A 57,671-nucleotide genomic window follows, 5' to 3' on the forward strand; every position below is an offset into this window, starting at 1 on the left:
GATTTCCCATAGCGTAAGCTAGTAAGATCCCTTGAAGAACACAAGGTTGATAGGTCAGAGATGTAAGCATGGTAACATGTTCAGTTGACTGATACTAATAGATCGAGGGCTTGACCAATAAAACTTATGTGCAATTTTGAAGGAACAAAATTTCTTCAAAATAAAATCTGGTAATAATGCGTTTAAAGGTTACACCCGTTCCCATACCGAACACGAAGGTTAAGATTTAAACGGTCGATGGTACTGCTTGGGCGACTGAGTGGGAGAGTAGATGGTTGCCAGGTTAGTATGGCTCGATAGCTCAGTCGGTAGAGCAGAGGACTGAAAATCCTCGTGTCACTGGTTCGATTCCAGTTCGAGCCACCAGTATGGCGCTATAGCCAAGTGGTAAGGCAGAGGTCTGCAAAACCTTTATCCCCAGTTCAAATCTGGGTGGCGCCTCCAAACTTAAAAGTCTAGTAACTAAGTTACTAGACTTTATTTTTTCCCTATATTATAAAATTAATAAAAAAGTATCCACAGATTTATATGGGAATAATAGAAAAATATAATAAATTGTGGATAAGTAATTGAAATTAGTATATATTTGTGGAAAACTTTTTATTTAACTACAGAAGATTTTATAGATAGTTTCTTTTGAAGAGAGTCAATTTCTACTAAAGATCCAATTGGTAAAGTAATATTAGGATATTCATGACCAGAAGGAAAGTTTGTTATTATAGGCTTTTTTAATGGAATTAATAATTTTTTTATTAATTCATTAAAAGAAAAGTTGTTCTTTCGTTTATCATTAATATTAGGAGTAAAATATCCAAGAATTATTCCTTTACAGTCTAAAAGTTTTTTTGAATAAATTAATTGATTTAACATTCTATCTATAGAATAAATATTTTCACTTACATCTTCTATTAATAATATTTTATTTTTAGTATCAATTTCATAAGGTGTTTTTAGTGAATTACATATTAAAGATAAGTTTCCACCTACAAGGATACCTGAAGTAGTTGGTTTTCTAAAGTTATAATAATTACAATTCTTATAAAGAGGTATATTATATGGATGAGTACCCTTTACAAGAGCTTTAAATAAGCTTTCTTTTGTTATTGGATCACTAAGTTTAGAATTTATCATAGGTCCATGAAAGGTTATTAAATTACACTTTTTATATAGATAATTTAAAATTAATGTTATATCACTAAATCCACAAAAGATTTTAGGATTTTTTTTTATTATAGATAAATCTAAATATTTTAACATTCTTATAGATCCATATCCACCTCTATAGCATATAATTGCTTTTATTTTAGGATTAGCAAACATTTCATTTAAATCATCAGCTCTTTCTTTATCTTTACCAGCTAAATAGCCATATTTATCATATAAATGTCTTCCCTTTTTTATTTTGAAGCCAAGAGATTTAAAAATTTCAATTTTTTCATTAATAACGTTATCATCATCACAGCTAGCAGGAGCAACTATACCTATTGTGTCTCCAAAACATAATTTTTTTCCTAACATTTTTATTTACCTCGGTAAAAATTTATATAATATTATATAAATTTTTAAAACATTTGTTAAATGAATTACTAAAATACTTATTAAAAAATAAAAATACTGAATCAAAACATAAAATTTTAATATATAAAATAAAAATATTTATATATTAAAATAAAATATTGTTTTAATTCAGTATTTTAAATATATGTTTACTAACTAATAAATATTTAAGTTTTTATAAAAAACTATAAGGTTAAAGAGCTAAATTAATATTAATGAGATATTAATTTTATCTTTTAAGATTGAATTCAATTAGACTATTATATTAAAAACAAAAGTAATTTAATTTTTTAATGTTAAAAGACGATATAATTAAGAAAACATATCTTTTTTATATAATATAAATGCTACACCGCCACAAATAACTAAAGTGATAAATAATATAAAATAAAATGCAGATGGTTCATCTTGAAATGGCAAAGGAACGTTCATTCCATAAATTCCACCTATTATTGTAGGGATAGCAAGTAATATAGTAACAGAAGCTAAAACTTTCATTACTATATTTAAGTTATTTGAAATTACTGATGCAAAGAAATCCATTGTACTTGCAAGTATATTACTGTATATTTCAGTCATCTCTATTGCTTGTTTATTTTCTATTATTACATCTTCTAAAACATCTTTATCTTCAGGATATTTTTGAATAATATTAAGTTTTAGCATTTTTTCTAATGTTATTTCATTAGATTTTAAGGATGTAGAAAAATAAACTAAGGATTTTTCTAATGAATGTAATTGAATTAATTCTCTATTTTTCATAGATTTATGAAGTCTTTTTTCTATCATTACGCTTTTTTTATCAATTTGTCTTAAATAAAGTAAATAATATGTAGAGATTCTATTTAAAATTTGTAATATAAATCTTGACTTTTTAAAAGAAAAGAAAGATTTAATTTTACCTTTGGAAAAATCTGTTAATATTTTGCTGTTCTTCAAACAAATTGTTATAATTTCTTTATTAGTATGAATAATACCTAATGGATAGGTATCATAAGTTAAGGAATTATCCTCCATTTCTGTAAAAGGAATATCAACTATAACTAATAAATTATCATCTTCAAAATCTATACGAGATGCTTCTTCATCATCTAGAGGAGCCTTTAATAAATCTAATGAAACTCCTGTTTTTTTAGAAATTATAAGCAGTTCTTCAGGAGATGGAGCCACCATGTTTATCCAACAACCTGGTTCTATATTATCTAATGCCTTAAGTGTAGGATTAGACTCACTAATAGATTTATAAATTTGAATCATGCTAATGTCACCTCCAAGCTATACATATAATTATACTAACTAATAGTTGTTTGGTAAACTAAATTAAATTTATACTATTAATTAGAATTATTTGAAAGTTAAAAGAAATTTTTATCAACTTGTATTTAAGAGTAAATAGTAGCTTGTATTTAATTTAATGAGATTTTAAACGGTGTTATGATGTAATTAATGTTAAATCCAATTAAACAACGAATTTTCATATAATTGAGTGTAGATTAATTATAAAAAGGAATGTATAATCTCATTATCTTAAAATATAAGTTTATGGAGGAGTTTAAATACTATGCATAGGGAATTAATAAAAAGAAGAAAATCAACTACAATTATAAGTTCCGTTGTTGTTTTATGTGCTATGATTTTTTTAGCTAATATTATAGGACGTATAAAAATAAATAACAGTAAGCTTGATATATATACAGATCCTTTGCTGGCAATAATAACAACTGCTTTTTTAGTATTTGAATTATTCCAATGTAAAGTAAAATATAAATATTCAATAATAGCAGATAAATTAATGATTCATAAAATTATTTCAGATGAAGAGAAAATATTAGAAAAAATAAGATTATCTGATATAGTTTATATAGGAAATAATAGTGACGAATATAAAAAATATAATGCTTCTGTTAAGAAGAAATATATATGTAATACAGCTACTGGTAAAAATTGCTGTTGTGTTTATAAACTAGGAGATAATTATAGAAAAGTTTATTTTCAGCCAAGTAGTGAATTAATAAATAAGATAATTAGAATTAAAGATAGATATAAAAGAGTAATATAAATTAAAATAGGAAGTACCTTAAAATAATTATAAAAATTATTTTAAGGTACTTATTTTTATGAAATGATATATTATATTTACGTTTAAACAATTTTAGATAAAATCTTTTAGTATTTTAATATATCATAACTTTTTACATACTTATAATTTTAATAAAAAACCTAATTTAAAATTATATATAAATATTAATATATATGATTTTTATTTTCAGAGAAAAATTCACTTTTTACTTCTGCTAATAAATTTTCGTTTTCTATCAAATCTAAACCTGTAAAAGCTAAAGATAATGCTGCTTTTAATCCTTGCTCTTGAGCATATTCAGATAATGTATGTTTTGCAAAATCCTTAGTTCCATATTTAATAGTTGAATTAGGTTCAACTATTGATATATATGGATGTATTGAAGGTGCTATATGGCTTACAGAACCTAGACTTAAGCCAGCTATTATATTTCTAGGATCACATATGTCTATAATACCATTTTCCTTTAGATTATGACTAAATAATCTATTAAGAGTTATATTAGTTAATAACTCTTCGCTTGGAGGTTCATATAATGATACTGAATTTTGTATTCCCATTAATTCAGTTATATAATTAGCACAATTTCTTAACTTTTCTTCTATTATTTTAGCTGTATCCATTTCATTTGAACGAATATAAAATTTAGCTTCAGATTCTAATGGTACTAACGAAGGAGTGTTTCCTCCTTTAGATAATATAGAATCTATATTAACATCTTTAGGAAGTCCCTTAGAAAGTGAGTTTATAAGAGAAAAATAACAAAGTATAGCATCTAAAGAGCTATAATTATTTTCATTTAAAAACTTTAAACCATTATTTCCTAGGAAAGAAACCTTTAGTGGAATTATAGCTGAAGATGTTCCACTTTCACATGTAACTATATCAGGATGAGCTTCCATAACTATATCTATATCATCAAAAACTTTTTGGTGAGCCATAGTTGATTTTGTGCCACCTAAATATTCTCCAGGACATCCTATTAGAATAACAGTACCTTGAAAATTATCAATAATTTTACCAAGAGCAATTGAAGCTGTAACAGAAATTGTTGTTAATAAATTATGGCCTGTTATATGACCTTCATTTTTTATAGCATCGTATTCGCATAGATAACAAATCTTAGGGTGACCAGAACCTTTTTTAGCTATAAAGGAGTTATCTATCCCTAAGAAATTTTTTTCTACATCAAATCCTCTTTGGGATAAAAAGTTAGATATATATTCACAGGATTTATGTTCTTTATAGCTATCCTCTGGATTTTCATATAAATAATTACAAAGTTTATATAAATCATCTTTCTCTGTTGATAAATAAGAGATAATTTTTTGTTTCATGATAATGCCTCCTGATAAATATTCAAAATTAGTTTATCCTAATATGAATTAAAATATTTATATTAAAATAAATAAGATATAAATAAAAATGAATATAATAGAATTACTCTGTCAATAATTCAAATAAGATATTAATTGTATTTAGGAGAGGATTTATGATGGAAAATATATGTGTTGTATGTAGAAAAAAAGAATCAAATGGTATAATAATTAAAGGGAATCAGATATGTAATCACTGTGAGAAAAAAATTATACACTGTGATGCAAATACAGATTTTTACAATTATTATAAAAAAATAATTCAAAATAATATTGTACCTAAAATACAGAAATCTTTTTTATAAAAATCAAATATTAAGGAGAGGATACATTGGAAAAAATACCTTTAGTAAAAGGATTAAAGAAATACATTGAAGAATATAATTCTCCTTTTTCTATGCCGGGGCATAAGCAAGGTAGGGGATTCAATATACCTAGTTTAGGTGTTGATTTAGAAGAGATAATTTTAAAAGCAGATTTAACAGAAGTAGATGGCTTAGATAATCTTCATAAACCAGAGGGAATAATAAAAGAATCTCTTGAAGAGCTTAGGAACTTATATAAAAGTGAAAAATCATATTTTTTAGTTAATGGAAGTACATCAGGAAATCTCATTATGATTTTTTCTTCTTTAAATGAAGGGGATAAAGTTTTGGTTGAAAGAAATTGTCATAGATCAATTTTTAATGGAATAATAATGAGAAAACTAAGACCTATATATTTAAAAAATAAAATGAGCAGTAAAATGAATGTTCCAATATCCTTTGATATAAAACAGCTAGAAGATATAATAAATAAAGAAAATATAAAAGCAATAATTTTAACATATCCTAATTATTATGGAATTGGCTGCGATTTAAAAAGGGTTATAAATCTTTGTAGAGAAAGAAACATAAAGATATTAATAGATAGTGCACATGGTGCACATTTTGGTATAAATAAAAACTTACCTAAAAATGCTGTGGAGTTAGGTGCTGATATGGTTGTTATGAGTGCTCATAAAACATTACCTAGTCTTACTCAAACAGCTTTTTTGCATATAAATAATAAAGAGTTAATAGAAAAAGCTGATTTTTTCGTAGGCGTATTTAGTAGTACTAGCCCTTCGTATATGTTTATGGCTTCTATGGATTATGGACGAGCTTTTCTTCAATATGAAGGAAAAAGTGCTTATGATAAATTAATTCAAAGAATAGATAAATTAAAAGATGATATTAGTGATAAAGATTATATAAAAATAATAGATGAAGATTTTTTAAATGAGGATATTAAAGAGAATAATTTATCTTTAGATAAATCTAGAATAGTATTTAATTTAAAGAAAGGATTCAGTGGTCATAAATTTTTAGATTACTTAAGAGAAAATAGGATACAGGCAGAGATGAGTGATGATTGTAATGTAGTTTTAATACCAACTGTTTTTAATACTGAAGAAGATTTTAAAAGATTAACAGGAGCTATAAAAAATTGTGATTTAAATTATATAAAAAGTGATTCTAAGGAACTAGAATATCTTTTATATGATATTCCTAAAACTATAATAGAACCTTATAAAGTAATGGATAGCGAGAAAAAAGATGTTTTAATAGAAGAAGCTTGTGGATTTATATGTGCAGATAATATAGTTCCCTATCCTCCAGGTGTACCATTCATTATGATGGGAGAGCAAATTGAGAAAAGGCATATTGAGGTTATAAATAATTTAATAAAAATGGGTGTTACAATATTAGGAATAAATAATAATTATATTAAAATTGTTGAAGAACAAGTATAATAAATAAAGTATAAACAAAACTATTAATATAGTTTTATATTAAATTATTTATATTATATAAAGTGAGTGTGTAAGAAATGAAAAAAGGATTATTTATAGTTTTTGAAGGTCCAGATGGATCAGGAAAAACAACTTTAATGAATTTAGTAGGAGATTATTTAAAAAATAGAGGAATAACTTGTATATTAACAAGAGAACCAGGTGGTATTAATATATCAGAGCAAATAAGAGAAGTTATTTTAAATAAAAATAATACTAAAATGGATGGAAGAACTGAAGCGTTACTTTATGCAGCTTCAAGAAGACAGCATTTAGTAGAGAAAGTAATTCCTGCTCTTAACGATGGAAAGATAGTATTATGTGATAGATTTGTGTTATCATCCCTAGCATATCAAGGTTATGCTAGAGGTTTAGGCATAGATGAAGTTATGAATATAAATATGTTTGCAATTGAAGAGTATATGCCAGATATAAATATATTATTTGATATAGAACCAGAAATTGGACTTAAGAGAATAGAAAAAAATAAAGAAAGAGAAGTAAATAGATTAGATCTTGAAGCTATAGAATTCCATAAAAAGGTAAGGGAGGGATATTTAATTTTAGAAGAGAAATTTAAAGATAAGGTAGTTAAGATAGATGCATCTAGAAATATTGACTCTGTAAAAGAAGATGTTTTATTAATAATTGATAGAATTATTGATAAAAATAAACATATATTGTAATGATATATTCAAAGTGATATAGTTGTGATAAAATAAAAAATAATAAAGGTACTTTATTTATGAAGGGGTGTGTTTTTATGAAGTTAATCATTGCTATTGTACAAGACGACGATGCATTAGACTTAGTAGAAACTATTACAGATGAGGGGTTCAGGGTAACAAAATTAGCAACAACTGGAGGATTTTTAAAATCTGGCAATACAACATTATTAATTGGTGTAGAAGAACATAAGGTAGATAAAATAATAAATATAATTGATGATGTTTGTAAAACTAGAAAACAGATAGTTACATCTCCATCACCTATGTCAGGAACAACTGGAGTATATATTCCTTATCCTGTTGAAGTTGAAGTTGGTGGAGCTACAGTTTTTGTTGTTGACGTAGATAATTTTATAAAAATCTAATAAATATTGGGGGAGAGTGTATTGGATTTTATTGGCCATGAAGCTATAAGAAAAAGAGTTTACAATGAAATAAAGAATAATGCACTCTCTCATGCTCATTTAATTATTGGAGAGGACGGAATTGGCAAAAGTTTATTAGCAAAAGAAATAGCTCTTCAAATAATGGGTAAAAATGAGGATAGAGAGTATATAGATATTGTACACTATAAACCAAGTAAATTATCTTTTGGAGTAGATGATGTTAGAAGTATAATATCTGAAATTAATAAAAAACCTTATGAAGGAAATAAGAAGGTTATTATAATTCATGAAGGAAATAAATTAACAATTCAAGCGCAGAACGCATTGTTAAAAACTATAGAAGAACCACCTAAGGGAGTATTTATAATAATACTTTGTGAAAGTGGAGAATTAATTTTAGATACAGTAAAATCAAGATGTCAAATACATAAATTATCACCACTTTCTAAAATTGAAATGGAAAGCTTCATAAATAAAAATTATAATAATTTAGATGATAAGTTGAAAAATACATTGATAGCATTTAGTGCAGGAATTCCTGGAAGGGCAGATAAATTTTTAAAGGATCAAGATTTTAAAAATATTAGAGACTTAGCATTAAATATATTAAAAGATATAAATATAAGAGATGAGAAGTTAGTTATTAAATATGGAGAAATGCTTTCAAAGTATAGTGATAAAATAGATGATTTTTTAGCAATATTAGTTTCTTTTATAAGAGACATAATAATATATAAAGAAGTTGAGAATTTATCTATAATAATAAATGGAGATAAAATAGATAATATTATAGAATTATCTAATATTATGTCCTATAAAAAATTAAAGTGGATTATTGAGGTTATAGATAACACAAGGCGAAATTTGAAAAACAATACTAATGTTGCTATAACTTTTGATGTTATGCTTATGAATCTATTGGAGGTTTAATATGATAAAAGTTGTAGGTGTACGTTTTAAAAAGGCTGGGAAAATATATTACTTTGATCCTAAAGATATAGAGATAAAAAAAGATGATAATGTTATTGTTGAAACTGCTAGGGGAATTGAGTTTGGGCAATGTGTTATACAACAAAAGGAAATTAGTGAAGAGGAGATAGTAGCTCCTTTAAAAGCCGTTTTAAGAGTAGCTGATGAATCTGATATAAAAAAACATCAAGAAAATAAAGCTAAAGAAAAAGATGCTTTTGATATATGTTTAAAGAAGATAGAAGAACATGGATTAACTATGAAGTTAATAGATGTAGAGTATACTTTTGATAATAATAAAGTTATATTTTATTTCACAGCAGATGGAAGAGTTGATTTTAGAGAGTTAGTTAAAGACTTAGCCACTATATTTAAAACAAGAATAGAATTAAGACAAATAGGAGTCAGAGATGAAGCTAAGATGATAGGTGGATTAGGCCCTTGTGGTAGATCCATGTGTTGTTCAAGTTTCTTAGGTGATTTTGCTTCAGTATCTATAAAGATGGCAAAAGAGCAAAATTTATCCCTAAATCCTACTAAAATATCAGGTATATGTGGAAGATTAATGTGCTGTTTAAATTATGAGCAAGATACTTATGAGCAAATAAGAAAGAGATTACCTAAAGTTGGCTCTGTAGTAGAGACAGAATTAGGTAAAGGAGAAGTTATATCTAATAGTGTTGTTAAAGAAAGTGTTAAAGTTAAACTTTCTTTAAAGGATGAGGAAATAATTGAGTCATTTGGTATAGATGATATTAAATTAATATCTGGAAAATATGAAGACTATATTGATGAAAGTGAAATAAAAATAGAAGTTGAAGACGAAATAGATAAAAAGCTTATTAAAGATTTGATTAACGATAATTAGGAGGGTAATTATGAAATCTTTAATTAAGATTCCAGACATGAAAACATCAGAAGATGTAAAAAAAATTAAACGAGCTATAACAAATAATGAAGGAATTATAGCTTGTGAAATAAGTAAGGATAAAGGTGAAGTGAGTATAGTCTTTGATGATTATTTTACGAATATAGATAGAATAATTGAAGATATTGAGGAGTTAGGATATACCATTATATAAGCTAAAAATAACAAAATACTTTTAAATTAAATAAAAACGTGATAAAATGATTTTGGTACAAGTATTGTACCAAAAATTTCAGGAGGTGTTTATTATGGCATATAAAATTACAGATGCTTGTGTAAGCTGTGGAGCATGTGCTTCAGAATGTCCAGTTAACGCTATAACTCAAGGAGATGCTATATTTGTAATAGATGCAGATACTTGCATAGATTGCGGAAACTGTGCTAACGTTTGTCCAGTTGGAGCACCAGTTCAAGAATAATCTTTTGAATAGACCGCTTAGCGGTCTATTTTTTTTATTTTTAATTATATAGATTATAAAATTTTATTGATATTTATGGACAAGATAGTAAAATAACCTGATTTTTTAGTTTACTTTTTTCTGTTAAATAGAAGCTATTAGAAGATATTTTATTTACATTATTCATAGAGGTTATAAATTTTTCAGGACCATCTAAAGAAAACGAAAGTTTGTTTGTTTTATAATGCATAGGAATAATGTATGATGAAGAAATAGATTTAGCAATTTTTGATGCTTCTAATCCATCTATAGTATATTCTCCTCCTACAGGGATTAAAAGTAAGTCTATATCTCCTAGGGATTTAATAAATTCTTTAGAGAGACTATGCCCCAAATCGCCTAAATGACATATTCTAAATCCATCTAAATCATATAAAAATATTATATTCTCTCCTCTTAAAACGCCTTGATTTCTATCATGGTAGCTAAGTATACCTTTTATTGTGCAGTATGGAAAGGTATGTATACCTATAGAATTTAAGACTTTTGAATTATTCCATTCTTTTTTTAGTACACAATGATCAAAATGACTATGGCTTATTGTAATTATATCCACAGTAGAATTAAATGATATATATCCTATATCTGTATTAAAGGGATCTGTTAAAATTCTTTTTCCGTTAGAAGTTTTTATCAAAAATGAAGAATGACCAAGCCATGTTATTTCCATAAAATCACATCCAATATATTTTTATCTTTATTATTACCACTAATTTTTTTAATAATCATATCTATAAAAATTAATATACACTTATATTTTGAGTAAAAATTCCATAAAAAGGGAATAATCTATAATGAAAATAACTTAACTTTTCATTACTTAATAAATTTAAAAAGTACTTATTATAATTAAATTAGTGGTTTGGAGGAATTATATGGTCTTTGGAAGATTTACAGAAAAGTCTCAAAAGGTTTTACTAAAAGCTAGTGATTATTCAAAAAAGCTTAAACATGGATATATTGGAACAGAACATATCTTATTAGGTCTTGCATCTAGTAATGGAAAAATAAAAGGCGTTTTAGAAAATCATAATGTTACATTAAGCAATATACAAAATATTATTAGTCATTATATTGGGGAGGGAGATATTAATTATTTTTTAGATGATATTCCAATAACTCCAATAGCTAAAAGTTTAATGGATTTAAGTATCAATGAAGCAAAAAGTTTAGGACAAAATTATATAACCCCGGAACATATATTAATAGCTTTAACAAAGGAAAGAGAAGGATTAGCTTTTATTATTTTAACAAATTTAAATGTAGATTTAGATAAATTAAGAGAAGACTCAATTACTTTATTAAAAGGAGCTAATTGTAATATACTAAAAAATCAAGAAAATTATATACAGTATAATAATAAATTAGAAACTTTAAATCGTTATGGTAAAGAGTTGAACTTATTAGCAGAAGAGGATAGATTAGAACCTGTAGTAGGTAGAGATAATGAGATAGAAAGAGTTCTTGAAATACTATGTAGAAAAATTAAAAACAATCCATGCTTAATAGGAGAGCCTGGAGTTGGTAAAACAGCAATAATAGAAGGAATAGCAAAAAAAATAGTAGAGGGGAAGGTTCCTAAAATATTAAAAAATAAGAGGATATTTTCATTAAGCTTAACTTCTATAATAGCTGGAGCTAAGTATAGGGGAGAATTTGAAGAAAGGCTTAAAAAGATTATAGATGAGATTAGTAAAGAAGAGGATATTATATTATTTATAGATGAAATTCATACAATAATTGGAGCTGGTGGAGCAGAAGGTGCTATAGATGCTTCTAATATATTAAAACCATTTTTAGCTAGAGGAGAAATTCAATGTATAGGGGCGACTACTATAGACGAATACGCAAAATATATTGAAAAGGACTCAGCCTTTGCAAGAAGATTCCAATCAGTATTTATAGAAGAACCTAACAATGATGATACATTAAAAATTTTAAAGGGAATTAGACGTAAATATGAAATTTATCACGGAGTAAAAATTACTGATAAAGCTTTAACGGCAGCTATTGAATTATCAGATAGATATATACAAAATAGATATATGCCTGATAAAGCTATTGATCTTATAGATGAGGCATCAGCAAAAGTAAAAATTAACAATTTAAACTTACTAGTTAATTTTAAAGAATTGAAGAAAAATTTAAAAATAAATAGAAGAGAACATATTTATTTAGATAAATTAAGAAATATAAATATTAGAGATTTCAAAAAATATAAGCTTTATTATGCTAAGGAAAAAGATGTGAAAAATTATACTAATATAGTTGGGGAAGAGGAAATAGCTTCTGTAGTATCAAAGCTAACAAAAATACCCCTTCAAAAAATAAATGAAAAAGAATCTATAAAACTTTTAAAACTTGAAAATTTATTATATAAAAGAGTAATTGGTCAAACTAAGGCTATAGAATCTATTTCTAGGGCTGTTAGGAGAGGAAGAGTTGGGCTTAAGGATCCTAAAAGGCCTATTGGTTCATTTATATTTGTAGGTCCTACTGGAGTGGGAAAAACAGAGCTATCTAAGGCTTTGGCAGAAATAATGTTTGGAGATGAAAAAAACATTATAAGGTTGGATATGTCTGAATATATGGAAAGTAATTCATTATCTAGATTAATAGGTTCTTCTCCAGGGTATGTAGGTTATGAGGAGGGAGGATGTTTAACTGATGCAGTAAGAAAGAATCCTTATTCCGTTGTGTTATTTGATGAGATAGAGAAGGCTAATAAAGATATATTCAATATATTGCTTCAAATATTAGATGATGGTATATTAACTGATGGTAAAGGTAAGTCAGTAGATTTTAAGAATACAATAATAATAATGACATCTAATATAGGAGCTCACTCAATAAAAAGTTTAAATAAGGTAGGTTTTTCCTTAAATAGTGAAGAAGGAGATAATAATAACTTTAAAGATATAGAAGAAGATACTATTAAAGAAGTTAATAGATTTTTTAGACCGGAGTTTTTAAATAGAATAGATGATATTATAGTTTTTAATCCGCTAAAAGAAGAAGAATTAATAAAGATTATGGAAATAATGCTTAGTACCATATCTAAAAGATTAAAGGAAAAAGAAATATTTATAGAATTTACAGAGGAGAGTAAGAGATTTTTAGTTTCTAAAGATGATAATTTAGATTATGGAGCAAGACCTTTAAGAAAAATTATAACAAGATATATAGAAGATAAACTTAGTGAGGAGATATTAAGGGGTAATATTAAAAGAGGAGATAGTATAAAGGCTATAATTCAAAATAAAAATTTATTATTTATAAATAATTAAAAAACACAAAGAGAATATATTCTCTTTGTGTTTTTTATTACATGAAACCTGTTTTCTCAAGTTTTTCTTCAAAGAATTCATTAGCTTTTGTAAGCTTAGATTTTAATACAATACCTATAAATAAGGCTATTGCAAGATAAATTAAAAGATATAGGATATCCTTTAATAACGCTGGCCAAAATATTCCTGCAACACATTCTCTCATAGCATTAATTGCATATGTAAATGGTAAGAATGGATTTATAGCTTGGAAAAATGGAGGTGTAAGTTCTATAGGGAAAGTTCCTCCAGAAGCAGCTACCTGTAAAACAAGTAATATAACGCCAGTTGCTTTACCAATATCACCAAAGGTAGAAGTTAAGGTATAAATTACTGTGCAGAAAATAAATCCTATAAATAAAGATAATAAAACAAATAGAATTTTATTTACACAATAAATTCTTAATAAGAATAAATCACCTAAACTTACGATTAATGATTGAAAAAATCCTATAAATAAGAAAGTTAAAAGTCTACCAAAATAAATTTCATAAGCTTTTAAATCTTTAAATTCATCATCTTCTTTAACGTGAGTTGATAATAGGGAAACCAATATTAAAGCACCAACCCAAATTGCTAATACAGTATAGAATGGTGTCATTGCTGAACCGTAACTTGGAATTGGATATACATCATTAGTTTTGATTTCTACAGGGCTAGATAAAAACTCACTTTCTAATTTTGCATTCTCTTTTATTATATCTAAGGCTTCTGATAATTGTTGATCTCCAGACACTTCTTTTAATTTTGTAGCAGCATCATGAATCATTTTCTTTGAGTCAAGAAGAATATCTTTAACATTTTTTAATCCTTCTGATCCAAAGGAAGTTGCTACAGAAGTACTAGATAAGGCACTGCTTATACTAGGTAAAACAGAAGAACTCTTTTGGAATATCTTTAAAGTATCATTTAATCCACCATAAATTGTATCAATTGTTTTATTTATTTCCGGTGAAACCTTAGAATTATATTGATTTATAGAATCTCTTATTTGATTATTTATTGTCTTAATATTATTGTTTATAGCGTCTATTTTATCATTTGGAACAACACCATTGGCATTTATAGAATCTATAGCCTGTATTAATGAATCTGTTAATTTTAGAACAGAATCTTTAGTGTTGTTTAAAGTAGTTACTAAATTATTAATAAAATCACTAGGATGAGCTGAATTAAACTCAGTTAACACTCCTTCAACGTTGCTTATTATATCAACTAATGTATAACATTCATCTTTTGCTTTTTGTAATAAATCAATAGCCTTTTGAGAATTATTAGAATTTATTGTTTCAAAGGCTGTTTTAATATTCGCATCTATTACTTTTGATAAATCATTTACTCTATCCAATTGATCTTTAATAGTAGATCTTATTGTTGCAACACTTTCTTTAGACGAAATTATAAACTCCTGTCCTTTATTAGATATGTCAATTGCCTTGGTAAGTAAGTCATTAAAAGTAGGAAGTGTTGCTTGAATACGAGCTAGAGTATCTTGTAAGGATAAAGCACCATTATAAAAATTATCTATACTAGAAGTAAAGTTATCCATATTATCATCTATATCAAATAATAAATTTATAAATTTATCTATGGCAGGTTTCTTATCTTCTAGTTGCTCACCAGCTGCCTTTATAACTTTTAGTACCGCATCAGAAGTTGCTTCAATAAAAGCTTTATTTACTTCAGATTGTAATGAAGAGATACCTTTATCAGTTATTTTAGGTGCTATAGCATTGATTTTTTGATTTACCGAATAAATTAATTGAGGCTTTTCAATTTTATTTGTTAGAATACTAGATATTTTTTCACTAAAATCTTCTGGTACTAATATACTTGCATAGTATTTACCAGTTTTTACCCCTTGTTCAGCCTCTTCTTTAGAAACAAAACTCCAACCTATTTTGGTATTTGATTCTAATTTTTCAATAATCATATCACCAATATTTATATTGTTATTTTTTAATGTGGTTCCTTTATCTTCATTGGTAACGGCAACTTTTATTCCACTTGTATTTCCGTAAGGATCCCAGGATGCTTTTATGTTAAACCACGCATAAAGCGAAGGGAGAATCATCAATCCTCCAACAACAACTAGAGCAACCCAATTGCCTAGTAATTTTCTTATATCTCGTTTAAAAAGTCCCCAGATTCTCTTCATACTTCCAACCTTTCTTTTCAATATTTAAGCAAAGTGAAAGAAGCATATATACATGTGATTTAATAATAATTCATCTATACATTATAACTCCAATTAAATTATATTCAAAGAATAATTTTGGAATTTAAGTTGAACTTATGAATTATATTATAATTAATTATCAAAAGGAATATACTAAGTAAATAAAAATAAATTTAATAATTTATTAATAATTAATATTAAATAATATAATCTATTGTAACTTTTTATATTAGTGATATAATATATTTAAAATATACCTATGAGGGGTAACAGAGAATCCTAATTTAAAGGAGGATATTGATTATGAGCAAAGAAGTAAAAAAAATAGATCTAATGATAATAGGCGGAGGCCCAGCAGGATTAACATCTGCAATTTATTCAGCTAGAGCAAAGATGAATATGCTTCTAATAGAGGATGCTATATTAGGTGGCCAAGTAAGAACTAGCTATTCTATAGAAAATTATCCAGGTTTTAAAAATGTAGAAGGCGGAAAGTTAGCTGATCTTATGGAGGAGCAAGCTAAAGAACAAGGAGCTACAATAGATGAGTTTGATTTTATAGAAAAAGTGTCTTTATCAGATGAAGAAAAGACTATTGAAACAAGTAGTTATATTTATAAACCTAAGGCTGTGATAATAGCAACAGGGGCAACACCAAAGAAAATTCCGATAGAAAATGAAGAAAAGTTTTTAGGAAAAGGCATACATTATTGTGCTGTATGTGATGGAGCTATATATACTGATAAAGTAGTTGCAGTAGTTGGCGGTGGAAATGCAGCCTTAGAAGAGGCACTATTTTTATCAAAATTTGCAAAGAAAGTAATAATGATTAGAAGACACGATTATTTTAATGGAGAAGTATCTACATTACAACAAGTAGAAAAGAATCCTAAAATAGAGATAATGTACAATTGGGATTTAGTTAATGGCTATGGAGGTGAATTTTTAGAATACTTAAAAGTTAAAAATGTTAAAACTCAAGAAGAAAAAGATATAAAGGTAGATGGATTATTTGGATATATAGGAACTAAACCAAAAACAGATTTATTTAAAGATTACATTAATCTTAATTCTAGAGGGTATATTATTACTGATGAGAATATGAGAACTAATATTAAAGGTGTATATGGGGCTGGAGATGTTAGAGAAAAAGAATTTAGGCAAATAACAACTGCTGTAGCTGATGGAACTATTGCAGCTTTAGATGCTGAAAAATATATAAATGATTAAGGAGGAGAATTATGATTAAGTTATATTCAACTTCATGGTGTCCTGCTTGTATTAAGTTAAAAAGATACTTTGATTCTAAAGGATTAAAATATGAAGAAATAAATGTTGCAGACAGGCAAGAAGATAGAGATGAGGTTTATGAGGTTTCTAAACAAAGAACTGTACCAGTTGTAGATATAAACGGAAAAATTATAATAGGATACGATAGAGTAGAAATAGATAAAGCTTTGGAGGAATAATATGTTTAACAATTTATGTTGCGATGAAAAGTGCTATAAAAACTTAATAAATGGTAAGTGGGTAGGTTGCACTTCTGGAAAAACAATAGAGATAAAATCACCAGTAGATGGAAGTTTAGTAGGTAGTATTCCAAGTATGACAAAGGAAGAAGTAGATGAAACTATAAGGATTGCAAAAGAGGCTCAAACTAAATGGAGAGATGTGCCTATAAACGAAAGAGCTAAAATACTTCATAAAGCTGCAGTTTTATTAGAAGAGAAAGCAGAAGAAATTGCAGATATTTTAGTTAGAGAAATAGCTAAGGATAAAAAGAGTGCTGTAGCAGAAGTTAAGAGAACAGCAGACTATATAAAGTTTACGGCAGATGCAGCTAAAAGTATGGAAGGAGAATCTATTCCAGCAGATAGTTTTCCAGGGTTTAATAGAAGCAAAATCTCTGTAGTTACAAGAGAACCATTAGGAGTAGTGCTTGCAATATCTCCTTTTAATTATCCTATAAATTTATCTGCATCTAAAATAGCACCAGCATTAGTTGCTGGAAATACTGTAGTTTTAAAGCCAGCTACTCAAGGATCTATTTCAGCTTTATATTTGGCTAGAGTATTCCAAGAAGCTGGTATTATAGATGGAGCGTTAAATACAATAACAGGAAGAGGAAGTGAAATAGGAGATTATTCTGTAACACATGATATAGTTGATTTTATTAACTTTACAGGTAGTACAGAAGTTGGTAAGAGAATATCTCAAATTACTTCAATGAAACCTTTGTTAATGGAACTTGGTGGTAAGGACGCTGCTATAATCTTAGAGGATGCAGATTTAGATTTAGCAGTTAAAAATATAATAGCAGGAGCATATTCTTATTCTGGTCAAAGATGCACAGCTGTAAAAAGAATATTAGTTATGAATTCTGTTGCAGATAAACTAATAGAGAAGTTAAAGGAAAAAATAAAGGATTTAAAGGTTGGAAATCCTATAAAAGAACAAGTTGATATAGTACCTCTTATAAATAGCAAAGCTGCTGATTTTGTAGAAAGTCTTATAAAAGAAGCAGAAGAAAAAGGAGCTAAACTTATAATAGGTGGTAAAAGAGAAAATAATATAATATATCCAACATTATTTGATAATGTATCTTTAGATATGAGATTAGCTTGGGAAGAGCCTTTTGGACCTGTATTACCTATAATAAGAATAAATAATATAGATGAAGCTATAGAGATATCTAATAGATCAGAATATGGACTTCAAGCATCAGTATTTACTAATAATATAAATTCAGCCTTCTATATAGCAGATAAACTAGAGGTAGGAACTGTTCAAGTAAATAATAAAACAGAAAGAGGTCCAGATCATTTTCCATTCTTGGGCGTAAAGGCATCTGGAATAGGAACACAAGGAATAAGATATTCTATAGAAGCTATGTCTCGACCTAAGGCTGTTGTGATAACTATAAATAAAGATATATAAAAATATAAAACAAAAAGCTCTTTAAGAAATTTCTTAAAGAGCTTTTTAAAATATTAAATAAGTAAATATAAAAGTTCTCATTTAATGTTATTTTGATATTGCATTATCTATAGCATTTTTATCAAAACCAACGATTATAGTTCCATTTATATCAAGAACAGGAACTCCTCTTTGATTTGATTTTTTTATCATATCTTCTCTTGCATCCATATCATCTTGTACATTAAGTTCTTCAAAAGCTACATTTTTAGATTTTAAATAGTTCTTAGCTTTAAGACACCAAGGACAAGAGTTAGTAGTATATACTTTAATCATAAATATCACCTCATTAAATAATAATTATTATTAAATAATAATATATTATTATAATATATCAAAACCTAAAGGATTGCAATAGTCTTAATAAATTGTTTATACCTTTAATATATATTATTTATAATTGAAAAAATTACAAAATTATTTAATAGAATTATTATTTTCTAAATTAGAGTTTATTATAAAATTATTCATTTCATCCTTTCCATATGAGTTAGAAAATTGATTTAAAATATTATTGTTTTTTTTATCTTTAAGGGGATTTTTAGAACCTATTTTTGACATATCAATTTGAGAATAAATACTCAAAATAATCACTCCTTATATACTTTTAATCTTAGTATTAGAAGTTTTAAGATATTTATTCTTTTATTAAGAAAAACATTAACTTATTAGCAAGTAGAAATAAAAAAATGGGTATAGTATAATAATTTTATAAATAATAAGGGGCGTGTAAAAATGTTATACAGATTAAAAAGGGGGCTAAAAGTACTTTTAAAAAGGGGAAAAAGTGTTGAAAAAGAGTATTCTAAAAATGCAAGAATGTATTTATATGGTATAGTTTTCTTTTACATATGTTCTGGTGCTTTTAGTATGATACAAGGACTTTATATAAAGGAATTAGGAATTGAAGAAAGTTTTTTAGGATTTATTCTGAGCACAAAAACAGCAGCTATAGCATTATCTTCTATACCTTGTGCTTTAATTGTTACTAATATAGGTAAGAAAAAAGGAATAATCCTTGCTATGCTTTTTACTCCTATATTTATAATTTTTCAAGGTATTTCAAGTAACAGATGGAATATATTATTATTTTCAATCCTTCAAGGTGCAGTAAATGGATTCATTGTTGTATCAGAAGGACCTTTTTTTATGGAAAATAGTAATGAAAAAACAAGATTAAAATTATTTAGTTATGCTTTTGCTGTTAATGTATTTTCAACTATGTTTGGATATTTTGTTTTTGGAAATGCATCAAGAAAAATAGAAATGATTTTTGGTAGTATAATAGCTTTAAGATATACAATAATATTATGTGGTATAGTTGGACTAATAGGATGTTTATTTGTATATAATATAAAAGAAAATGATGATATTAATATTATAAAAGATTATCATCAATTCTTTAGTGAACTTATAAAGGTATCTACTAAAAAATATCCATCAAAATTTTTAATATACAATGCAATTATTGGATTCGGAGCAGGTCTTGTAGTTCCATATTTTAATGTATATTTAAAATATAAAGCGAATGCAACTACAGATCAAATAGGATTAATAATGGCATTCTCTCAACTTTCAATGGGAATTGGAGGATTGATAACTCCTATAATGGCTAGAAAATTAGGTAGAGTAAAAACCATAAATATATGTCAAATAATATCTATACCATTTTTGATGTTAATAGCATTACCACCTAATATTTATATTGTAGCTATAGCACTATTTATAAGAAATGGACTTATGAATATGACAGGGCCTGTTGTAGGGGCTATGACGATGGAACTTATAAATAAGGATGAGAGAAGTATTTTTGCTAGTATAAACAATATAAGCAATAATTTATTTAGAGCTTTAAGTACAGCCTTAGGTGGATTTATTATGGCTAATTTACCTTATGGGTATGAGGTACCTTACTTTATAACTGCTTTAATGTACTTAATTGCAACTATTTTATTTTACAAATATTTTCATAAGTTTGATAAAAAAACAATTAAAATTAAAGTTAAAAATACATAAATGATGTATAGTGGTCTAGACAAGTAAAGAGGAATTTATTATAATGAAGGTGAGGAATAAAAAAATGATAGATAAGAGTAGTCCTATCCCAGTATATTATCAACTAAAGGAAGATATAAAAAGAAAAATTGCAGAAGGTGTATGGCAAGTTGGTCAATGTATAGATAGTGAAAGAGAGCTATCAGAAGGATATGGAGTTAGTAGAATGACTATAAGACAAGCATTAGGAGAGCTTGTTCAAGATGGTATATTAGTTAGAGAAAAGGGCAAAGGAACTTTTGTATGTGATCCTAAAGTTAAGCAAATGGATATGATGAGTTTTTCTGAAATAATAAAAAAGTCAGGAAGAAAACTAGAAACAAAAGTTTTAGAGTTTAAAATTATAGATAATCCAGAAGAACTTATGGATACCTTTTCTTTTGACAAACTTTATAAAATAAACAGAATGAGAATAGTTGATGGAGAAAACATAGCTAATGAGATAGTTTATATACCTTGTGACTATTGTGGATATATAAACGAGGAAAGAGTAAGAGGATCTTTATTTAATTTATTTGAGGAGTTTGGGTACATAATTAATCATTCAGAGGCATCTATTAAAGCGATAATAATGGATGATTATTATAAAGAACTATTTAATTTAGATAAGGAAGTACCATTACTAAAAACTTATTCAAAGACATTTACTAGTGAGAATAAAGTTTTATTTGTTGAAGAGGCTATATATAGATCAGACAAATATGATTTAGAAGTTAATATTTCAAGGAGAGAGGGAAGAATACGATGAGAGTTATAGTGGCAAAAAATTATGATGAAATGAGCAATTTAGCAGCAAAAGAAATGGCTGATTATATAAATAATAAGCCTAATGCAGTTTTAGGATTAGCAACTGGAGGAACTCCAATTGGAATGTATAAAGATTTAATTAGAATGAATGAATTAGGAGAAGTTGATTTTTCTAAGGTTACTACTGTGAATTTAGATGAATATGTAGGTTTAAGTGGAGAGCATGACCAAAGTTATAGATATTTCATGAATAATAATTTATTTAATCATATAAATATAGATAAATCAAAAACTTTTGTTCCTAATGGATTAGCTAATGATATAGAAAAAGAATGTAGGGAATACGATGAAAGAATTTCTAAGCTTGGTGGTATAGATATTCAGTTATTAGGAATAGGTAATAATGGTCACATCGGATTTAATGAGCCAGCGGATTCATTAAGTCTTGGAACTCATTTAACTGATTTAAAGGAAGGAACTATAAAAGCAAATGCAAGATTTTTTGATTCAATAGATGAGGTTCCTAAAAAGGCTATTACAATGGGGCTTGGTGGAATAATGAAAGCTAAAAAGATTTTACTTATTGCTAGTGGAGAGAGTAAAGCTGATATAATAAATAAATTAGTAAATGGTAAAATAACAACACAGGTTCCAGCTTCAATGCTTCAAATGCATAGAGATGTAGTAGTTATTATAGATAAAGACGCTGCTAAAGATTTAAAGTAATTTTTTGACACTAATATTTTTGTGAACTTAACTCAGTTTTTAAAATTTTTAAAAGCTGAGTTTTTTTATTATTTAATTTAATAAAAATTTAGTATAATATAAGTAAGGTTTTTAATGCAATTTAATAGTGTTTTATGATAATATATTTATTGTTTAGTATATAAAAAAATGGAAAATAATATAAATATATTTAAAAAATAATGGAGTGAAATTAATGGCAAAGATAAAAACTCTCTATATATGCCAACAATGTGGATATGAAAGTCCTAAGTGGATGGGTAAATGTCCTAATTGCAATCAATGGAATACTTTAGTTGAAGAAGTAAAAGAGACTAAGGGTGATAAATTAGTTAAGTCATTAAGAAATATTCCAGAAGTAAAAGCTATAAATGATATAAAATCTGGAGAGAAGGAGAGATATAATACAGGTATTAAAGAACTTAATAGAGTTTTAGGTGGAGGTTTAGTAAAAGGCTCTTTAACACTTATATCAGGTGATCCTGGAATAGGAAAATCAACATTACTTTTACAAACAGCAAATAATATATCTATTAAATATGGTAAAGTATTATATGTATCCGGAGAGGAGTCTGAAGAGCAAATTAAAATTAGAGCAGAAAGATTAGGAATAAATAGTAATAATTTATATATAATTTCTGAAACTAACATGGATGTAATTGAAGTTTTAATAGATGATATAGATCCTAAATTTGTAATAATAGACTCAATACAAACAATATATAAAGATAGTGTAACTTCTGCTCCAGGAAGTGTATCTCAGGTTAGAGAATGTTCTAATTCTATTATGAGAATAGGAAAGAGCAAGGGAATACCTTTATTTATAGTAGCTCATGTTACAAAACAAGGTGAACTAGCAGGTCCTAGAGTTTTAGAGCATATGGTTGATACTGTACTTATCTTTGAAGGAGAAAGGACAGAGGAATTTAGAATACTTAGGACTATGAAAAACAGGTTCGGAACAACTTCTGAAATAGGTGTATTTGAAATGAGAGAAGAAGGCCTTATAGAAATATATGATCCTTCAAGTATGTTTTTACAGGATACTAGTTTTAATCAGGAAGGATCTGTTGTAATTGGACTTATGGAAGGTACTCGACCACTTTTAGTTGAAATTCAAGCTCTTGTTACAGAAACTAAAGCGATAATGCCAAGAAGAACTTCTGTTGGAGTGGATAATGGCAGGTTAAACTTAATATTAGCAGTTTTAGAAAAAAAGTTAAAAATACCTTTCTATAGTAGTGATGTTTATATAAATGTTGTAGGGGGGTTAAGTATTGATGGTACAACGGCAGATTTAGGTATCGCCTTAGCTTTAATTTCATCAGCCAAAAGTAGAACTATAACTTTAGAGCAGACAGTAGTAATTGGGGAAGTAGGGCTTACTGGAGAAATTAGACCAATAGGAGCTTGTGATAGGCTAGTTAATGAGGCAGAAAAAATGGGATTCAAAAATGTCATAATACCAAAAAGAAATAAAGATAAGGTTAATAAAGATAGTTTAAATATAATTGGGGTAAATACTTTAAAGGAAGCGATAAATAAGATTTTTTCATGAATTGGGTGAACTGTTATGAGGATAGAAAGCGATAAGGAAATAAAAGATATTTTAAAAATTTTAGGACCAGGAACACAATTAAGAGAGGGACTTGAAAATATTTTAAGAGCGAAAACTGGTGGGCTTATAGTATTTGGTGATAATGAAGATATTATGAGAATTGTTGATGGCGGTTTTAAAATTAATGCAGAGTATACTCCATCTTATATTTATGAATTAGCTAAAATGGATGGAGCTATTGTTCTAAGTAGTGATTTAAAAAGGATAGTATCTGCTAATACTCAGTTAGTACCAGATGCATCAACTCCAACCTTCGAAACTGGAACTAGACATAGAACTGCTCAAAGAGTTGCAAGACAAACAGGTCAAATTACAATTGCTATTTCTCAAAGAAGAAATATAATAACTATATATAAAGGTGATTTAAAGTATGTTTTAAGAGATACGAGCGTTATACTTGCTAGAGCTAATCAAGCTATACAAACTCTTGAAAAATATGTATCAGTATTAGATAAAGTTATAAATAATTTAAATCTTTTAGAATTTCAAGATTTAGTAACTTTATTTGATGTAGTTACTGCAATACAAAGAACTGAAATGGTAATGAGGATAGTTGGAGAGATAGAAAGATATATTGTAGAACTTGGAAATGAAGGTAGATTAATCTCTATGCAATTAAATGAGCTTGTTAAGTTTATAGAGCAAGATGGAATTCTTTTAATAAGAGACTACTGTAAAGAGGATTTAGATTACAATGAGATATATAAGGAAATTCAATTATTAAGTTCAGAAGAACTTTTAGAACTTGATTTAATAGCTAAAGAAATGGGGTATATTTCAGTATCATTAGTAGATACACTTATTTCTCCAAGAGGATATAGAATAATTAATAAAGTACCAAGAATTCCTTCAACAGTAATGGATAATTTAATAAAGCATTTCAAAGAATTAAAATCTATATTAGAGGCAAACATAGAAGATTTAGATAAAGTTGAAGGTATAGGTGAAGCTAGAGCTAGAGCGATAAAAAATGGTCTAAGAAGAATAAAGGAACAGGTATCTTTAAATAAGCAATTATTGTAGATAGTAGTTAAATCTTTTAAGTTTAAAGTCCCAAGGAATGATAATTCTAGAATTATCATTCCTTGGGACTTTAAACATAGAATAAAAAAAGGCTGCATTATAAAAGTATAATAAACTTTTTACAGCCAATAAATTTTATCGAAATGTAAATTTTCCTAATGTGTTTATTTTATCGTATTCTTTTAATAATATATCATATAAATTTAAATTAAGAGTATCACATAAAGAAGTTAAATAAAATAGATTATTGCCAATTTCTTGTTCAATGATTTCTCTACAATTATCACATAACTCACCATTAAGATGTGTATTTAAGCATTGATTTAAATCATCAAGGGAATAGTTATCTAGAGTGTTTTGTTTTTCTGCATTTATTGTAATACAACCACAATTAGTAACTGCTTTACAAATAGCTCTATTAACTCGGCTTTGAGATTCTTGATATTTGCTTAATATATCTAAAATACTTTTATGCCTTAATAGTGATTCGTTTATTGAATTTTGGTAATGATCAAAAATAACATCTTTCATAAGTCTTAACTCCTTTCCAAAATATGACTGTCACTATTATAATAATTTTCAGATAATTTTGTCAACAAGCTTATCTTGTTTAAATAATAAAATAAAATCAATAAATTTAATAGGGGGTATTTTTCAGGAAAATAAATCATTAGTTGGTATATAATTTAAGATTTATTTATGTAAGAATAATTTTCAATATGGTATAATAACCATAAGTACAGTGTTGAAAATAAATTTTCTAATGGGGAATTTATTTTAATATTTTTGGAAATAATTAGAAATAGGAGGTGAATATAGTGTTAAAAAAGTTTTTTAGGACAATTTTAACTCTAATAGGGTTGGTAGTTGGATTTTTAGCAGCAGATTCAATGTTTAACTTTGAATATATTAAGTCTATTGCAATACTAAACAAACCTGTAACTATTGTAATATTATATATTTTGATAACTGTTATTCCTGGACTCATTCTTTTTTTTATATCTCCGTTATTATACAAAGGCTTGGAAAAAATAATAGACAAGATAGAAAAAAGTGCTCAAAAGTTACCAGCTGTAGAAATATTTTTAGGGGCTATAGGTGCAATAATTTCCTTAATAATTGCATCATTAATAATGTTACCTTTTAATAAGATATTTAATAAAATAAGTGATGTAATAGCTCCAGTAATATTTATATTATTTAACCTTTTAGCAGTTATAATAGATGCAGATATAGCTGTAAAAAAGAAGGATGATATAATAGCTTTATTTGAAGGATGGAGAAGATCTGCAAACAAAGAAAAAAAGCATCCTAAAAATACTGTAAAAGGTATATCAAAAGTGTTAGATACATCAGTTATAATAGACGGAAGAATTTTTGATATATGCCAAACAGGATTTGTTGAAGGACCTTTAGTTATACCAAGTTTTGTTTTAGATGAATTAAGACATATATCTGATTCTTCAGATGGATTAAAAAGAAATAGAGGAAGAAGAGGGCTTGATATACTTAATAAAATTCAAAAAGAATTAAGTATAGAAGTTAAGATTTGGGAAGGTGATTTTCCAGAAATCCAAGAGGTAGATAGCAAGTTATTAAAACTTGCACAAAAGCTAGATGGTAAAGTTGTAACTAATGACTATAATTTAAATAAAGTAGCAGAATTTCAAGGAGTTCCAGTGCTTAATATAAATGAGCTAGCTAATGCTATAAAGCCTGTTGTTTTACCGGGAGAAGAGATGACATTAACAATTGTAAAAGATGGTAAAGAATCTGGCCAAGGAGTAGCTTATTTAGATGATGGTACTATGATTGTGGTCGAAGGCGGAAGAAAGTTTATAGGAGAACAAGTTACTGTAATAGTAACATCTGTACTTCAAACTGCTGCAGGAAGAATGATATTTGCAAGACAAAAAGACGAATAAGGAAGGATACTTAAAATGAGTAAGGTTTGTGCAGTAATTTTAGCAGGTGGAAAAGGTAAAAGAATGGGTAAGGATATTAGTAAGCAGTTTATTGAGATTAATAATAAGCCTATAATTTATTATACTTTAAAAGCCTTTAAACAATGTAAAAGTATAGACCAGATAGTTCTTGTTCTTCCTAAAGATGAGATTGAATATTGCAAAAGAGAAGTATTAAAAAAATATTGTTTAGATGTTGACTTTATAGTAGAAGGCGGAAACGAAAGGCAGGATTCAGTATATAATGGATTAAATGTTTTAGAACATTGTGATGTGGTTTTAATTCATGATGGTGCAAGACCTTTCGTATCGGAGAGAATAATAAAGGAAGGTATAAAGTATGCTAAGGAGTATAATGCCGCAGCACCTGGAGTTATGCCTAAAGATACTATAAAAATAAAATCTAAGGATGGATTTTCTAAGGAAACACCAGAGAGAAGCAACTTAGTTGCGGTTCAGACTCCTCAATGTTTTAATTATAAATTAATTAAAGAATGTCATGAGAAAATTAGAAAAGAAAAAGTAATGGTTACAGATGATACTATGGTGGTAGAGTATTTTAATAATAAAGTATATCTTTTTGAAGGAGATTATACAAACATAAAAATAACAACACCGGAAGATTTAATATTAGCCAATTGGTTTTCTAAAAAATAGTAGTATATTGACAGCATTTTTAACAGTAGTTATAATTTAATATAAACAAATTTAATATAATAAGCAATGATGAAGACTAGTAGAAACTACTATACAGAGAGAAGATTCTAAGGCTGAGAGATTTTCAACTGTTTTGAACCTACTTCGGAGCTATAGGTAAAAACTATCGGTTTTAAACTGTTATCATAACTTAGAGTACAAATTTAGGTGGTACCGCGATTATATAAGTTCGCCCTAATATTAATTTATTAGGCGAACTTTTTTTAATAGAAAAATAGTGAATTACATAAAGATATTAGGAGGAAATTTTCTATGAAAATGTCAAAGATGTTAATGTTAACTTTAAGAGAAGTTCCAGCAGAAGCAGAAATAGCAAGTCATAAGCTAATGTTAAGAGCAGGATTAATGAGAAAAATGGCTTCAGGTATATATAATTATATGCCATTAGGATTAAAAGCATTAAAAAATGTTGAAACCATAATAAGGGAAGAAATGGATGCTACAGGAGCACAAGAATTTTTGGCTTCAGCTATGATTCCATCAGAATTATGGAAAGAATCAGGAAGATGGGATGCATATGGAGCAGAAATGTTTAGAGTAAAAGATAGAAATGATAGAGATTTTTGCTTAGGACCAACACATGAGGAAGTATTTACTGATATAGCTAGAAATGAAATAAAATCATATAAGCAATTACCAGTGAATCTTTATCAAATCCAAACAAAGTATAGAGATGAAAGAAGACCAAGATTTGGAGTTATGAGATCAAGAGAATTCATAATGAAAGATGCTTATAGCTTTGATAAGGACAATGAAGGATTAGATTTATCATTTAATAAAATGCATGATGCATATGTAAATATATTTAATAAATGTGGATTAGATGCTAAATGTGTTGAAGCTGATTCAGGTGCTATAGGTGGATCAAACTCAGCAGAATTTATGGTTAAATCAGAAGTTGGAGAAGATGACATAGTATTCTGCACAGCTTGTGATTATGCTGCAAATATAGAAAAAGCTGTATCAACTCCAGAAACTATGGGGAAAGAAGAATTAAAAAAAGTAAATAAGGTAGAAACTCCAAATGCTAAAACAATAGAAGATTTGGTTAAGTTCTTCAACACAACAGATAAGAAATTTGCAAAAACATTAATATTTAATGCAGATGGAAAAATAGTAGCTGTTATGGTAAGAGGAGATAGAGAAGTTAATGAAACTAAAGTTTCTAATGCTTTAGGTGGAGTGACTGAACTTTCTATGGCTAATGCAGAAGAGGTTAAAAATGCTACTAATGCAGAAGTTGGATTTGCAGGACCAATAGGAATAAAGGTTGATGAATTATTAGTTGATAATGAAGTAGCTAATATGTTTAATTTTATAGTTGGTGCTAATGAAACAGGATATCATATAGAAAATGTTAATTATGGAAGAGATTTTGAAGGTACTGTTGGAGATTTTAGAAACATAACTATAGGAGAAAAGTGTCCTCATTGTGGTGCTGAAATAACAATAGCTAGGGGAACAGAAGTAGGTCACATATTCAAATTAGGAACTAAGTATTCAGAAGCTATGGGAGCTAATTTTATAGATGAAAATGGAGAAAGCAAGCCATTTATTATGGGATGTTATGGAATAGGAGTAACTAGAACTTTAGCTTCAATTATAGAACAGCATCATGATGATAATGGAATTATTTGGCCATTATCAGTAGCTCCATATCATGTTTCAATCATTCCAGTAAATATAAAAGATGAAAATCAAATGAAAGTTGCAGAAGAAATCTATAATAAATTAAAATCTATGGGAATAGAAGTTATTATGGATGATAGAAATGAAAGAGCTGGAGTTAAATTTAAAGACTCTGATCTTATGGGTATGCCAATGAGGGTTACTGTAGGAAAGAAAATAAATGAAGGTCAAGTAGAATTTAAACTTAGAAATTCTGATGATATTGAAGTTATAAATATAGAAGATGTATATAATAAAGTAAAAGAACAATTTAATAAATAATTTTAAGATTAATTTGTATAGGATGTATAGGAGGGCAAAAAGAATGAAGGTATATAACACTTTAACTAGAAAAAAAGAAGAATTTATACCACTGGTTCCAGGTGAGGTTAAAATGTATGTTTGTGGACCAACAGTATACAATTTCTTTCATATAGGTAATGGAAGAACCTTTGTAGTATTCGATACAATAAGAAGATATCTAGAATATAGGGGATATACGGTTAAATTTGTTCAAAATTTTACTGATATAGATGATAAAATGATAAAAAAGGCTAATGCTGAAGGAACTACAGTAAAGGAACTTGGAGATAGATATATAGCTGAATATTATAAAGATGCAGATGGATTAAATATAGAAAGAGCCACTGTTAATCCAAGAGCTACAGAATATATAAATAAAATTATAGATTTTGTATCAGCTCTTATAGAAAAAGGATATGCATATGAAATAGATGGAGATGTATACTTTTCAACTAAAAAGTTTAAAGAGTATGGTAAACTTTCAGGACAAAATCTTGAAGATTTACAAGCAGGAGTAAGAATAAATATAGATGAAAGAAAGAAAGATCCTATGGATTTTGCTATTTGGAAATCTGCAAAACCAGAAGAACCTTCATGGGATTGTCCTTGGGGAAAGGGAAGACCAGGTTGGCATATAGAGTGCTCATGTATGGCTAAGGATATACTAGGAGATACTATAGATATACATGCTGGAGGTTCTGACTTAGCATTTCCACATCATGAAAATGAAATTGCTCAAAGTGAAGCACTAACAGGAAAACCATTTGCAAACTATTGGTTACATAGTGCCTTTGTAAATGTAAATAACCAAAAGATGTCAAAATCATTAAATAATTTCTTTACGGCAAGAGAAATTTTAGAAAAATACGATGCAGATGTTATTAGGTTCTTATTATTATCAGGACACTATAGAGTTCAGCTTAACTTTAGCGAAGAGTTATTAGAATCTGCTAAAGCATCTATGGAAAGACTTTATAATGGAGTTTCTAACCTTGAAAATTTAATTAATGAAGTAGATAAAAAGGAAATTACAGAGAGCGAAAAAGAATATATAAATGGTCTTTCAAAATATAGAGAAAGATTTATAGAAAAAATGGATGATGATTTTAATACAGCAGATGCTATATCAGTATTATTTGATTTAATTAAAGATATAAATACTAATATAACAATTAATTCATCAAAAGAAGTTGCTGAAAAAGCTTTAGAATTAGTTAGAGAACTAGGCTATCCTTTGGGTATACTTCAAAAATCAACAAAAGGAACTCTAGAAGAAGAAATAGAAAAGCTTATAGAAGACAGACAAAAAGCTAGAAAAGATAGAGATTGGGCTTTAGCAGATAAGATTAGAGATGATTTAAAAGCTAGAGGAATAGTTTTAGAAGATACTCCACAAGGAGTAAGATGGAAAAAGGCGGATTAATATCTATTAAATAATTTAATGTTATAATTATAGGCATTGACTTTATTGTTATAAGTCAATGCCTATATAAATTTTTACCATACGTTTTATTTTAATGATATTTTATTGGTTTTATGTTAAAGTATCAGATAGGTAACTTAATTAACTTATGTAATTATAAAAAGGAGTTTATTATGGAGGAAAATCTTTTATATAAAATATACAATAAAGCGGAAGCTAGAATGCTTAATCCGCTTCAGTTAGCTTTAGTTGGAGATGCTGTTTATGAAGTGTTTATAAGAAATTATATATTAAGTAAAAATACAGAACTTTCAGCTCACAAAATCCATGTAAAAGCTATTGGATATGTTAAAGCAAAAGCTCAAAGTGATATAATTGTTTCTTTAGAAAAAGATTTAACAGAGGAAGAAATAGCTATATATAAGAGAGGGAGAAATACAAAATCTTATACTGTACCTAAAAATGCAGATGTTAGGGATTATAGGGCAGCGACAGGATTTGAAGCTTTAGTTGGATATTTATATTTAATTAATGATAAGAAGAGGCTAGAATTTGTACTTAATAAAAGTATAGAAATAATAAATAATAGTAAAGAAGAAAATAAGGAGGAACATTAATGGGGTTAAAAGTTAAATTAATTCAATATACACCAGAGCCTGAAAAAACTATAGCTGCAGCAGCTAAGCTTTGTTATAGTTCAGTGGGTGTAGAAAACATAATGGAAGATTTAAATGAAGAAAATACTACTAAATTTTTAAACATGCTTATGTCATTGGGACATCAATCACCTATAGAACATGTAAATTTTACTTTTGGAGTTGAAGGAGTTTCAAGAAGTTTAAGTCATCAATTAGTTAGACATAGAATAGCGTCTTATTCTCAACAGTCTCAAAGATATGTAAAATTAAATCAATTTGAATATATAGTTCCTCCAGCGATTGAAGGTAATGAAGAAGCTAAGAAGATTTTCATAAATCAAATGGAATCAGATCAAAAAGCTTATGATAAATTAGTAGAAATACTAAAAAAAGATTATATTAATAATGGACTTAATGAAAAGAACGCAGAAAAAAAAGCCATAGAAGATGCTAGATATGTATTTCCTAATGCTTGTGAAACAAAAGTTGTTTTTACAATGAACGCAAGAAGTCTTATAAACTTTTTCAATCATAGATGCTGTACAAGAGCTCAGTGGGAAATAAGACAAATGGCTAATGAAATGTTAAAAGAAGTGAAAAAGATAGCACCAACATTATTTAAGTATGCAGGTCCAAATTGTGTAAAGGGTCCTTGTCCGGAAGGTAAAATGACTTGTGGTATGGTTAAAGAAATGAGAGAAATGTATCTTGGAACAAATGAGAAGTAATTTATAAAACAATAAATAATTAGGAGTTGAATGTATGACTAAAAGTGTACAAAGAATGAGAAGAAATGAAGATCTTAGAAAAAGAGAAGAACTTAAAAAATATGAAAAATTTGCAAAAGATGAAAAAAATAAAAGAGGTAGAAGAGAAGTAGAAAAAACTGAAAAAGCAGAACCTTCAATAAGAGAAGATATAATAGAAGGAAGAAATGCAGTTATAGAAGCATTAAAATCAGATAGAACTATAGAAAATTTACTTATAGCTAAAGGAAATACAGAAGGATCTATAGGTAAAATTATAGCTTTAGCTAAAGAAAGAAGAATAGTAATAAAAGAAGTAGATAGAAGAAAACTAGATTCATATAGTGAAACTGGAGCTCATCAAGGAGTTATAGCTATTGTTACACCTTATAAATATTCAGAAGTAGAAGATATTTTAGCTTTAGCAAAAAAAAGAGGCGAAGATCCTTTTATAATAGTTTTAGATGAATTAGAAGATCCTCATAACTTAGGTTCTATAATAAGAACAGCAGAATTATGTGGAGTTCATGGTGTTATAATTCCAAAGAGAAGAAATGTTGGAATAACTCAAACAGTTTATAAATCTTCAGCTGGAGCTATAGAACATATGAAAGTAGCTAAAGTTACTAATATAAATGCTACTTTAGATATGTTAAAAGCAAAAGGAATATGGGTTTATGGTGCAGATATAGCAGGAAAGTCTTATAGTTATCAAACTGATTTTAAAGGACCTTGCGCTATAGTCATAGGTAGTGAAGGAAAGGGTATGTCAAAATTAACAATAAAAAAATGTGATATACTTGTAAAAATTCCTATGGTTGGTAAAATAAACTCTTTAAATGCATCAGTAGCTGGTGGTATAATGATGTATGAGGTGTTAAAGTCAAGAATGAAGTAGAATTTTATAGAAGTAGAGTGATCAAATTGAAATATATTTTTATAGATGGTTATAATGTTATACATAGTTGGCCAAAATTAAAAAAAATAAAAGACTATAACTATGATTCAGCTAGAAAAGAACTTTTAGATGTACTTCATAATTACGCCACTTTTAATCATTGCAAAATATATCTTGTTTTTGATGCACATAAAGTTAAAGGAAATATGGAAAATAAGCAAACAGAAGGAAATATAACTATAGTATTTACAAAGGATGGAGAAACAGCAGATGCATTTATAGAAAGAACTATGGATGAAATCGGAAAAAAAGTAGAAGTTACTGTAGTTACATCTGATTGGTTAGAGCAACAAACTATATTTCAAAGAGGAGCAATAAGAATGTCTTCTTTAGAATTTTATAATGAAGTGTTAAATATAGAGGATATAATAAGAAGCAAAACAGAAAAGTGCAATAGAGATAGTAAGAAAAATTTGCTAGAAGATAGATTAGATGAAAGTGTTTGGACTAAGTTAGAAAGTATAAGAAGAGGAAAATAATTAAAGTATAATTTCATTTTTGGAATGATTGTTTATAGTTTTCATTCCTTTTCAAAATAATAAAATCTTAATTTAACATGTTATATATGTTTAAATTATCGGTAGCTTAAGGGGAGGAGTTGTGTGGGTTGCATGAGACATAGCTTTGATGAATTTAAAGAAAAAAGCGATGAAGAAATAGTAGTAGAAGCAAAAATGGGCGATAATTTAGCTCAAGATTATTTAATAAATAAGTATGAAAACTTTGTTAAATCAAAGGCTAGGTCATATTTCCTAATAGGTGCCGATAAAGAAGATATATATCAAGAAGGTATGATTGGACTTTATAAGGCTATAAGGGATTATAAGACTGATAAACTTACGTCATTTAAAGCTTTTGCAGAATTATGCATTACAAGGCAAATTATTACAGCTATAAAAACTGCCACAAGGCAAAAGCATATACCTTTAAATACTTATGTATCTTTAAATAAGCCCATATATGAAGAAGAATCAGAGAGAACTTTGCTAGATGTTATATCTGAACTTAAAATATCAGATCCAGAAGAGATGGTAATAAGTAAAGAGGAAATGAGTCATATAGAAAAAGAGATGGAAAAAGTACTTTCTGATTTAGAGATGGAAGTATTAATGTCTTACTTAGATGGTAAGTCATATCAAGAAATAGCTTGTGATTTAGATAGACATGCAAAGTCGATAGATAACGCCCTTCAAAGGGTAAAAAGAAAGCTTGAAAAATGCTTTAATAACAAGTAAAATATTAAACAAAAAATATTGACAAAAAAACAAAATGCTAGTAAACTTTATAATTGGTATAAGTTATTGGTATCAATACATAACTTAATTGCTCACGTAGCTCAGTAGGCAGAGCGTCGCCTTGGTAAGGCGGAGGTCGTCGGTTCAATCCCGATCGTGAGCTCCATTTATAATATAAATATAGAAAAGCAAAACGCTAGGCAAGGTTTATTAGAACAAAAGGAGGAATTTACAATGTCAAAAGCTAAATTTGAAAGAAGTAAACCACACGTTAACATTGGAACAATAGGACACGTTGACCACGGTAAAACAACATTAACAGCAGCAATAACAACAGTATTAGCAAACAGAGGATTTGCAGATGCGTTCAAGTACGACGAAATAGATAAGGCACCAGAAGAAAAAGAAAGAGGAATCACAATCAATACAGCACACGTTGAGTATGAAACAGAGAACAGACACTATGCTCACGTAGACTGCCCAGGCCACGCTGACTATGTAAAGAATATGATAACAGGAGCAGCACAAATGGATGGAGCAATCTTAGTTGTATCAGCAGCAGATGGTCCAATGCCACAAACAAGAGAGCACATACTACTAGCATCAAGAGTTGGAGTTGACTACATCGTAGTATTCTTAAACAAAGCAGATATGGTAGATGACGAAGAGTTATTAGAATTAGTTGAAATGGAAGTTAGAGAATTATTAAGCGAATACAACTTCCCAGGAGATGACATTCCAGTAATAAAAGGATCAGCATTAGTAGCATTAGAAAACCCAACAGATGAAAAATCAATAGCTCCAATATTAGAGTTAATGGAAGCAGTAGATAGCTACATCCCAACACCAGAAAGAGCAACAGATAAGCCATTCTTAATGCCAGTAGAAGACGTATTTACAATCACTGGTAGAGGAACAGTTGCAACAGGAAGAGTTGAAAGAGGAATTCTTCACGTTGGAGACGAAGTAGAAGTAGTAGGATTAAGCCCAGATAAGAAGAAGACAGTAGTAACAGGAATAGAAATGTTCAGAAAGTTACTAGATGAAGCACAAGCTGGAGATAATATAGGAGCTCTATTAAGAGGAATCCAAAGAACAGAAATCGAAAGAGGTCAAGTATTATCAAAACCAGGTTCAGTACACCCACATAGCAAGTTCGTAGGTCAAGTATACGTACTTAAGAAAGAAGAAGGTGGAAGACATACACCATTCTTTGATGGATACAGACCACAATTCTATTTCAGAACAACAGACGTAACAGGATCAATCAAGTTACCAGAAGGAATGGAAATGGTAATGCCTGGAGACCACATCGACATGAACGTTGAATTAATAACTCCAGTAGCAATGGACGAAGGATTAAGATTCGCTATAAGAGAAGGCGGAAGAACAGTAGGTTCAGGAGTTGTTACTAAAATAATAGAGTAATACTAATTTGTGTAAGGACTGGGTCTAATAGCCTAGTCCTTTACATAGTACTTAATTCTTGACATACATTAATAATTGTGATAAGTTAATTTAGTAACATTAGAAGAAACGCGAATATAATAAGGTATTTATATACCTATATAAATAAACTGGAGGTGCAGATCGTGAGAGTAAAAATAACTTTAGCATGTACTGAATGCAAGCAAAGAAACTACAACTCAATGAAAAACAAAAAGAACGACCCAGATAGATTAGAAATGAAGAAATATTGCAGATTCTGTAAGAAACACACTACTCACAGAGAAACTAAATAGTTTAAGGGTTCGTTGTAAATGTTAATATCATCTTAAGGATGTGAATTCAATGGCTGTAAATGGGAAAGTGAAGGAGTCTGCACCTAACAAGGCAGGCGTTATAGGTTTTTTTAGAGAGGTTAAGGCAGAAGTTAGAAGAATAACTTGGCCTTCTAAAGAAGAAACAAAAAAGGCAATTATAGCGGTAATTGTTTTCGCACTAATATTCATCATATTAGTAGGCGGATTCGACTTTATTTTCAAAAACCTCTTAGATTTTGTCTTAAAACTTAAGTAGTAAAAAGGGAGGTTTGGATGATATATTTATTCATCCGTATGTAATATGAGTGAAAAAGCTAGATGGTACGTGGTACACACATATTCTGGCTATGAAAACAAGGTTAAAGCTAACCTTGAAAAAACCATAGAGAATAGAAACTTATATTCATTTATACATGATATACAAGTTCCTATGGAAGAAGTTATTGAAGAAAAAGATGGAAAACAAAAAATAACTCTTAAAAAGAAATTTCCAGGATATGTGTTGGTAAAAATGGTGATGACAGATGACTCTTGGTATGTCGTAAGAAATACAAGAGGAGTTACTGGATTCGTAGGACCAGGATCAAAGCCAGTACCTCTTACCGATGAAGAGGTAGATTCTATGGGGGTTATGGATACTCCAATAGATGTTGACTTGGAGGTAGGAGAAACAATAATGATTACATCTGGACCTATTAAGGATTTCAGTGCAATAATTCAGGAGATAAATCCTGAGAAACACAAGGTTAAAGCCTTGGTTGATATGTTCGGAAGAGAAACTCTTGCCGAATTAGACTTCAATCAAATAGAAAAATTAGATTAAAATCAGACTAACGTCTTAAGTAAGTGGGAGGACGTGAGTCCGAAATTACCACAGTATAGGAGGAATAACTCATGGCTAAGAAAGTAACAGGAATGATAAAACTTCAACTTGCTGCAGGAAAAGCAACACCAGCACCACCAGTTGGTCCAGCACTAGGACAACACGGTGTAAATATAATGGGATTCTGTAAGGAATTCAATGCAAAGACTGCAGATAAGGCTGGATTAATAATTCCAGTAGTTATCACAGTTTACCAAGATAGATCATTCAGCTTTATATTAAAGACTCCTCCAGCTGCAGTTCTTATCAAAAAAGAGATAGGATTAAAGAGCGGCTCAGGAGTTCCAAACAGAACTAAAGTTGGAAAGATCACTAAGGAGCAAATTAGAAAAATTGCTGAATTAAAAATGCCAGATTTAAATGCTGCAACAATCGAAACTGCAATGAGCATGATCGAAGGTACAGCTAAGAGCATGGGCGTAGTAGTAGAATAATAATTTACTAAATTGGTGGGAGGTACTAACCGTTAATACCACAGAGGAGGCAAAATAATGGGAAAGAAATACGTTGAAAGTGCAAAGTTAATTGATAGAAACGCTTTATACACTCCAGCAGAAGCTTTAGAATTATGTGTTAAAACTGCTAAAGCTAAATTCGATGAAACAGTTGAATTACACGTTAGATTAGGGGTTGACCCAAGACATGCTGATCAACAAGTTAGAGGAGCTGTAGTTCTTCCAAACGGAACTGGTAGATCAGTTAAAGTTTTAGTTTTCGCTAGAGGCGAAAAAGCTAAAGAAGCTCAAGAAGCAGGAGCTGACTTTGTTGGAGCTGAAGAATTAGTAACAAAAATTCAAGGTGAAAACTGGTTTGACTACGATGTAGTTGTTGCTACTCCAGATATGATGGGTGTAGTTGGAAGATTAGGTAGAGTATTAGGACCTAAGGGATTAATGCCAAACCCAAAATCAGGTACAGTTACATTTGACGTAGCAAAAGCTATCGCTGAAATAAAAGCTGGTAAAGTTGAATATAGAGTTGATAAAACTGCTATAGTTCACTGCCCAATTGGAAAGGCTTCATTTGGAGCTGAAAAATTAACTCAAAACTTCCACGCATTAATGGAAGCTTTAGTTAAGGCTAAACCAGCAGCTGCTAAAGGACAATATATAAAATCTGTATCAGTAGCAGCTACAATGGGACCAGGAGCAAAGGTTAACCCAACAAAAGTTTTAGAGTAATTTTTTGTTGACAGGGATTTAATCCTTTGGTATAATGAAATACGTTGTGAAATTGAATAAAACTTCCGTAGACAGTAGGTGCAGAGGCATAACGTAAATCAACCTACCGAGGGTTCCGATACATGTGATTGTAATGGGTCTTCCTGCGTCTACGGGAAGACCTTTCTTAATATAACAAAGCAGTTTTAGACTGTGAGGAGGTGGACACACAGTGGCAAACAAGAATAGACAATTAAAAGAAGCTAAGGTTGCAGAAATCAAAGAAAAGTTAGAGAAATCTCAATCAGTAATACTTGCTAAATATCAAGGATTATCTGTTGAAGAAGATACTCAACTAAGAAAGAACTTAAGAGAAGCTGGTGTTGAATATAAGGTATATAAAAATACTTTAGTTACATTAGCTGCTAAAGAGCTAGGATTAGACGGAATAGTTGAATACTTAGAAGGACCTGTTTCAATAGCATTTGGATATGAAGATGCTACAGCTCCAGCAAGAGTACTTAATGATTTCGCTAAAGCTCACAAGAAGCTTGAATTAAAAGCTGGTATAGTAGATGGAGCAATATTTGATGAAGCTAAGGTTAAACAACTTGCATCAATACCATCAAAAGAAGTTCTTATTGCAAAATTACTTGGAAGCTTCAAGGCTCCAGTATCAAACTTTGCATACTTAATAAATGCTATAAAAGAGAAGAAAGAAGCAGAATCTGCTGAATAATCTCAATATATAGTAATAGAAAAACAAACATATTTATAATGAATGAAAGAAAGAAATTTCGGAGGTGCTAAATCATGACAAAAGAACAAATCATAGAAGCTATAAAAGGTATGAGCGTTTTAGAATTAAACGAATTAGTTGAAGCTTGTGAAGAAGAATTTGGAGTAAGCGCTGCTGCTCCAGTTGCTGTTGCAGGTGCTGCTGCAGGTGCTGCTGCAGAAGAAAAAACTGAATTTGACGTAGTATTAGCTAACGCTGGATCAGAAAAAATCAAAGTTATAAAAGCTGTAAGAGAAATAACTGGATTAGGATTAAAAGAAGCTAAAGAAATAGTTGACGGAGCTCCTAAGACACTTAAAGAAGGCGTTTCAAAAGATGACGCTGAAGCTATAAAGACTAAGTTAGCTGAAGTTGGAGCTACTGTAGAAGTAAAATAATTTTACTTTAAGTAGTTTTTAAGACACCCTAAAAAGGGTGTCTTATTTATTATTTTTATAAAGATTTATTGATTATTGAAGATGATATTATATATAATATATAAAGGAAGGCTTAATTTATTATTTTACAATCATTTCTAATTTAAATATATAGGTATTTAAAATCAGATGGATAAAATAAATTTATATTTAAATTATAAAAGATTTAAATATTTATAATAATGGCAAGCTATAATTTAATAATTGTTTATATATAATTCAAAAATATTTTATTTTTTATATATATAATCATTTATGTTTTTAGAAATAATAATTGGAATTTTAAATGAATAATTATTATTGACACTTAAGTAAAAAATAGTTATAATGGGCTTATGAATTTACAAAGTAAGGATTGTTACTGGTTATGCAGGCAATACCTAAGTTAAAGTAATAATTACTTAAAATAATTTTAAGCTTATTATTTTAATTTAGGTATTTTATTATTGTAAAAATATCTAAAAATATAAAATTTTAGAGGGGTCTTTATGATAATCGAAAAAATTTTAAATAACAATGTTGTTATTACTATAGATCCCAAAACCAAAAAAGAAAAAATTCTAATGGGTAGTGGCTTGGGATTTAAAAAAAAGATAGGGCAAGCAATAGATAAAGAAAAAATAGAAAAAATTTTTACTATAAGTGATGAAACTGTAGTTTCAAAATTTAAGGTGCTTGTTAATGAAATCCCTGTTAATATGCTTGAATCTGTAGATATTATTGTAAAACATGCAGAAAAAGTATTGAACCATAAATTAGATGAACATATTTACCTATCTTTATCAGATCATTTGGCTTTTGCAGTTAAAAGATTAGAAAATAATATATTAGTTAAAAACACTTTATTAGAGGAAATAAGAAGAGTTCATAGGGCTGAATTTCAAATAGGTTTATGGGCTATAGATTACATAAATAAAGAATTTAATATTGAATTACCTATAGATGAAGCAGGATTCATAGCATTTCATATTGTAAACGCTACTTATAATGACAATATGAAGGAATCTTATATTATGACAAATATAGTAAAGGATATATTAAATATAATAAGATATTATTATTCTCTAGAGTTTATAGAAGAAGACTTAAACTATGATAGATTATTAACACATCTTAAATATTTTGCAAAGAGAGTTATTTCAGATAAACAACATCTTATTGCAGATAATTGTTTTATAGATCTTATAAAAGATAATTATAACAAGGCTTATAAATGTAGTTTAAAGATTAAAGAATATATAATGAAGAGATATGAATATGAAATAGGAAATGATGAGATAGTATATTTAACTATGCATATTTATAGAGTTACTAATAACAAAAATTAATAAATAGGATTGTTACTGATAGTGCAGGCAAGACCTAGATATATGAAAGTATAAATACGGGATACTTATGTCCTTTTATGCTTTTATATAACTAGGTCTTTATTTTTATAAATTAATAAGAAATTCTGAAGGGAGAATAGGTATGAAAAAAGTTTTTGGTGTATTACAAAGAGTAGGAAAAGCTCTTATGTTACCAGTTGCACTATTACCAGCGGCAGGACTTTTGCTTGGTATAGGTAATGCTTTAAGAAACCCAGCTTTATTAAAGTATTTACCAGCATTAGGTTCTAATGGATTCCAAATATTTATTTCAGTTATGGAAAAGTCAGGAGACATAATCTTTGGAAACCTTGCATTATTGTTTGCAGTTGGAGTTGCAGTTGGATTAACTGATGGGGAAGGTGTAGCAGGACTTGCTTCAATAGTTGGATTTTTAATAATGAATGTTACTATGGGTACATTCTTAAAAATTACTCCGGATATGGTTGCGGATCCAAGTACAGCAGGTATGTATGCTAATGTAATGGGAGTTCCTACACTTCAAACAGGTGTATTTGGCGGTATTATTATTGGTATTATTGCATCATATTTATTTAAGAAATTCTATAAAATTGAATTACCACAATATCTTGGATTCTTTGCAGGAAAAAGATTTGTGCCAATAGTTACAGCGGCGGCAGCAATTGTACTTGGTATAGCTATGACATTTATATGGCCACCAGTACAAAATGGATTATTAATATTCTCAAAGAGTATGATAGATGCAAATAGAAATGCAGCGGCATTCATATTTGGAGTTATAGAGAGAGCATTAATTCCATTTGGATTACATCATATTTGGTACAATCCATTCTGGTATCAATTTGGTGAATGGGTAAATCCTATAACTCATCAAGTTGTAATGGGAGACCAACATATATTCATGGCTCAATATTCATCATTATATGAAATATTAAAAATAGATCCAAGCTTTAAATTTACAGCAGGAACATTTATGACTGGTAAATATCCATTTATGATGTTTGGATTACCAGCAGCAGCTTTAGCTATTTATCAAGAAGCTAAGCCGGAAAAGAAAGCTATGGTTGGAAGTATAATGGCCTCAGCGGCATTAACTTCATTCTTAACAGGTATAACAGAACCTCTTGAGTTCTCATTCTTATTTGTTGCTCCACTTTTATTTGGAGTTCACTGTGTATTTGCTGGATTATCATTTATGGTAATGAATATATTAAATGTTAAGATTGGTATGACATTCTCAGGTGGTTTAATAGACTTTATATTATTTGGAATTATTCCAAATAGAACACCATGGTATTTAGTAATAGTTGTAGGATTAATACTTGCAGTAATTTACTATCTTGGATTTAGATTTATGATTAGAAAGTTCAACTTAAAGACACCGGGTAGAGAAGATGATAATGAATCTTCAGTTAATGTAGACTCAAATGGAGACAGCTTAGCTGTAGGTATTTTAGCTGCTTTAGGTGGAAAAGAAAACATAAAGAATTTAGATGCTTGTATAACAAGATTAAGAGTAATAGTTAATGACACTTCAAAGGTAAATGCTGACGAACTTAAAAAATTAGGTGCAGCAGGAGTTATGCAGGTTGGAGAAAATATTCAGGCTATATTTGGACCTAAATCAGATATAATTAAAGGTCAGATTAAGGATGTTATAGCTGGAAATATTCCTCAAAAGAAAAGTGAACCAATAGAAGAGAAAAAGGAAGAAGCAGTTACAACAGGAAGTTTAGAATCTGAATTACTTATACCAGCAAAAGGTGAAGTTATAGATCTAGAAAAGGTTCCAGATGATGTATTTGCACAAAAAATAATGGGTGAAGGTTTTGCTATAAAACCTTCAGAAGGAAAATTTGTATCACCAATTGATGGTGTTATAGAAACTGTATTCCCAACAAAACATGCAATTGTTATAAAGGGAGATAAGGGAAGAGAAATATTACTTCATATAGGATTAGATACTGTTGGATTAAAAGGACAAGGCTTAAATGCTTTAGTTAAAGAGGGAGATGTTGTTAAAAAGGGTCAAACTCTTGTAGAAGCTGATTTAGATTACATAGCTAAAAATGCTAAATCAACAATAACTCCAGTTATTATAACTAACTTAGGTGAAGATGAGGCTATAAAAGTTAACGAAAAAAATCATACAGTTGATATAATAAAGAAATAATAAAAAGAAGGAGAATTCTCCTTCTTTTTTCTTTTTTTATTTTATATACAAAATGTAATAAATGAGTATAGTCGTAATTAAACCAACCTATGTTAAATAACAAAGTAAATAGGGTTTTTTATTAGAAAATTAGAGGTATATTAAGCAAAAAATTCTATTTGTAAATTTGCAAAAAATTAATATGTAATTTATAATGTATTTTTTATAATATTTTTCGTTGACAACAATGAAAGGTTATGGTAACATATTTAATTGCATTGAAATGTAAGTTTTAATAGGAATTTTTTCTAAAAAAAAGGAAAAAACTGAATTAAAACAACAAAAATAGGCAAAATAATAAAATGCAATGTATTCGTCCAATAACATGAAAAAAACAGCATGTTTATTGGTTATTTTAGTTTATACAAGGGGTGAAAGTTGATGGTACATCCTGTCCAAGTTGGAAAAAGAACAAGAATGAGCTTTGCAAAGGTAAAAGAAGTTGCAGAGATGCCTAACTTAATTGAAGTACAATTAGACTCTTACAAGTGGTTTTTGGATGAAGGTCTTCAAGAAGTTTTTGATGACATAAACCCAATATCAAACTTTACAGGGAATCTTGTACTTGAATTCGTAGGTTATAAACTTGATATGGATAATATTAAGTACTCAGTTGAAGAATGTAAAGAAAGAGACGCAACTTATGCTGCTCCTCTAAAAGTTGCAGTAAGACTTCAAAACAAAGAAACTGGTGAGATCAAAGAACAAGAAGTATTTATGGGAGATTTCCCATTAATGACTGAACAAGGTACATTTGTTATAAATGGTGCTGAGAGGGTTATAGTTTCACAGCTTGTTAGATCACCAGGTGTATACTATAGTGATGCTGTAGATAAGAGTGGAAAGAAGTTATTTACTTCAACAGTAATTCCTAATAGGGGTGCTTGGTTAGAATATGAAACAGATTCTAACGATATAATCTATGTTAGAATAGACAAAACAAGAAAGCTTCCTATCACTATCTTAGCCAGAGCAATGGGTTTTGGAAGTGACCAAGAACTTGTTGAATATTTTGGAGAAGATGAAAGATTTAAAGCAACAATTGATAAAGATAATACAAAGACTAAAGAAGAAGCTTTATTAGAAATTTATAAGAGATTAAGACCAGGTGAACCACCAACTGTTGATAGCGCAATTGCGTTGATTGATTCATTATTCTTTGATGCAAAAAGATATGATTTATCAAGAGTAGGTAGATACAAATTTAATAAGAAGCTTGCTATAAGCTTAAGAATAGCTAATCAAATCGCAGCAGATGATATAGTTAATCCTGAAACTGGTGAAATACTAGTTGGTAAAGGAGAAAAAATCGACAGAGAAATGTCAGAAACAATTCAAAATGCTGGCATTAATGTAGTTGATATAATTGTTGATGATAAGATAGTTAGAGTTATAGGCAATCATTTTGTTGACATACATAAGCATGTCGACTTTGATGTTGAAGATTTACACATCAAAGAGTTAGTACATTATCCAATATTAAGAGAAATATTAGATAACTACTCAGATGAAGCTTCTATAAAAGAAGAAATTAAAAAGAATATGCATAGACTTATACCAAAGCATATTATCAAAGATGATATATTTGCTACAATAAGCTATGAATTAGGATTAGCACATAATATTGGTTATGTAGATGACATTGACCATTTAGGAAATAGAAGATTAAGAAGCGTTGGAGAACTTCTTCAAAACCAATTTAGAATTGGTCTTTCAAGAATGGAAAGAGTAGTTAAAGAAAGAATGACTATTCAAGACCAAGAAGGAATAACTCCTCAAGCTTTAATAAATATAAGACCAGTAGCTGCAGCTATTAAAGAATTCTTTGGTAGTTCACAGTTATCACAATTCATGGATCAAACAAATCCATTATCAGAGTTAACACATAAAAGAAGATTATCAGCTTTAGGACCAGGAGGACTTTCAAGAGAAAGAGCTGGATTCGAAGTAAGAGACGTTCACCACTCACACTATGGTAGAATGTGTCCTATAGAAACTCCAGAAGGTCCAAATATAGGTCTTATAAACTCATTAGCAACTTATGCTAAAGTTAATGAATATGGATTTATAGAAACTCCATATAGAATAGTTGATAAAAAGACTGGAGTAGTAACTAATGAAATTAGATACTTCACAGCTGATGAAGAAGATCAATATCTAGTAGCTCAAGCTAAGGAGCCTTTAGATGAAGAAGGAAGATTCTTAGATAAAAAAGTTACAGTAAGAGATCAAGAAGATGTTTTAGTTGTTCCAAGAGAAGATGTTGATTTAATGGACGTTTCTCCAAGACAAATAGTATCAGTAGCAACAGCTATGATACCATTCCTTGAGAATGATGACGCATCAAGAGCTCTGATGGGATCAAACATGCAACGTCAAGCAGTTCCTCTATTAAAACCACAAGCACCTATTGTTGGTACAGGAATCGAATATAAGGCGGCAGTAGATTCAGGAGTATTACCAAAGGCTAAAAACGCAGGTGTTGTAACCTATGTTTCAGCTAATGAGGTAAGAGTTAAAAGAGATAGTGATGGAGGAACAGATACTTATAAGCTTCTTAAATTCAAGAGAAGTAACCAAGGTACTTGCATAAACCAAAGACCTATAGTGTCTAAGGGCGAAGAAGTTAAGAAGAATCAAGTATTAGCTGATGGTCCATCAACTGATTTAGGAGAAATCGCATTAGGAAAAAATATCAGAATGGGATTTATAACTTGGGAAGGATATAACTACGAGGATGCTATGCTAATTTCAGAAGAATTAGTAAGAGAAGACGTATTTACATCTATTCACATTGAAGAATATGAATGTGAAGCTAGAGATACTAAGCTAGGACCTGAGGAAATAACAAGAGATATACCTAATGTAAGTGAAGATGCTCTTAAAGATCTAGATGATAGAGGTATCATAAGAATTGGTGCTGAAGTTAGATCAGGAGATATTTTAGTAGGTAAAGTTACTCCTAAGGGAGAGACAGAATTAACAGCAGAAGAAAGACTTCTTAGAGCTATATTTGGTGAAAAAGCTAGAGAAGTTAGAGATACATCATTAAGAGTTCCACATGGAGAAGCTGGAATAATAGTAGATGTTAAAGTATTTACTAGAGAAAATGGAGATGAACTTCCACCAGGAGTTAATGAACTTGTAAGATGTTACATTGCTCAAAAGAGAAAGATTTCTGTTGGAGATAAGATGGCTGGACGTCACGGTAACAAAGGGGTTATCTCAAGGGTATTACCAGAGGAAGATATGCCATTCTTACCAGATGGAAGACCACTTCAAATATGCTTAAATCCACTAGGAGTTCCATCACGTATGAACATCGGTCAGGTACTTGAGGTTCACTTAGGATGGGCAGCTTCACAACTAGGATGGCATATAGCTACTCCAGTATTTGATGGAGCTACAGAACAAGATATAGAACAATGTTTAGCAGATGCGGGATATAATCCAGATGGAAAGACTGTACTTTATGATGGTAGAACTGGAGAAGCATTTGATAACCGTGTAACAGTTGGTATAATGTATATCTTAAAACTTGCTCACTTAGTTGACGATAAGATACACGCAAGATCAACTGGCCCATACTCATTAGTTACTCAACAACCACTTGGAGGTAAAGCTCAATTTGGTGGTCAAAGATTTGGTGAGATGGAAGTTTGGGCATTAGAAGCATACGGTGCTGCTCATACATTACAAGAGATATTAACAGTTAAATCAGATGACGTTGTTGGTAGAGTTAAAACTTACGAAGCAATTGTCAAAGGTGAAAATATTCCAGAACCAGGAGTTCCAGAATCATTCAAGGTTCTTATAAAAGAACTTCAAGCTTTATGCTTAGATGTTAAAGTATTAAATGAAGCTAATGAAGAAGTGAAATTAAAGGAATCTGTAGAAGAAGATTCAGAAGAGCTAGAAGTAAATATCGAAGGTTCAGAAGATTTACCTCAAGTTGCAGATGTAGAAGTAGAATCAGACGATAGCTACACTACAAATGAAGAGCAAGACGATGAAATAGACTATGAAAATATAGATTTTGAAGAGCTAAATACAGATTTAGAGCTTGATGATTTCAATGATCAACACTAATAGTGAAGGGAGGATATACCCTTGTTTGAATTAAACAATTTTGATGCGTTACAAATAGGGCTAGCATCTCCAGAAAAGATCAGAGAATGGTCTAGAGGAGAAGTAAAAAAACCTGAGACAATAAACTATAGAACTTTAAAGCCAGAAAGAGATGGTCTATTCTGTGAAAGAATATTTGGACCTATAAAAGACTGGGAATGTCATTGTGGAAAATATAAAAGAGTTAGATATAAGGGAATAGTTTGTGATAGATGTGGAGTCGAAGTCACAAAGGCCAAAGTAAGAAGAGAGAGAATGGGGCATATTGAACTTGCTGCCCCTGTATCTCACATTTGGTACTTCAAAGGAATTCCATCAAGAATGGGATTAATCCTTGATATGTCACCAAGATCATTAGAAAAAATTCTTTACTTTGCATCTTATGTAGTTATAGATCCAAAGGAAACACCATTACTTAAAAAGCAATTACTTAATGAAAAAGAGTATAGAGAAGCTGTAGATAAGTATGGTGAGGAAAGTTTTGTTGCAGGAATGGGAGCAGAAGCTATAAAAGTATTGCTTTCAGAAATAGAATTAGAAAGAACTTCAGCAGAACTTAAAGAAGAGTTAAAAACAAGTACTGGACAAAAGAAAGTAAGAATTATAAGAAGATTAGAAGTAGTTGAGTCATTCAGAAAGTCAGGAAATTTACCTGAATGGATGATAGTAGATGTAATACCTGTAATTCCACCAGATTTAAGACCTATGGTTCAACTTGATGGAGGAAGATTTGCTACTTCTGACTTAAATGATTTATACAGAAGAGTTATAAATAGAAATAACAGACTTAAGAAGTTATTAGACCTTGGAGCACCAGACATAATAGTTAGAAATGAAAAGAGAATGCTTCAAGAAGCTGTTGATGCATTAATAGATAATGGTAGAAGGGGTAGACCGGTTACTGGACCAGGAAATAGACCGCTTAAATCATTATCAGATATGCTTAAGGGTAAGCAAGGTAGATTTAGACAAAACCTTCTTGGTAAGAGAGTTGACTATTCTGGTAGATCAGTTATAGTTGTAGGACCAGAACTTAAGATGTATCAATGTGGACTTCCAAAGGAAATGGCTTTAGAATTATTTAAACCATTTGTTATGAAAAAGTTAGTTCAAGATGGTGTTGCACATAATATAAAGAGTGCTAAGAGAATGGTTGAAAGAGTAATGCCTCAAGTATGGGATGTACTTGAAGAAGTCATTGCAGATCATCCAGTATTACTTAACCGTGCTCCGACTCTACACAGACTTGGAATTCAGGCTTTCCAACCTGTTTTAGTTGAAGGTAGAGCAATTAAACTTCATCCTCTTGTATGTACAGCATACAACGCTGACTTCGATGGAGACCAAATGGCAGTACACGTTCCGTTATCAGTTGAAGCACAAGCTGAAGCTAGATTTTTAATGTTAGCTGCAGGTAACATCATGAAGCCATCAGATGGTAAACCGGTATGTGTACCTACTCAGGATATGGTACTTGGATCTTACTACTTAACAATGGATAAAGATGGTGCTAAAGGAGAAGGTAGTGTATTCTCATCTGTAGAAGAAGCTTTAATGGCATATCAATTAAAAGAAATTGATATACATGCAAAAATTAAAGTTAGAGTCTTTAGAGATGTGGATGGCGTTACAAGATCAGGAATCATCGATACTACAGTTGGTAAAATAATATTCAATGAATCAATTCCTCAAGACTTAGGATTTGTTAATAGACAAAATCCTGATGAAGAATTTAATTTAGAAGTTGATTTCTTAATAACTAAAAAGTCATTAGGAAAAATAATAGATAAATGCTATATGCAACATGGTCCAACAAAAACTTCTATAATGCTTGATAAAATAAAAGCTACTGGATATCATTATTCATCAGTTGGTGCGGTTACAGTTGCTGCATCAGATATGATAGTTCCTGAGAGAAAATATGAACTATTAAGAGAAGCAGATCAAACAGTAGAGCAAATTGAAAAGAAATATAGAAGAGGACTTATTTCAGAAGATGAAAGATATGAGAAGGTAATAGATAAGTGGACTAAGACAACTGAGGATGTTGCAGATGCACTTATGGATAGTTTGGATAGATTTAATCCAATATTCATGATGGCTGACTCTGGAGCCAGAGGTTCTAAGTCACAGATTAAACAGCTTGCCGGTATGAGAGGTCTTATGGCTAATCCATCTGGTAAGATTATCGAGTTACCAATCAGAGCATCATTTAGAGAAGGTCTAGATGTTCTTGAGTATTTCATCTCAACTCACGGAGCTAGAAAGGGTAATGCCGATACAGCTCTTAAGACAGCTGACTCAGGATATCTAACAAGAAGACTTGTTGACGTATCACAAGATGTTATTGTTAGAGTAGATGATTGTGGAACTGAAAAAGGTATTGTTGTTTCAGAGATAAAAGAGGGAAGCGAAGTAATCGAAGGACTAAAAGAAAGAATTACAGGAAGATATACAGCTGAAGATGTAATTAATCCTCAAACAGGAGAAGTTATAGTTCCAGCACAAACTTATGTTGAACCAGATATGGCTGAAAAAGTTGAGGCAGCAGGAGTTAAAAAAGTTAAAATTAGATCAGTATTTACTTGTAATTCAAAATTTGGTGTATGTGCTAAATGTTATGGTATGGATATGGCAACTGCTAAGAAGATTAATATCGGTGAAGCAGTTGGTATAGTAGCGGCTCAATCAATCGGTGAGCCAGGAACTCAGCTTACAATGAGAACATTCCATACAGGTGGAGTTGCTGGAGCAGATATAACTCAAGGTCTTCCAAGAGTTGAGGAATTATTTGAAGCTAGAAAGCCAAAGGGATTAGCTATAGTTTCAGAAGTTTCAGGTATGGTAAGAGTTGAGGAAACAAAGAAAAAGAGAACTGTTTTTGTAACAACAGAAGCGGGAGAAGAGCACAGCTATGAAATACCATTCGGTTCAAGATTAAAAGCTCGTGATGGTGAATTTATTGAAGCTGGAGATGAAATAACAGAAGGTTCAGTTAATCCTCATGATATCTTAAATATTAAGGGTGTTCATGGAGCAAGAGAATACTTACTATCAGAAGTTCAAAAAGTTTATAGACTGCAAGGTGTTGATATCAATGATAAGCACTTAGAGGTTGTAGTTAGACAAATGACAAGAAAAGTAAAAGTAACAGAATCAGGAGATACTGAATTACTTCCAGGAACAATGATTGATATCTTTGATTTTGAAGAGGCTAATGAAGCAATAGCTAAATTAGGCGGAGAGCCAGCACAAGGAGAACAAGTTCTTCTTGGAATTACTAAAGCATCACTTGCTACAGATAGTTTCTTATCAGCAGCATCATTCCAAGAAACTACAAGAGTTCTTACTGATGCAGCAATCAAGGGAAAAATAGATCCATTAGTTGGATTAAAGGAAAATGTCATAATTGGTAAGTTAATTCCAGCAGGTACTGGAATGTTAAGATATAGATCAGTAAAATTAAATACAGACAATAATTTAGCAGAAAAAGAAATTGCTAATGACATTGAAGAATAACAAATTAATTTTATTGACTTCTAAAAGCTTAGATGATAAAATACAGTTTGTGTGATTTAAAATAGTACTAAAGGGATTAACTTGTCTACATGATAATAAAGGCAAAGCCTAGCTTTGCCTTGATGTTACTGATATAAGGGGGTAATGTCCATGATAGACAGACTTTTAGGAAAAAAACTTATTGGTATTAAGCAATCTACTAAAGCGATTAAGAATGGCGAAGGTAGAATCTTATATGTAGCTCAAGATGCTGATAAGAAAAAAATAGATCCACTAGTAAGTTTGGCCAAAAGTCATGGTGTTGAAGTTAAATATGTAAACACTATGAAAGAATTAGGTAAAATGTGTGGTATAGATGTTGGTTCGGCAGCCACACTACTAATGGATTAGATAGTTAATATCTTAAACATTATATAGATATTTTATAAAATCTCAGGAGGTGAAAAGAATGCCAACTATTAGCCAATTAGTAAGAAAAGGCAGAAAGACAGTAGCAGCTAAATCAAACTCACCAGCACTTAAAGAGTGCCCACAAAAGAGAGGAGTTTGTACTGTAGTTAAAACTTCTACTCCAAAGAAGCCTAACTCAGCGTTAAGAAAAATTGCCAGAGTTAGATTAACAAACGGAATAGAAGTTACAGCTTACATCCCAGGTGTAGGACACAACTTACAAGAGCACAGCGTTGTTCTTATAAGAGGTGGTAGAGTTAAGGACCTTCCTGGTGTTAGATATCACATTGTTAGAGGAGCATTAGACTCAGCAGGTGTTGCTAACAGAATGCAAGGAAGATCAAAATACGGTGCTAAAAAACCAAAGCAAAAATAAGATTTGTAGGTTAAATTGATTAGTGCTATGCCTTCAGCATTTACATAGATTTTATATAGATTATGAAGTTTGTATAGATTATATAGATTGCAGAAGTCAGAGCGCTTTGCGACAACAAGATTTGTCGAGTACCGATGAACTTAAATTAGTATGTTAAGGAGGGAAGAAAAGTGCCAAGAAAAGGACATATTGCAAAAAGAGACGTATTACCAGATCCAGTTTATAATTCAAAGGTTGTAACTAAATTAGTAAACAGCTTAATGGAAGACGGTAAAAAAGGAGTAGCTCAAAAAATATGCTACGATGCATTTGAAATAATGCAACAAAAAACTGGCAACGAAGCATTAGAGGTTTTTGAAACAGCTATGAACAACGTAATGCCATTACTAGAAGTTAAAGCGAGAAGAATAGGTGGATCAAACTATCAAGTACCAATAGAAGTTAGACCAGAGAGAAGACAGACATTAGGTATCAGATGGATTCTAGCTGCAGCTAGAAGCAGAGGCGAAAAGTACATGAGAGAAAGATTAGCAGCAGAATTAATGGATGCCGCTAATAATACTGGAGCAGCTGTTAAGAAGAGAGAAGATACTCACAGAATGGCTGAAGCTAATAAAGCATTCGCTCACTACAGATACTAATACAAGGAACTGTTTTGGCATGGTTTATGCCAAAGCAGTTTTGTTGAATTTAAATAAACTATTAAAATTAAATTAAGAAACTTAACTTGAGAGGAGGAAACTTAAATGGCTAGAAAATATCCTTTAGAAAAGTTCCGTAACTTTGGAATAATGGCTCATATAGATGCTGGTAAAACAACAACTACAGAGCGTATATTATTCTATACTGGTAAAAGTCATAAAATAGGTGAAGTTCATGAAGGTGCAGCTACAATGGACTGGATGGTTCAAGAGCAAGAAAGAGGTATAACAATTACTTCTGCTGCAACAACTTGTTTCTGGAAAAACTATGAGTTAAATATAATAGATACTCCAGGACACGTAGACTTCACTGTTGAGGTTGAAAGATCACTAAGAGTTCTTGATGGAGCAGTTACTGTATTAGATGCAAAGAGTGGTGTTGAACCACAAACTGAAACTGTTTGGAGACAGGCAGACAAATATGGTGTTCCAAGAATGATTTATGTAAATAAAATGGATGCAACAGGTGCTGATTTCTTCAGATGTATAAACACTGTAAGAGAAAGATTAAAAGCTAATGCAGTTCCAATCCAAATTCCAATAGGTCAAGAAGATCAATTCGTTGGTTTAGTTGACTTAATGAGAAATGTAGCAATAGTTCACAAGAATGACTTAGGTACTGAAATAGAAGAAACTGAAGTACCAGCAGAATTAAAAGATCAAGCTGAAGAATACAGAGGCATGATGATAGAAGCTATTGCTGAAACTGATGAAGAATTAATGATGAAATACTTAGAAGGTGAAGAAATAACTCTAGAAGAGTTAAAAGTTGCTTTAAGAAAAGCTACTATAGCTAACCAAATAGTACCATGTATCTGTGGTTCTTCATACAAGAATAAGGGTGTTCAAGAAATGATTGATGGTGTTGTTGATTACTTACCATCACCATTAGATATTCCACCTGTAAAAGGAACTACTTTAGAAGGTGAAGAAACTTCAAGAGAAGCAGCTGATGATGTGCCAATGGCAGCTTTAGCATTTAAGATTGCTACTGACCCATTCGTTGGTAAATTAGCATTCACAAGAGTTTACTCAGGAGTTATGAACAGTGGATCATACGTTCTAAACTCAACAAAGGGTAAGAAAGAAAGAATCGGAAGACTTGTTAAAATGCATGCTAACACTAGAGAAGAAGTTCAAGAGTTAGAAGCAGGTGAATTAGGAGCAATAATCGGACTAAAGAACACTACAACTGGTGATACTTTATGTTCAGAAGATTGCCCAATAGTACTTGAATCAATGGAATTCCCAGAACCAGTTATATCTGTTGCTATAGAGCCAAAGACAAAAGCTGGTCAAGAAAAAATGGGCTTAGCTTTAGCTAAATTAGCTGAAGAAGATCCAACATTCAAGACTTATACAGACCAAGAAACAGGTCAAACAATAATCGCTGGTATGGGTGAGCTTCACCTAGAAATCATTGTAGATAGATTACAAAGAGAATTCAAAGTTGAGTGTAACGTAGGTGCTCCACAAGTTGCTTACAAAGAAACAATTAGAGAAGCTGTTAAAGCTGAAGCTAAGTATGCTAAGCAATCAGGTGGTAAAGGACAATACGGTCACTGTGTTATCGAAATGGAACCAACAGAAGGAGAATATGTATTCGAAAACGCAATTGTTGGAGGAGCTATTCCAAGAGAGTACATTCCAGCTATCGATAACGGAATTCAAGAAGCTTCACAAAGCGGTATAATTGCTGGATATCCAACAATTAACTTCAAAGTTAAGTTAGTTCATGGATCATACCATGAAGTTGACTCATCAGAAATGGCATTTAAGATTGCTGGATCTATGGCATTTAAAAATGCAATGGCTAAAGCAAAACCAGTTCTACTTGAGCCATCAATGAAGGTTGAAGTTACAGTTCCTGAAGAGTATATGGGTGACGTTATGGGAGACATAAACTCAAGAAGAGGAAGAATTGAAGGAATGGAAGCAGTTAACGGAGCTCAAGTTATTAGAGCATTCGTTCCATTATCAGAAATGTTTGGATATGCTACTACATTAAGATCAAGAACTCAAGGTAGAGGAACTTACTCAATGGTATTTGATCACTATGAAGAAGTACCAAAGAGCATACAAGAGCAAGTAGCAGGAAACAGAAATAAATAATAATATTAAAGGAACTTTAAAGTTCCTTTAATATAAAGATATAAATTATATTTTCCCAAAAAGAAGGAGGAATTTACAATGTCAAAAGCTAAATTTGAAAGAAGTAAACCACACGTTAACATTGGAACAATAGGACACGTTGACCACGGTAAAACAACATTAACAGCAGCAATAACAACAGTATTAGCAAACAGAGGATTTGCAGATGCGTTCAAGTACGACGAAATAGATAAGGCACCAGAAGAAAAAGAAAGAGGAATCACAATCAATACAGCACACGTTGAGTATGAAACAGAGAACAGACACTATGCTCACGTAGACTGCCCAGGCCACGCTGACTATGTAAAGAATATGATAACAGGAGCAGCACAAATGGATGGAGCAATCTTAGTTGTATCAGCAGCAGATGGTCCAATGCCACAAACAAGAGAGCACATACTACTAGCATCAAGAGTTGGAGTTGACTACATCGTAGTATTCTTAAACAAAGCAGATATGGTAGATGACGAAGAGTTATTAGAATTAGTTGAAATGGAAGTTAGAGAATTATTAAGCGAATACAACTTCCCAGGAGATGACATTCCAGTAATAAAAGGATCAGCATTAGTAGCATTAGAAAACCCAACAGATGAAAAATCAATAGCTCCAATATTAGAGTTAATGGAAGCAGTAGATAGCTACATCCCAACACCAGAAAGAGCAACAGATAAGCCATTCTTAATGCCAGTAGAAGACGTATTTACAATCACTGGTAGAGGAACAGTTGCAACAGGAAGAGTTGAAAGAGGAATTCTTCACGTTGGAGACGAAGTAGAAGTAGTAGGATTAAGCCCAGATAAGAAGAAGACAGTAGTAACAGGAATAGAAATGTTCAGAAAGTTACTAGATGAAGCACAAGCTGGAGATAATATAGGAGCTCTATTAAGAGGAATCCAAAGAACAGAAATCGAAAGAGGTCAAGTATTATCAAAACCAGGTTCAGTACACCCACATAGCAAGTTCGTAGGTCAAGTATACGTACTTAAGAAAGAAGAAGGTGGAAGACATACACCATTCTTTGATGGATACAGACCACAATTCTATTTCAGAACAACAGACGTAACAGGATCAATCAAGTTACCAGAAGGAATGGAAATGGTAATGCCTGGAGACCACATCGACATGAACGTTGAATTAATAACTCCAGTAGCAATGGACGAAGGATTAAGATTCGCTATAAGAGAAGGCGGAAGAACAGTAGGTTCAGGAGTTGTTACTAAAATAATAGAGTAATTTATTACTCACTAAAATATTTTAGAATATCTTATAGACAAATTTTAAAAAATTAATTATAATTATTTGGTACCGTAGAACTAACGGGAATTTATGCCTAAGTAATTTTTAAAATTATTCTAAGCGCAGTAGAAAAAGTTTTAGAAATTATAAGGGAATAATTTTAGTATATATACTAAAAGCATAAAGCTAAGCGCGAGGCTTTATGAAGTTCAAAAAAAGGCCTTTATAAAGAAGTAGTATAGAAAGACGTTTCTATACTACTTTTTTTTATTTTTAAAATTTTGAATATCAATATTAGTATAAGTCAAGAATTTAAATAAATATAATTAATTATTAAAAAATGAATTACGAATTAATAGAAATATGAATTGAAGAAGTGTATATAAAAATAAATAAATAAAAATTTTTTTAAAAAACTATTGAAAATTAATATGAAAAAAATTATAATAATCAAAGTGTTATTTAATAGAAAAAAAGTGCGAAATCATATGTAAAAAATACTTGAATTGTAGTTAGATTCATAGTATAATGAAGAAGTTGCAGAGCAAACAGCGATGAATCAAGAGGTTGCCGGACTTCCGGGTAATTCTTGATGAGTATGTCAGGATCTAGAATCCGACGACAGGGATTTTGTATTTCTGTTTCAAAAAGTATGAAACACCTGGAGCAGTTTACAGAAGATCCGCTGTTGTGCGTTAGAAGTAAAGCGTACATGAAAAGGAGGGAAACCATAATGTCAAAACAAAAAATAAGAATAAGATTAAAGGCTTTTGATCACGTAATATTAGATCAATCAGCTGAAAAAATCGTTGAGACTGCAAAGTCAACAGGAGCTAAGGTTGCTGGTCCAGTGCCACTACCAACAGAGAAGGATGTAATAACTATCCTAAGAGCTGTTCATAAGTATAAAGATTCAAGAGAACAGTTCGAAATAAGAACTCATAAGAGATTAATAGATATAGTTAATCCATCACCTAAGACAGTTGATGCTTTAATGAGATTAAACTTACCAGCTGGTGTTGATATCGAAATAAAGCTATAATTACTAAATTAGATTGATGTTTGATTTTGAACTATTATGATTGTAAACACTACAATCCGCTAATAAGTTTAGGAGGTGTAAGCACATGAAAAAGGCTATAATAGGAAAGAAAATTGGAATGACTCAAATATTCGATGCTAACGGAAAGGTTGTTCCTGTAACAGTAGTAGAAGCAGGTCCATGCGTTGTTACTCAAAAGAAAACTATCGAAAAAGATGGTTATGAAGCAATACAAGTTGGATTTGGAGACATAAGAGAAAAATTAGTTAACAAACCAAAAAAAGGACATTTTGCTAAAGCTGGAGTTTCATTAAGAAGAACTCTTAAAGAATTCAGATTAGAAGATGTTGCTGCTTACGAAGTAGGTCAAGAAATAAAAGCTGACGTATTTGAAGCAGGAGAAAAAGTAGATGTATCAGGAGTTTCAAAAGGTAAGGGATTCCAAGGTACAATTAAGAGATGGAATGCAAGCAGAGGACCTATGTCACACGGTTCTAAGTTCCATAGAGCAGTAGGTTCAATGGGAGCTTCATCAGATCCATCAAGAACTTTCAAAAATAAGAGAATGCCAGGACACATGGGAGCAGTAAATACTACTGTATTAAACCTAGAAGTTGTTAAGGTAATGGCAGATAAAAACATTATCTTAATAAAAGGTGGAGTACCAGGTCCTAACAAGGGTATCATCGTAATAAGAGATACAGTTAAGGCTTAATTCTGTTAGAAAGGAGGAAGAAGAATGCCTGTAGTAGGATTATTTAACAGAGAAGGACAAAAAGTTGGAGATTGCCAATTAAATGATAAAGTGTTCGGAGTTGAAATCAACCAATACGCTATGCACCAAGTAGTTGTTGCATTATTAGCTAACAAA

55 protein-coding genes, 3 tRNA genes, 2 rRNA genes and 1 other annotated feature (1 of these 61 running past the window's edge) are annotated in these 57,671 nt (G+C 29.9%); of the genes, 52 read left to right on the forward strand and 8 right to left on the reverse strand.

Annotated elements, in window-relative coordinates; genetic code table 11:
• The 4 genes from BUA70_RS02145 to BUA70_RS02160 all read left to right on the forward strand — a co-directional run.
• Window positions 1-118: ribosomal RNA gene (locus tag BUA70_RS02145) — 23S ribosomal RNA — on the forward strand; the annotation flags it as partial.
• 48 nt (window positions 119-166) lie between these two features.
• A 5S ribosomal RNA gene (gene rrf, locus BUA70_RS02150) occupies window positions 167-284 on the forward strand.
• 6 nt (window positions 285-290) lie between these two features.
• Window positions 291-366, forward strand: a tRNA-Phe gene (locus BUA70_RS02155).
• Window positions 367-370: 4 nt separating this feature from the next.
• A tRNA-Cys gene (locus BUA70_RS02160) sits at window positions 371-444 on the forward strand.
• A gap of 156 nt (window positions 445-600) precedes the next feature.
• Here the strand turns inward: BUA70_RS02160 and BUA70_RS02165 are convergent.
• Together BUA70_RS02165 and BUA70_RS02170 are read right to left on the reverse strand one after the other, a co-directional pair.
• Window positions 601-1,518: a S66 peptidase family protein gene (locus tag BUA70_RS02165; protein ID WP_072892583.1), complete on the reverse strand. Its 918-nt coding sequence runs from the start codon at window positions 1,516-1,518 to the stop codon at window positions 601-603.
• Window positions 1,519-1,869: 351 nt separating this feature from the next.
• Window positions 1,870-2,814, reverse strand: a complete 945-nt coding sequence (locus BUA70_RS02170; RefSeq protein WP_072892584.1) for a magnesium transporter CorA family protein — start codon at window positions 2,812-2,814, stop codon at window positions 1,870-1,872.
• A gap of 304 nt (window positions 2,815-3,118) precedes the next feature.
• Between BUA70_RS02170 and BUA70_RS02175 the strand changes: the two genes are divergently transcribed.
• Complete coding sequence (locus BUA70_RS02175; protein ID WP_072892585.1) at window positions 3,119-3,616, forward strand: hypothetical protein; 498 nt, start codon at window positions 3,119-3,121, stop codon at window positions 3,614-3,616.
• A 185-nt stretch (window positions 3,617-3,801) separates the two neighbouring features.
• On the opposite strand, the gene BUA70_RS02180 is transcribed toward BUA70_RS02175, so the two are convergent.
• On the reverse strand, window positions 3,802-4,974 hold the full coding sequence (locus BUA70_RS02180; protein ID WP_072892586.1) for a zinc-binding metallopeptidase family protein: 1,173 nt from the start codon (window positions 4,972-4,974) through the stop codon (window positions 3,802-3,804).
• Between the two features lie 158 nt (window positions 4,975-5,132).
• Here BUA70_RS02180 and BUA70_RS02185 point away from each other — a divergent pair, with 158 nt between their 5' ends.
• The 8 genes from BUA70_RS02185 (at window position 5,133) to BUA70_RS02220 (ending at window position 10,256) form a co-directional block, all read left to right on the forward strand.
• Complete coding sequence (locus BUA70_RS02185) at window positions 5,133-5,318, forward strand: sigma factor G inhibitor Gin (protein ID WP_159429630.1); 186 nt, start codon at window positions 5,133-5,135, stop codon at window positions 5,316-5,318.
• Window positions 5,319-5,344: 26 nt separating this feature from the next.
• A complete protein-coding gene (locus tag BUA70_RS02190) occupies window positions 5,345-6,787 on the forward strand; it encodes an aminotransferase class I/II-fold pyridoxal phosphate-dependent enzyme (protein WP_072892588.1) in 1,443 nt (480 codons plus the stop codon).
• A 77-nt stretch (window positions 6,788-6,864) separates the two neighbouring features.
• The gene (tmk, locus tag BUA70_RS02195) at window positions 6,865-7,512 is read left to right on the forward strand and encodes a dTMP kinase (RefSeq protein ID WP_072892589.1); all 648 of its coding nucleotides are present in this window, start codon (window positions 6,865-6,867) and stop codon (window positions 7,510-7,512) included.
• Between the two features lie 77 nt (window positions 7,513-7,589).
• Window positions 7,590-7,919 (forward strand): cyclic-di-AMP receptor, encoded by a 330-nt coding sequence (locus BUA70_RS02200; protein WP_072892590.1) that lies wholly within the window; start codon window positions 7,590-7,592, stop codon window positions 7,917-7,919.
• Between the two features lie 21 nt (window positions 7,920-7,940).
• On the forward strand, window positions 7,941-8,870 hold the full coding sequence (locus BUA70_RS02205) for a DNA polymerase III subunit delta' (RefSeq protein ID WP_072892591.1): 930 nt from the start codon (window positions 7,941-7,943) through the stop codon (window positions 8,868-8,870).
• A gap of 1 nt (window position 8,871) precedes the next feature.
• Window positions 8,872-9,777, forward strand: a complete 906-nt coding sequence (locus BUA70_RS02210; protein WP_072892592.1) for a PSP1 domain-containing protein — start codon at window positions 8,872-8,874, stop codon at window positions 9,775-9,777.
• A gap of 10 nt (window positions 9,778-9,787) precedes the next feature.
• Window positions 9,788-9,991 carry a heavy-metal-associated domain-containing protein gene (locus BUA70_RS02215; RefSeq protein WP_072892593.1) on the forward strand — a complete coding sequence of 68 codons (204 nt, stop codon included), beginning with the start codon at window positions 9,788-9,790 and terminating at the stop codon, window positions 9,989-9,991.
• Between the two features lie 94 nt (window positions 9,992-10,085).
• Complete coding sequence (locus BUA70_RS02220) at window positions 10,086-10,256, forward strand: DUF362 domain-containing protein (protein WP_072892594.1); 171 nt, start codon at window positions 10,086-10,088, stop codon at window positions 10,254-10,256.
• 73 nt (window positions 10,257-10,329) lie between these two features.
• On the opposite strand, the gene BUA70_RS02225 is transcribed toward BUA70_RS02220, so the two are convergent.
• Window positions 10,330-10,965 (reverse strand): MBL fold metallo-hydrolase, encoded by a 636-nt coding sequence (locus BUA70_RS02225; RefSeq protein ID WP_072892595.1) that lies wholly within the window; start codon window positions 10,963-10,965, stop codon window positions 10,330-10,332.
• Window positions 10,966-11,170: 205 nt separating this feature from the next.
• Between BUA70_RS02225 and BUA70_RS02230 the strand changes: the two genes are divergently transcribed.
• On the forward strand, window positions 11,171-13,582 hold the full coding sequence (locus BUA70_RS02230) for an ATP-dependent Clp protease ATP-binding subunit (RefSeq protein WP_072892596.1): 2,412 nt from the start codon (window positions 11,171-11,173) through the stop codon (window positions 13,580-13,582).
• 37 nt (window positions 13,583-13,619) lie between these two features.
• Here the strand turns inward: BUA70_RS02230 and BUA70_RS02235 are convergent, their stop codons facing one another.
• A complete protein-coding gene (locus tag BUA70_RS02235) occupies window positions 13,620-15,779 on the reverse strand; it encodes a YhgE/Pip domain-containing protein (protein WP_072892597.1) in 2,160 nt (719 codons plus the stop codon).
• A gap of 324 nt (window positions 15,780-16,103) precedes the next feature.
• On the opposite strand from BUA70_RS02235, the gene trxB reads away from it, so the two are divergent.
• From trxB to BUA70_RS02250, 3 genes are read left to right on the forward strand one after another with little or no spacing between them, the layout of a single operon-like run.
• The gene (gene trxB / locus BUA70_RS02240; RefSeq protein ID WP_072892598.1) at window positions 16,104-17,030 is read left to right on the forward strand and encodes a thioredoxin-disulfide reductase; all 927 of its coding nucleotides are present in this window, start codon (window positions 16,104-16,106) and stop codon (window positions 17,028-17,030) included.
• An 11-nt stretch (window positions 17,031-17,041) separates the two neighbouring features.
• Entirely contained in the window at window positions 17,042-17,269 is a 228-nt protein-coding gene (locus tag BUA70_RS02245; protein ID WP_072892599.1) for a glutaredoxin domain-containing protein, read from the forward strand.
• A gap of 1 nt (window position 17,270) precedes the next feature.
• Entirely contained in the window at window positions 17,271-18,737 is a 1,467-nt protein-coding gene (locus BUA70_RS02250) for an NADP-dependent glyceraldehyde-3-phosphate dehydrogenase (protein ID WP_072892600.1), read from the forward strand.
• Between the two features lie 87 nt (window positions 18,738-18,824).
• Here BUA70_RS02250 and BUA70_RS02255 read toward each other — a convergent pair whose 3' ends face one another.
• Both BUA70_RS02255 and BUA70_RS13015 read right to left on the reverse strand, forming a co-directional pair.
• Entirely contained in the window at window positions 18,825-19,052 is a 228-nt protein-coding gene (locus BUA70_RS02255) for a glutaredoxin family protein (protein ID WP_072892601.1), read from the reverse strand.
• Between the two features lie 141 nt (window positions 19,053-19,193).
• Complete coding sequence (locus BUA70_RS13015; RefSeq protein ID WP_159429631.1) at window positions 19,194-19,361, reverse strand: hypothetical protein; 168 nt, start codon at window positions 19,359-19,361, stop codon at window positions 19,194-19,196.
• Window positions 19,362-19,511: 150 nt separating this feature from the next.
• Here BUA70_RS13015 and BUA70_RS02260 point away from each other — a divergent pair, with 150 nt between their 5' ends.
• The 5 genes from BUA70_RS02260 (at window position 19,512) to disA (ending at window position 24,963) form a co-directional block, all read left to right on the forward strand.
• Window positions 19,512-20,792 (forward strand): MFS transporter, encoded by a 1,281-nt coding sequence (locus BUA70_RS02260; protein ID WP_072892602.1) that lies wholly within the window; start codon window positions 19,512-19,514, stop codon window positions 20,790-20,792.
• Window positions 20,793-20,856: 64 nt separating this feature from the next.
• Window positions 20,857-21,579, forward strand: coding sequence for a GntR family transcriptional regulator (locus tag BUA70_RS02265; protein ID WP_072892910.1), 723 nt, complete (start codon window positions 20,857-20,859; stop codon window positions 21,577-21,579).
• Window positions 21,576-22,304, forward strand: a complete 729-nt coding sequence (gene nagB / locus BUA70_RS02270; RefSeq protein ID WP_072892603.1) for a glucosamine-6-phosphate deaminase — start codon at window positions 21,576-21,578, stop codon at window positions 22,302-22,304. Before BUA70_RS02265 ends, nagB begins: the two co-directional genes overlap by 4 nt.
• A 214-nt stretch (window positions 22,305-22,518) precedes the next feature.
• Window positions 22,519-23,880, forward strand: coding sequence for a DNA repair protein RadA (radA, locus tag BUA70_RS02275; RefSeq protein ID WP_072892604.1), 1,362 nt, complete (start codon window positions 22,519-22,521; stop codon window positions 23,878-23,880).
• A gap of 15 nt (window positions 23,881-23,895) precedes the next feature.
• Complete coding sequence (disA, locus tag BUA70_RS02280; RefSeq protein WP_072892605.1) at window positions 23,896-24,963, forward strand: DNA integrity scanning diadenylate cyclase DisA; 1,068 nt, start codon at window positions 23,896-23,898, stop codon at window positions 24,961-24,963.
• 135 nt (window positions 24,964-25,098) lie between these two features.
• Here the strand turns inward: disA and BUA70_RS02285 are convergent, their stop codons facing one another.
• The gene (locus BUA70_RS02285) at window positions 25,099-25,494 is read right to left on the reverse strand and encodes a nucleoside triphosphate pyrophosphohydrolase family protein (protein WP_072892606.1); all 396 of its coding nucleotides are present in this window, start codon (window positions 25,492-25,494) and stop codon (window positions 25,099-25,101) included.
• A gap of 287 nt (window positions 25,495-25,781) precedes the next feature.
• Between BUA70_RS02285 and BUA70_RS02290 the strand changes: the two genes are divergently transcribed.
• From BUA70_RS02290 to rplD, 30 genes are all read left to right on the forward strand, one after another.
• Window positions 25,782-26,888, forward strand: a complete 1,107-nt coding sequence (locus BUA70_RS02290; RefSeq protein WP_072892607.1) for a PIN/TRAM domain-containing protein — start codon at window positions 25,782-25,784, stop codon at window positions 26,886-26,888.
• A 15-nt stretch (window positions 26,889-26,903) separates the two neighbouring features.
• A complete protein-coding gene (gene ispD / locus BUA70_RS02295) occupies window positions 26,904-27,584 on the forward strand; it encodes a 2-C-methyl-D-erythritol 4-phosphate cytidylyltransferase (RefSeq protein WP_072892608.1) in 681 nt (226 codons plus the stop codon).
• Window positions 27,585-27,896: 312 nt separating this feature from the next.
• Window positions 27,897-29,594, forward strand: a complete 1,698-nt coding sequence (locus BUA70_RS02300; RefSeq protein WP_072892609.1) for a proline--tRNA ligase — start codon at window positions 27,897-27,899, stop codon at window positions 29,592-29,594.
• A gap of 43 nt (window positions 29,595-29,637) precedes the next feature.
• Window positions 29,638-31,038: a cysteine--tRNA ligase gene (gene cysS, locus BUA70_RS02305; RefSeq protein WP_072892610.1), complete on the forward strand. Its 1,401-nt coding sequence runs from the start codon at window positions 29,638-29,640 to the stop codon at window positions 31,036-31,038.
• Between the two features lie 173 nt (window positions 31,039-31,211).
• A complete protein-coding gene (locus tag BUA70_RS02310; RefSeq protein WP_072892611.1) occupies window positions 31,212-31,655 on the forward strand; it encodes a Mini-ribonuclease 3 in 444 nt (147 codons plus the stop codon).
• Window positions 31,655-32,404, forward strand: coding sequence for an FAD-dependent thymidylate synthase (gene thyX / locus BUA70_RS02315; RefSeq protein ID WP_072892612.1), 750 nt, complete (start codon window positions 31,655-31,657; stop codon window positions 32,402-32,404). The genes BUA70_RS02310 and thyX overlap by 1 nt, the downstream gene beginning before the upstream one ends.
• Before the next feature lie 34 nt (window positions 32,405-32,438).
• Window positions 32,439-33,320, forward strand: a complete 882-nt coding sequence (rlmB, locus tag BUA70_RS02320) for a 23S rRNA (guanosine(2251)-2'-O)-methyltransferase RlmB (RefSeq protein ID WP_072892613.1) — start codon at window positions 32,439-32,441, stop codon at window positions 33,318-33,320.
• 26 nt (window positions 33,321-33,346) lie between these two features.
• The gene (locus BUA70_RS02325; RefSeq protein ID WP_072892614.1) at window positions 33,347-33,859 is read left to right on the forward strand and encodes an NYN domain-containing protein; all 513 of its coding nucleotides are present in this window, start codon (window positions 33,347-33,349) and stop codon (window positions 33,857-33,859) included.
• Between the two features lie 132 nt (window positions 33,860-33,991).
• Window positions 33,992-34,615: an RNA polymerase sporulation sigma factor SigH gene (gene sigH, locus BUA70_RS02330; protein ID WP_072892912.1), complete on the forward strand. Its 624-nt coding sequence runs from the start codon at window positions 33,992-33,994 to the stop codon at window positions 34,613-34,615.
• A gap of 90 nt (window positions 34,616-34,705) precedes the next feature.
• A tRNA-Thr gene (locus BUA70_RS02335) sits at window positions 34,706-34,781 on the forward strand.
• A gap of 68 nt (window positions 34,782-34,849) precedes the next feature.
• Window positions 34,850-36,043, forward strand: a complete 1,194-nt coding sequence (gene tuf, locus BUA70_RS02340) for an elongation factor Tu (RefSeq protein ID WP_072892615.1) — start codon at window positions 34,850-34,852, stop codon at window positions 36,041-36,043.
• A gap of 164 nt (window positions 36,044-36,207) precedes the next feature.
• The gene (gene rpmG / locus BUA70_RS02345) at window positions 36,208-36,357 is read left to right on the forward strand and encodes a 50S ribosomal protein L33 (RefSeq protein ID WP_072892616.1); all 150 of its coding nucleotides are present in this window, start codon (window positions 36,208-36,210) and stop codon (window positions 36,355-36,357) included.
• Between the two features lie 49 nt (window positions 36,358-36,406).
• Window positions 36,407-36,634: a preprotein translocase subunit SecE gene (gene secE, locus BUA70_RS02350; protein WP_072892617.1), complete on the forward strand. Its 228-nt coding sequence runs from the start codon at window positions 36,407-36,409 to the stop codon at window positions 36,632-36,634.
• Between the two features lie 45 nt (window positions 36,635-36,679).
• Complete coding sequence (nusG, locus tag BUA70_RS02355) at window positions 36,680-37,201, forward strand: transcription termination/antitermination protein NusG (protein ID WP_072892618.1); 522 nt, start codon at window positions 36,680-36,682, stop codon at window positions 37,199-37,201.
• A 71-nt stretch (window positions 37,202-37,272) separates the two neighbouring features.
• A complete protein-coding gene (gene rplK, locus BUA70_RS02360) occupies window positions 37,273-37,695 on the forward strand; it encodes a 50S ribosomal protein L11 (protein WP_072892621.1) in 423 nt (140 codons plus the stop codon).
• A gap of 57 nt (window positions 37,696-37,752) precedes the next feature.
• On the forward strand, window positions 37,753-38,442 hold the full coding sequence (gene rplA / locus BUA70_RS02365; RefSeq protein ID WP_072892623.1) for a 50S ribosomal protein L1: 690 nt from the start codon (window positions 37,753-37,755) through the stop codon (window positions 38,440-38,442).
• Between the two features lie 47 nt (window positions 38,443-38,489).
• Window positions 38,490-38,619, forward strand: a sequence feature (ribosomal protein L10 leader region).
• Window positions 38,620-38,653: 34 nt separating this feature from the next.
• The gene (rplJ, locus tag BUA70_RS02370; protein WP_072892625.1) at window positions 38,654-39,160 is read left to right on the forward strand and encodes a 50S ribosomal protein L10; all 507 of its coding nucleotides are present in this window, start codon (window positions 38,654-38,656) and stop codon (window positions 39,158-39,160) included.
• A 74-nt stretch (window positions 39,161-39,234) separates the two neighbouring features.
• Window positions 39,235-39,597: a 50S ribosomal protein L7/L12 gene (gene rplL, locus BUA70_RS02375; protein WP_072892627.1), complete on the forward strand. Its 363-nt coding sequence runs from the start codon at window positions 39,235-39,237 to the stop codon at window positions 39,595-39,597.
• A 527-nt stretch (window positions 39,598-40,124) separates the two neighbouring features.
• Window positions 40,125-40,964 carry a BglG family transcription antiterminator LicT gene (licT, locus tag BUA70_RS02380; RefSeq protein WP_072892629.1) on the forward strand — a complete coding sequence of 280 codons (840 nt, stop codon included), beginning with the start codon at window positions 40,125-40,127 and terminating at the stop codon, window positions 40,962-40,964.
• Window positions 40,965-41,106: 142 nt separating this feature from the next.
• Complete coding sequence (gene ptsG / locus BUA70_RS02385) at window positions 41,107-43,158, forward strand: glucose-specific PTS transporter subunit IIBC (protein WP_072892632.1); 2,052 nt, start codon at window positions 41,107-41,109, stop codon at window positions 43,156-43,158.
• Between the two features lie 420 nt (window positions 43,159-43,578).
• Window positions 43,579-47,286, forward strand: a complete 3,708-nt coding sequence (gene rpoB, locus BUA70_RS02390; protein ID WP_072892635.1) for a DNA-directed RNA polymerase subunit beta — start codon at window positions 43,579-43,581, stop codon at window positions 47,284-47,286.
• Between the two features lie 21 nt (window positions 47,287-47,307).
• Complete coding sequence (gene rpoC / locus BUA70_RS02395) at window positions 47,308-50,844, forward strand: DNA-directed RNA polymerase subunit beta' (RefSeq protein WP_072892637.1); 3,537 nt, start codon at window positions 47,308-47,310, stop codon at window positions 50,842-50,844.
• A gap of 150 nt (window positions 50,845-50,994) precedes the next feature.
• A complete protein-coding gene (locus tag BUA70_RS02400) occupies window positions 50,995-51,234 on the forward strand; it encodes a ribosomal L7Ae/L30e/S12e/Gadd45 family protein (protein WP_072892639.1) in 240 nt (79 codons plus the stop codon).
• A gap of 58 nt (window positions 51,235-51,292) precedes the next feature.
• On the forward strand, window positions 51,293-51,670 hold the full coding sequence (rpsL, locus tag BUA70_RS02405) for a 30S ribosomal protein S12 (protein WP_072892642.1): 378 nt from the start codon (window positions 51,293-51,295) through the stop codon (window positions 51,668-51,670).
• A gap of 170 nt (window positions 51,671-51,840) precedes the next feature.
• Window positions 51,841-52,311, forward strand: coding sequence for a 30S ribosomal protein S7 (gene rpsG, locus BUA70_RS02410; protein ID WP_072892644.1), 471 nt, complete (start codon window positions 51,841-51,843; stop codon window positions 52,309-52,311).
• Between the two features lie 105 nt (window positions 52,312-52,416).
• Window positions 52,417-54,483, forward strand: coding sequence for an elongation factor G (gene fusA, locus BUA70_RS02415; protein ID WP_072892647.1), 2,067 nt, complete (start codon window positions 52,417-52,419; stop codon window positions 54,481-54,483).
• A gap of 78 nt (window positions 54,484-54,561) precedes the next feature.
• Window positions 54,562-55,755 carry an elongation factor Tu gene (gene tuf, locus BUA70_RS02420; RefSeq protein WP_072892615.1) on the forward strand — a complete coding sequence of 398 codons (1,194 nt, stop codon included), beginning with the start codon at window positions 54,562-54,564 and terminating at the stop codon, window positions 55,753-55,755.
• A gap of 736 nt (window positions 55,756-56,491) precedes the next feature.
• Window positions 56,492-56,800 (forward strand): 30S ribosomal protein S10, encoded by a 309-nt coding sequence (rpsJ, locus tag BUA70_RS02425; protein WP_072892649.1) that lies wholly within the window; start codon window positions 56,492-56,494, stop codon window positions 56,798-56,800.
• An 85-nt stretch (window positions 56,801-56,885) separates the two neighbouring features.
• Entirely contained in the window at window positions 56,886-57,515 is a 630-nt protein-coding gene (gene rplC, locus BUA70_RS02430; protein WP_072892652.1) for a 50S ribosomal protein L3, read from the forward strand.
• Between the two features lie 24 nt (window positions 57,516-57,539).
• Window positions 57,540-57,671: the 5' portion of a 50S ribosomal protein L4 gene (gene rplD / locus BUA70_RS02435; RefSeq protein ID WP_072892653.1), read on the forward strand. 489 nt of this gene lie beyond the right edge of the window; only the first 132 of its 621 coding nucleotides appear in the window; its start codon is at window positions 57,540-57,542; its stop codon lies off the right edge, out of view.

Origin of the sequence: Clostridium fallax (genome assembly GCF_900129365.1) — a bacterium.
Classification (GTDB): Bacteria; Bacillota; Clostridia; order Clostridiales; family Clostridiaceae; genus Clostridium_AH; species Clostridium_AH fallax.

What these genes read in the sequence shown, in the direction of transcription:
- BUA70_RS02165 (WP_072892583.1), bottom strand. Translation starts at nt 1,518, where the DNA reads ATGTTAGGAAAAAAATTATGTTTTGGAGACACAATAGGTATAGTTGCT.
- BUA70_RS02170 (WP_072892584.1), bottom strand. Translation starts at nt 2,814, where the DNA reads ATGATTCAAATTTATAAATCTATTAGTGAGTCTAATCCTACACTTAAG.
- BUA70_RS02175 (WP_072892585.1), top strand. Translation starts at nt 3,119, where the DNA reads ATGCATAGGGAATTAATAAAAAGAAGAAAATCAACTACAATTATAAGT.
- BUA70_RS02180 (WP_072892586.1), bottom strand. Translation starts at nt 4,974, where the DNA reads ATGAAACAAAAAATTATCTCTTATTTATCAACAGAGAAAGATGATTTA.
- BUA70_RS02185 (WP_159429630.1), top strand. Translation starts at nt 5,133, where the DNA reads ATGGAAAATATATGTGTTGTATGTAGAAAAAAAGAATCAAATGGTATA.
- tmk (WP_072892589.1), top strand. Translation starts at nt 6,865, where the DNA reads ATGAAAAAAGGATTATTTATAGTTTTTGAAGGTCCAGATGGATCAGGA.
- BUA70_RS02200 (WP_072892590.1), top strand. Translation starts at nt 7,590, where the DNA reads ATGAAGTTAATCATTGCTATTGTACAAGACGACGATGCATTAGACTTA.
- BUA70_RS02210 (WP_072892592.1), top strand. Translation starts at nt 8,872, where the DNA reads ATGATAAAAGTTGTAGGTGTACGTTTTAAAAAGGCTGGGAAAATATAT.
- BUA70_RS02215 (WP_072892593.1), top strand. Translation starts at nt 9,788, where the DNA reads ATGAAATCTTTAATTAAGATTCCAGACATGAAAACATCAGAAGATGTA.
- BUA70_RS02220 (WP_072892594.1), top strand. Translation starts at nt 10,086, where the DNA reads ATGGCATATAAAATTACAGATGCTTGTGTAAGCTGTGGAGCATGTGCT.
- BUA70_RS02225 (WP_072892595.1), bottom strand. Translation starts at nt 10,965, where the DNA reads ATGGAAATAACATGGCTTGGTCATTCTTCATTTTTGATAAAAACTTCT.
- BUA70_RS02230 (WP_072892596.1), top strand. Translation starts at nt 11,171, where the DNA reads ATGGTCTTTGGAAGATTTACAGAAAAGTCTCAAAAGGTTTTACTAAAA.
- BUA70_RS02235 (WP_072892597.1), bottom strand. Translation starts at nt 15,779, where the DNA reads ATGAAGAGAATCTGGGGACTTTTTAAACGAGATATAAGAAAATTACTA.
- trxB (WP_072892598.1), top strand. Translation starts at nt 16,104, where the DNA reads ATGAGCAAAGAAGTAAAAAAAATAGATCTAATGATAATAGGCGGAGGC.
- BUA70_RS02245 (WP_072892599.1), top strand. Translation starts at nt 17,042, where the DNA reads ATGATTAAGTTATATTCAACTTCATGGTGTCCTGCTTGTATTAAGTTA.
- BUA70_RS02250 (WP_072892600.1), top strand. Translation starts at nt 17,271, where the DNA reads ATGTTTAACAATTTATGTTGCGATGAAAAGTGCTATAAAAACTTAATA.
- BUA70_RS02255 (WP_072892601.1), bottom strand. Translation starts at nt 19,052, where the DNA reads ATGATTAAAGTATATACTACTAACTCTTGTCCTTGGTGTCTTAAAGCT.
- BUA70_RS02260 (WP_072892602.1), top strand. Translation starts at nt 19,512, where the DNA reads ATGTTATACAGATTAAAAAGGGGGCTAAAAGTACTTTTAAAAAGGGGA.
- BUA70_RS02265 (WP_072892910.1), top strand. Translation starts at nt 20,857, where the DNA reads ATGATAGATAAGAGTAGTCCTATCCCAGTATATTATCAACTAAAGGAA.
- nagB (WP_072892603.1), top strand. Translation starts at nt 21,576, where the DNA reads ATGAGAGTTATAGTGGCAAAAAATTATGATGAAATGAGCAATTTAGCA.
- radA (WP_072892604.1), top strand. Translation starts at nt 22,519, where the DNA reads ATGGCAAAGATAAAAACTCTCTATATATGCCAACAATGTGGATATGAA.
- disA (WP_072892605.1), top strand. Translation starts at nt 23,896, where the DNA reads ATGAGGATAGAAAGCGATAAGGAAATAAAAGATATTTTAAAAATTTTA.
- BUA70_RS02285 (WP_072892606.1), bottom strand. Translation starts at nt 25,494, where the DNA reads ATGAAAGATGTTATTTTTGATCATTACCAAAATTCAATAAACGAATCA.
- ispD (WP_072892608.1), top strand. Translation starts at nt 26,904, where the DNA reads ATGAGTAAGGTTTGTGCAGTAATTTTAGCAGGTGGAAAAGGTAAAAGA.
- BUA70_RS02300 (WP_072892609.1), top strand. Translation starts at nt 27,897, where the DNA reads ATGAAAATGTCAAAGATGTTAATGTTAACTTTAAGAGAAGTTCCAGCA.
- cysS (WP_072892610.1), top strand. Translation starts at nt 29,638, where the DNA reads ATGAAGGTATATAACACTTTAACTAGAAAAAAAGAAGAATTTATACCA.
- BUA70_RS02310 (WP_072892611.1), top strand. Translation starts at nt 31,212, where the DNA reads ATGGAGGAAAATCTTTTATATAAAATATACAATAAAGCGGAAGCTAGA.
- thyX (WP_072892612.1), top strand. Translation starts at nt 31,655, where the DNA reads ATGGGGTTAAAAGTTAAATTAATTCAATATACACCAGAGCCTGAAAAA.
- rlmB (WP_072892613.1), top strand. Translation starts at nt 32,439, where the DNA reads ATGACTAAAAGTGTACAAAGAATGAGAAGAAATGAAGATCTTAGAAAA.
- sigH (WP_072892912.1), top strand. Translation starts at nt 33,992, where the DNA reads ATGAGACATAGCTTTGATGAATTTAAAGAAAAAAGCGATGAAGAAATA.
- tuf (WP_072892615.1), top strand. Translation starts at nt 34,850, where the DNA reads ATGTCAAAAGCTAAATTTGAAAGAAGTAAACCACACGTTAACATTGGA.
- secE (WP_072892617.1), top strand. Translation starts at nt 36,407, where the DNA reads ATGGCTGTAAATGGGAAAGTGAAGGAGTCTGCACCTAACAAGGCAGGC.
- nusG (WP_072892618.1), top strand. Translation starts at nt 36,680, where the DNA reads ATGAGTGAAAAAGCTAGATGGTACGTGGTACACACATATTCTGGCTAT.
- rplK (WP_072892621.1), top strand. Translation starts at nt 37,273, where the DNA reads ATGGCTAAGAAAGTAACAGGAATGATAAAACTTCAACTTGCTGCAGGA.
- rplA (WP_072892623.1), top strand. Translation starts at nt 37,753, where the DNA reads ATGGGAAAGAAATACGTTGAAAGTGCAAAGTTAATTGATAGAAACGCT.
- rplL (WP_072892627.1), top strand. Translation starts at nt 39,235, where the DNA reads ATGACAAAAGAACAAATCATAGAAGCTATAAAAGGTATGAGCGTTTTA.
- licT (WP_072892629.1), top strand. Translation starts at nt 40,125, where the DNA reads ATGATAATCGAAAAAATTTTAAATAACAATGTTGTTATTACTATAGAT.
- ptsG (WP_072892632.1), top strand. Translation starts at nt 41,107, where the DNA reads ATGAAAAAAGTTTTTGGTGTATTACAAAGAGTAGGAAAAGCTCTTATG.
- rpoB (WP_072892635.1), top strand. Translation starts at nt 43,579, where the DNA reads ATGGTACATCCTGTCCAAGTTGGAAAAAGAACAAGAATGAGCTTTGCA.
- BUA70_RS02400 (WP_072892639.1), top strand. Translation starts at nt 50,995, where the DNA reads ATGATAGACAGACTTTTAGGAAAAAAACTTATTGGTATTAAGCAATCT.
- rpsL (WP_072892642.1), top strand. Translation starts at nt 51,293, where the DNA reads ATGCCAACTATTAGCCAATTAGTAAGAAAAGGCAGAAAGACAGTAGCA.
- fusA (WP_072892647.1), top strand. Translation starts at nt 52,417, where the DNA reads ATGGCTAGAAAATATCCTTTAGAAAAGTTCCGTAACTTTGGAATAATG.
- tuf (WP_072892615.1), top strand. Translation starts at nt 54,562, where the DNA reads ATGTCAAAAGCTAAATTTGAAAGAAGTAAACCACACGTTAACATTGGA.
- rpsJ (WP_072892649.1), top strand. Translation starts at nt 56,492, where the DNA reads ATGTCAAAACAAAAAATAAGAATAAGATTAAAGGCTTTTGATCACGTA.
- rplC (WP_072892652.1), top strand. Translation starts at nt 56,886, where the DNA reads ATGAAAAAGGCTATAATAGGAAAGAAAATTGGAATGACTCAAATATTC.